Origin of the sequence: Brevundimonas variabilis, from assembly GCF_014199945.1 — a bacterium.
GTDB lineage: Bacteria > Pseudomonadota > Alphaproteobacteria > Caulobacterales > Caulobacteraceae > Brevundimonas > Brevundimonas variabilis.
In genome coordinates, this window is sequence record NZ_JACHOR010000001.1 from 171,871 (window position 1) to 228,547 (window position 56,677).

Consider the following 56,677-nt stretch of genomic DNA (forward strand, 5'->3'; position numbering starts at 1 on the left):
GCTGAAGGCGAGACCGAAGCGGTGCGCCGCCGTCGCGAAACGGCCGTTCGCGAAGATGCCGAGCATCGGGCCGAACTGATCCGGACCGCTCTCGCGGCCACGCAAGAACCCACGGACGATCTGCTGCGACTGCGTGTGGCTGCGCGCGCCCACAGGCTGTCGGGAAATTCAAAGGCTGGGTTTGAGCTGATCGAGCCGCATCTGACGCGGACCCAGACGGATCCCGATCTGCTGCGTCTCGCGGCGGACCTGCTGCTTGACCAGACGGGACCGGAAACAGATCCGGCCGAGGCGACCGGAAATCTCAGGGAGGCGCGAAGCTATCTCGTGCGCTCCCTGGACACCGATCCCCTGAACTTTCTCACCTATCGGTCGATCAATCTCACGCGGGTGGGACAACCGGGCTATCCGAACGACAATGACCTGAATGTACTGGAACTGGCGAACGGCCTGGCTCCGCAGTCGTTCGACATCCGCATGCGCCTGGCGCAGGCCTATCTCGCACGAGAGAGACCCGACCTCGCCCTGGCGACTGTGCGTCCAGTCGCAAACAGCCCCCATGGCGGATCATGGACACGGCGAGCCAAGGCCCTGGTCGCGACGGCGCAGGCCGCGCTGGGTCAACCGGTCGAGCCTGTTTCCGAAGCCCCTGCCGATCCCGGCGAAGCAGAAGCAGAACCGGCAGCAGACTAGCTGCGCCGCCGGACGCTTCTCGGCTGATCAGACCACCAGATTGAACACCAGGTGCACCAGAAGGCCCAGGCCAAGGATGAAGACGAAGCCGGTCAGCAAACAGAGCGCAGGATGAAATTTGCGCTTCGACAGCGGCATGGACGGACGGGCGGCAGGATGGATCAGGGCCATGGCAGCGTTCCTTGTGACGTTCCTCGCGGCACCCGGCTTCGTGGCAGGGCGTCTCGCAGGCGCAGACTGACCCAGAAATCGATGATTGGCGAGAGCAGAATGATGATGCACGCGGCACGCCTCAACGTTGCCATCAACACCCGTTAATCGGGATTGTCCGGGTCAGCTTGAAAGGGTATCGGATGAGCGTCGCCAAGTTGAACCGTCGCCGCAGGCCGTGGACGCGTCGCGTCGTCCACCTCGGCGTCTTGCTGACGACCCTCGCCAGTTTGTCGGTTGCAAGCCCCGCCCTTGCCGAATGGAAACGGGCCGAGAGTGCGCGCTTCATCGTCTACAGTGATGGCAGCGAACGCGATCTCCGAGAGTATGTCCGCAAGCTCGAGACCTACGACGCGTTTCTGCGCCAGCTGTTCGCGGTTCCCGACGAAACGCTCGGCCGGAAGCTTCCGGTCTATCTGGTCGAGGGGCCACAGGCCCTGTCGCGCATCCACCCCGATGCCGGACGGAATGTGGCTGGCTTCTATCGGCCGAGTGGAGAGGACATCTTTGCAGTCGCCTTGCGGCACCTCGGCGACGACATCCTGCTACACGAATATTTCCACCACTTTTCTTATCAGACCCAGGCCGCCGTCGGCTATCCGGCCTGGCTGATCGAGGGGCTGGCCGAATATTTCATGACGGCCGAGATCGAGGGTGACCTCGTCAAGGTCGGCAACTTCAACAGCGGTCGGGTCAGCGCCCTGTCCAACCGGACGTGGATTCCGATCGATGTGCTGGTCACCCGGACCCAGAACGAGGTCCGGAACGGGCAGCAGCGCGACACCTACTATCCGGTCGCCTGGCTTCTGACCCACTGGTTCCAGAGCGACACGACGCGACGCGCCCAGCTGGATGCCTATATCGCTGCGGTGCGGACGGGCACCCCGTCCGATCAGGCGCTTCAGACCGCCACAGGCCTGAATGCGGAAGGGCTGCGACGCGAATTGCGCTCCTACCTGAACACGTCGCTCAAGGTCGTGGGGGGCGAGGTCCGTTCCGCCCCGGGCGACATCGTGGTGACGCGACTGCCGCAATCCGCTGATGACCTGCTGTTGCCGGGACAGAGCCTGAAGGGCGACATTTCGCCGGACCTTCGTGCATCAACCCTCGAAAGCATCCGCCGTGCGGCGGCGCGGCATCCGGACGACCTTTTTGCGCTCAGGGTCCTCGCCCATGCCGAGTACAAGCTGGGTGACCCGGCCGTGGCCGAAACGATCCTCACGCGCGTGCTCGAGCGCGATCCTGAAAACATCGACGCGCTGTTGCTCATGGCCCGACGACGGACGGCGCAGGCGAAGGATGCCCCTGAGCAGGAAGTCGATCTGCTGGGGCGGGCCCGAGCCTACCTGGCCCGCGCTTACGCGGCGGACCCGACCCACTACTACACCCTTTACATGCTGGCTCAGTCCCGGGTGAAGGCTCCCGGCTATCCCAACGACAACGACCTGGCGACCTGGGTCGAGGCCTTTCATCAGGCCCCGCAGATGCCCGCGATCCGACTGGGCCTGTCGGAAGCGGCCATGCTGCGGGGCGAGTTCGATCTCGCCATCACGCTGCTGGAACCGCTCGCCAATGCGGCTCACGGCCGGGGTGCCGCCGAGGCCGCTCAGCGATTGCTCGAAAGGGCCCGCGCCGGGCAACGGCCTGACGAAGCGGGACAGGGAGGCCAACCGGTCGGCGAAGCGGCCCCCGGGTCACCGGCGGCGTGACTTCACGGGCCTGACGCGCTAGGTCCGCGCGTTTCCCGTGCTGTCATCCCGACACCGGTCCCGATTGTCATCATGTCCAAGCTTTCTCTCGATCAGGAGGCCGCCCGCCGGCGGACCTTCGCCATCATCGCCCACCCCGATGCGGGCAAGACGACGCTGACCGAGCACATCCTGCTGGCAGGCGGTGCCATTCGGGCCGCCGGTGCCGTCCGGGCGCGGGGCGAGAACCGCCGGACCCAGTCCGACTGGATGAAGATCGAGAAGGAACGCGGCATCTCGGTCAGCGCCTCGGTCATGACGTTCGAGCACGCCGGAGCCGATGGCGTGGCCAAGATGTTCAACCTGCTGGACACCCCGGGCCACGAGGACTTTTCGGAAGACACCTATCGCACCCTGACCGCGGCCGATTGCGCCATCATGGTGCTGGACGCCGCCAAGGGGATCGAGCCCCAGACGCTGAAGCTGTTCGAGGTCTGCCGCCTGCGCGACATTCCGATCATCACCTTCATCAACAAGCTGGACCGCGAGGCCCAGGATCCCATGGCCCTGCTGGACGAGATCGCGTCCAAGCTCCAGCTCGATCCCGCCCCGATCTGGTGGCCGGCGCAGAGCGGCAACCGGCTGCGCGGCATGGTCGAGATGGGCACCGGCACCTTCCAGCCTTATGCCCGCAAGATCCCCGGAGCCACCGAGGACGCGGGTCACCCCGAGGCCCTGCCGCTGGCCGAGGCCGAACGCTATTTCGAGCCGGGCGAGCATCAGGAGCTGCTGGACGCGGCCGAACTGGTGACCGGCGGCTATCCGGCCTTTGACCGGCAGGCCTTCCTGGAGGGCCACATGACGCCGGTGCTGTGGGGCTCGGCGCTGCGCCATTTCGGCATCGACGAGCTGCTGGCCGCGATCGGTGAATGGGCTCCGCCGCCCAAGACCATGAAGGCGAAGAAGGAAGCGCCGCCCGAGACCCGCAACGCCCCCGCCCCGGTCGATCTGGTCGTCGATCCCGGCTCGGCCGAGGTCACCGGCTTTGTCTTCAAGGTCCAGGCCAATATGGACCCCAACCACCGCGACCGGATCGCCATGTTCCGCATGGCCAGCGGATCGTTCAAGCGCGGCATGAAGCTGAAGGTCCAGAACACGGGCAAGCAGCTGTCGGTCAATGCGCCGATCATGTTCTTCGCCAGCGACCGGGAACTGGCCGAGGACGCCTTTGCCGGCGACGTGATCGGCATTCCCAACCACGGCGTCCTTCGCGTCGGCGACAGCCTGTCGGAAAGCGGCATGATCCGGTTCGCCGGCCTGCCGAATTTCGCGCCGGAGATCCTGCAGCGCGTCCGGGTCAAGGACCCCCTCAAGGCCAAGCATCTGAAGAAGGCGCTGGATGGCCTGGCCGAGGAGGGCGTGACCCAGCTGTTCCGCCCCGAGATGGGATCGGACTTCATCGTCGGGGCCGTGGGCCAGCTGCAGTTCGAGGTCATGGCTGACCGCCTGGGCGAGGAATACGGCCTGGACGTCATCTTCGAGCCCTCGCCCTTTGCCGAGGCGCGCTGGATCATGCCGGCCCCGGGTGCAGGGCCGGCCGATGTCGAGGACTTCATGTCCAAATATCGGGGCCAGATGGCCCGGGACCTCGATCAGGACCCGGTCTTCCTGGCCAAGTCGAGCTGGGAAACCGGCTATGCGACCGAGCGTTTCCCGAAGGTGGCCTTTACCCGGACGAAAGAACGGGGCTGATAACGCCGGTCCGCACGGTCATTCTTACGTCGCATAGAGATGGGCATGCTTGTCGCCATGGAACGCAAGGCTTTGTTTTCGTCGGTCGTCGGTGCTGCCCTCGCGGTCAGCGTCGTCGTCGTTGGCCCGGTAGTGGCGCAGGAAACGGGACGCCAGCCGAGCGCGCGAACCACGACCCAGTCCCTGAACACGGGTCCTGCGGACAGTTCGCTGGGGTCACGCCCGCCGAGCCCGCCTCTGCCACAGGTTCGACGCATTGCGCCTCCGGCACCGGTTTCACCCGCCGCTCCTCGCGACCCCGTGGCCGAACTGCTCGGTCGCATCGAAACGGCAAGTCCGCCCGCCCCGGCAGTGCCGGCTGCCGGGCCGGCCAGTGGCACTGACACCCGGACGGCGGCCGTGCCGACGGGGCCGGCCTCAGCCCTGCCCCCGCTCCCGATCGGCTACTATGTGAGGGGCGACAAGGCGTGCAACCAGATCTGGCCCCTGGCTGGCGACCTGGCGTGGCTGTCGGAACTCACTTTCACGATCGACTTCGGGGGCTGCGAGCCAGGCGAGATCACCCAGGTCAGCGACACGACCTGGCGCGAGCGCCAGACATGTCAGACGGAGCTGGGCGGTGAGGGCCCGCCCTATATCGTCGATTACGAGGCGGCACCGGACGGGGTGCTGGTGACCCGGGCCCGGCTGGGCGAAACGGCACTGGGGATGGAAGATCGCTGGAAGGCCTGCGCTGCCGGGGATGTGCCGGCCGAGGCCCGGTTCCACGCCGACGATCCCGGCCGTGTCGTCCCGGATCTCGAGATCGATCCGGATCAGGACGCTTGACCGCCGACGTGCCGACCGACACCGTCTGCGCCCGTTCCATCTTGTTTGTCCGACCCGCCTGAATGCTCCGCCTGTTCGCCCTTGCCCTGCTCGTTCAGGCCGTTGCGCCGGTCGCACCGCCGACGCGCATGATGCCTTATGTCGAGGTGGTTCGGTGTGCCGGGCTGACCCAGGCGGCATCGGAACTTGAAGGCGGCGAGAGTACGGAGGGGCGCAGGCTCTTCGATGCCGCGCTCTACTGGTCACTGGCGGCCAGCCAGGCGGCCCTTGCGGCGGGTCGCGCGCCTGGAGAGGCCGATACCGACCAGACCCGTGCCCGCATCCTCGCCGTGCGCGAACTGGGGTCCGCCAGCGTCAAGGCGCGCAGCGACCTCGAGACCTGCCGGCGCCGAACGCCGGATCTCGGCTGAACCGCGGCACAAGAAGCGGCTGACTTGCCGTTCGTCTTATGGTGAAGTCGAACCGTCAGAGCGGCGTCGCGTTTGCAAGGGACGGCGAGGGACCGCTGCGACAGTCTCGATGCGGGACGACGGAGACAGACGGCACCATGTTCGAGTTCGGACGAGACCTGAGAAAAATCTTCGCCCAGGCCCGGGACAGCGATGACCTGAGCTGGCTGGAGCTGGTCGGGACGGACCTGCTGTTCCAGGAAGCGCGTCAACAGACGACGGACGCGGGACGGGTCTCGTGCGCCCGCCCGTATGCGGCATGGTCGAAAGCCTGTGCGCTTTGGCGCGAGCATGCCCGCCGCGCGGGCGCCACGGACAGCCTGACAAAGGCCGCCGACGCCGCAACGGACGCCGCGAAACATGCCCGCAACGCCGACGAGGGCGCGAGAGCGACGATCGAAGCGGCGCGCATCCTGATGCTGCGGTTCGATCTATGCGGGGGCCCAGAGCATCTCGTGGCTGCTCTTGCCCTGCTTCCCGCGTCGGCACAGCCGTCGCAGGTCGGTACCGCAACGGCCATGGCGGCTCTCAGTGCCCGCCTGCGGGCGCGGCAGGTCTGGCTGGATGGGGATCTGACGGCATTGGGCACCGTGCTGGGCATGATGGATATCGTCATCCGGGCAGCCCGCGGCAAAGCCAGCGCCGACATCGAGGATCTGCTGCTTGAACGCGCGGGTCTGGCGCTGGAACTGGGCGTGGCGCTGCGTGACCCGACGCGGCTCGACGAGGCCGGACAGACGTTGCAGGGCCTCGTGGAAGCGGCATCGCCTGACTATCGCCCGCTCAGCCGGGCCAGGGCGCTGACGCTTTGCGCATCGGGCATGGGCGCACTGGCTGCGATGGCCAACGATCCCAATGCGACCGATCAGGCGCGCGTGCTCTTCGATGCGGCCGCCGACCAGTTCACGCCTGATCACAGTCCGATGGACTGGGTCGCCATCCAGCTGGTCCGCAGCCAGGGCCCGACACCGCCCAGCCAGGGCGTGCTTAACCAGGCCGAGGATCTGACGCGGGGACGCGGGCTGACGCTCGGTGCCCTCGCGCGCGAGGCGAAATACGCCAGGGAGATCGACGTCCTTGCGTCGCTCGGAGACCTCAGTGGGCTGGATCAGATCGAGGCGAGACTGCTCGACGGACTGCGACGGATGGGTCCTGGGGTCACGGCCCTCGACTGGGCCACGGATCAGATCGCCCTTGGCCGGATCGCCTTGGCGCGAACGCGGCTGACGGGAACAAGAGACGGCGATCTGCGGATGGCCCTGATCGAGGCAGCGGCGACGGCCCGTGAACAGGGTGTGCGATCACTGGCCGAAAGGGCCGATCAGCTGAACGACCGGCTGACCGTGGCCGCCTGACCTGGATCAGCCGCCCATGGCGACGAACGGCCCGTTCTTGAAGCCTGGCTTGCCATAGAGGAGCGGCGCGCCGTCAGACGCAAGCACACGCCCGCCTGCGGCCTCGAGCACCGCCTGACCGGCTGCCGTGTCCCACTCGTGGGTCGGTCCGGTCCGGGGATAGGCATCGAACCGCCCCTCGGCCAGCAGACAGAATTTCATCGAGGAATCCATGCCCTGCCAGCGCGTGCAGCCATGCCGGGCCGCCAGGCGCGTGGCCTCTTCATCGCTCATCGAATGGCTGAGCAGGGCAATGCCGTCGGCGGGCCGGTCCCGCACACGAATCAGTTGCCAGGCCTCGCCGAAGCGGCGACGCAGCGCGACCCGCTCGCCGGCTGAGATCCCCGTGCGCCAGGACACCGACGTGGCGGGCGCCGTCACAACTCCAGCGACCGCAACTCCGTCCTGGATCAGGGCGATGTTGACGGTGAAGCTTTCCTTGCCGGTGATGAAGCCCTTGGTCCCATCGAGCGGGTCGATCAGCCAGAAGCGGTCGGCCGCATGGCTGGGCATGCCATTTTCAGCCACAGCCTCCTCGGCGACCGTCTGGATCTCGGGGTAGACCTTGCCCAGGCACTCGAGGATCAGAGCCTCGGCCTTCTGGTCGGCCTGGGTCACCGGGCTGTCGTCGGATTTGGTCTCGACCGCCGTGCCCACGCGCCAATAGGGCAGGATCACGCGGGCCGCCGCTTCGGCGATCTCCGTAATCGCTTCATGCAGCACACCCGAAGCCAGGTCACGCGAGAGTCTGTCAGTCATGCGCTTCCCGTTAAACGACACAGGCGGTTTCATGAACTGCCAAATCAAGGCAGGTTGCCACGCCAAGCCGCACTGCCCTGTCGAGATCCCATGACCTTCAACGCCGAACTTGCCAATGACCCCGTCCTGCCGGTCATGGACGCCGATCGGCCGATCGATGGGCAGGAACTTGCGGCCTATATCGCCGGCAAGCTCTGCCACGATTTCATCAGCCCGGCCGGTGCCATTCTGTCCGGTCTCGACCTGCTGAGCGATCCGACGGCGCAGGACATGCGCGACGACGCCATGAACCTGATCCAGCAGAGCGCGACCAAGATGGCGGCCCTGGTCCAGTTCTGCCGCGTGGCCTTCGGCGCCGCCACCACTTCGGAACGTTTCAGCGCAGAGGACCTGCGTGCGCTGGTCGCCGACATGGTCGCCGGCGGCCGGGCCTCGCTCGACTGGTCCGTCTCGGAGACCGAGTTTGCCAAGCCCGCGGCCCGCGCTCTGGTCAATCTGGCCTATCTCGCGGCATCAGCCCTGCCCTCGGGCGGGGTCGCCACGATCACGACCGCGCGGGAGGGCGACACCCTCGTGCTGCGGGGCACGGCTGTTGGGAATCGGGCGCGTCTGAAGCCCGAGGCGGTCACGGGTTTTGCCGGAGAGCGACTGACGGACGGGCTGCCCGGGCAATGGATCCAGCCCTACTGGCTGTGGCTCACGGTGTCCGGCGCGGGTGGAACACTGACGGCTGTCCCAACCGAAGGACAGGTGGAAATCATTGCCCGAATGGCAGTTTAGCGCAGGGTCCCAACGGGTCGTTAACCCAACGTAGCGAATACTGGCGACGGTCGCCGCATCGAGGCTGCGCACCGGAGGGAAACCTTTTGACCGTTCGCACCTGTCTCATCGTCGATGACAGCCGCATCATCCGCAAGGTGGCCCGCCGCATCGTCGAAGGCCTCGGGTTCGAGGTCGACGAGGCGGCCGACGGTGCCGAGGCCCTGATCTACTGCAACTCGCTGTTGCCGGATGTCGTGCTGCTGGACTGGAACATGCCGGTCATGGACGGACTGACCTTTATTCGCAGGCTTCGCGAACTGCCGGGTGGTCTGGCTCCGAAAGTGCTATTCTGCACCATAGAGACCCAGCCTGAACGGATCGCGGAAGCTTTGGCCGCGGGTGCAGACGAGTATGTGATGAAGCCTTTCGACGGTGAAATCCTGCAGGCGAAGCTGGCCGAGGTCGGGGCAATCTGAGCCTGCCATGACCCAGGACGATTTCGACCGCCTTCAGACCCTGCTGGCCTCACGGGCCGGCTTCCGGCTGACTCGCGACCGGATTCACCTTGCGGAACACCGGCTGGGACCCGTGGCGCGGCGCGAGGGCTTCGATACGGTCGAAGCGCTCCTGGGGTCGCTCTGGGTCAAGCCGGTGGCGTCTCTCGCCTGGTCCGTGATCGAAGCCATGCTGAATGCCGAGACCTGGTTCCGTCGGGATCGTGCGCCGTTCGACACCTTCGCCAACGAAATCCTGCCCGCGATCGGCCGGGTCCGCCCGGAAGGTCTCGTGCGGGTGTGGTCGGCCGGATGTTCGACGGGCCAGGAACCCTATTCGCTGGCCATGGCCGCCCTCGATGCGCGGGCCAATACCGAAATCGTCGCCACCGACCTGTCACAGCGCGCCATCGACCGGGCGCGCACCGGGGTCTTCACGGGTTTCGAGATCCAGCGCGGCCTTTCGGTCACGTCCATGCTCAAGTGGTTCGAGCCTGCCGAGGAACAGTGGCGCGCCAGCCAGAGCCTGCGCGAGTCCGTGCGCTTTGCCCGGGCCAACCTTCTGGACGACGTGTCCGAGTCAAACCGGTTTGACGTCATCTTCTGTCGCCACGTGCTGACCGATGTCGAGCCAGCGCGCCGTGGACAGATCATCGACGGCCTCGAACGATGGCTGGTCGACGACGGCGTCCTGTTCCTGGGACCGGACGAGCGCCTGGATGGCGACACCGTGGCCTTCCGCCCTGTCAACGGCCGCAAAGGTCTGTTCGTCAAGACGCCCTCGGCCCTCAGCCGGGCGGCCTGACCGCGGTTCGTATGCGTTCCAACAGGCCTTCGACGCCTCTGACGAACGCTGCCTGACCGCTAACTGTTTCAGGAAAAGCGACGGTCCGGGTTGATCCGGCACCGGCGTCGTGCGTTTCACCTGCGCATGAAGAAACCCAACAAGCCCGCCCTCCTGTCGATCCGCAACGCAAAGCTGAGCGACGTCGACGCGATCTCGGTGCTGGTCGCCAAGGTTTACAAGGACATGCCTGCGCTGACGCCCGGCATGCTGCGTGGCCAGATCGCCACCTATCCGGACGGTCAGTTCGTCGTGGAATACGACAGTGCCATCGTCGGCTATGCCGCCGGGTTCAGGATCGACGAGACGACGGCCATGTCGCCCCATACCTGGACCCAGATCACGGGTGGGGGCTATGCCGCGCGGCATGACCCGGTCGGCGACTGGTTCTATGGCATGGAGGTCTGTGTCGACCCCGACCGGCGTCGTCTCCGGATCGGCCAGCGGCTGTATGATGCGCGGCGGGATCTGTGCGAGGCCCAGAACCTGCGCGGGATCGTGTTCGGCGGGCGCATGCCCGGGCTCGGTCGGCGCAAGGCCGCCTATCCCAACCCCCGCGAATATCTGGATGCCGTCACCGCGCGGAAGCTGAACGACCCCGTCATCGGCTTCCACATCCGGTCGGGTTTCGAGCCCATAGGCGTGCTGGAGAACTATCTGTCCGCCGACGCCGCCTCCATGGGCCATGCCGCGCACATGGTCTGGCGCAATCCCTACTATGCCGAAACCCACGGCCGGGGTGCCGCCTTTGCGGTCAAGGAGACGGTCCGTGTTGCCACGGTGCAGCTGCAGGCCCGCAAGGTCGCCAGCTTCGAGGAGTTCATCGCCAACGTGGAGTATTTCGTCGACGTGACCTCGGACTACCGCTCGGACTTCGTCGTCTTCCCCGAGCTGTTCACCCTGCAACTGCTGTCGCTGGAAAAGAAGAAGCTGACGCCGGTCGAGTCCATCGAGGCCTTGACCCGCTACACGCCCCGCTTCGTCGAAGCCCTGTCCAGGATGGCGGTCGAGTACAACATCAACATCATCGGCGGGTCCCACCCGACCCGGACCGAGGACGGCGAGATCCAGAACGTCGCCTATGTCTTCCTGCGTGACGGCTCGGTGCATGAGCAGGAAAAGATCCACCCGACCCCGAACGAACGCCACTGGTGGAACATCAAGGGTGGCGACCGGGTGCATGCCATCCCAACCGACTGTGGCCCGATCGGCGTGCTGATCTGCTACGATTCCGAGTTCCCGGAACTGGCGCGGCGTCTCGTCGACGAAGGCGCGCGATTGCTGTTCGTCCCTTTCTGCACTGACAACCGCCAGGGCTATCTGCGGGTCCGCTATTGCAGCCAAGCCCGGGCCATCGAGAACCAGTGCTACGTCATCCTGTCCGGCAATGTTGGCAATCTGCCCAACGTCGAGAACATGGATGTGCAGTATGCCCAGTCCTGCATCCTGACACCGTGCGATTTCCCCTTTGCGCGCGACGGCATCGCGGCGGAGGCCAGCGAGAACGTCGAGACGGTGACCGTTGCGGACCTCGACCTGTCCGACCTGGCCTGGGCCAAGTCGCAGGGTACGGTACGGAACCTGCGGGACCGTCGGTTCGACCTCTACAAGACGGTCTGGGCGGACGGGGGCTGATTCCGAAAACCTGGCCTGATCGTGACCGGCGGTTTTTCGGTCACAGCCCTGCCGCGTCCTGATTTGCCCGTCTTCCCGCCATAGTTTTGCCGGAGGACGGGCGGTCTCATGGAGTTCGACGAACACCGGAGGGACCCAGGATGACCGTTGCGAAACAGGCTCTGACCATGGCTGTCGGGATCGGGCTGCTCGCCCCCGGCAGCGTCAGTCCGGTGGCCCCTTCCCAGATCCAGCGACCCGTCCGTGACGGCGAGGCCACCCCCGCGGCCTGTGCCACGCTGGGGTTCACCCTGCCGAGCGCAGAACGGGCTGGAATGACCCCGATCGTGGTGAGCGGGACAAGACTGCAGTCGGTGTCACCACCGCCCACCGCCCGGCCGATCGAGCCGACGAGAAAGGAGGACCGGGTCGAGTATCGCGGTCCGCCCGCTGCTGTGCCCGGACCGCCCCCTCCCCCGGCTCCACCCGCACCGCCACGCCCCCCGGTCATTGGCGGAGACGTTACGGGCAGCCGGATCCCGAACGGCCGTGTGCCGCCACCGCCCCCTGCCCCCCGGCCAGGGCCGTCTGCCCAGGCGGAGATGGCCGTCGCGTCGCCGGCATACGTGGTGCCCGGCCGGACCGACACCGAACGCTATCCGGACGCCACGCCCAATCCGGTGAAGCGGGTGGCGGACGAACCCGTCTCGACCTTCTCGATCGACGTCGACACGGCGTCCTATGCCAATGTCCGGCGCTTCATCGAGGACGGCTCCGCCCCGCCACGCGACGCGGTCCGGGTCGAGGAGATGATCAACGCCTTCGACTACGGCTATGATCGCCCGACCAACCCCGCCGAGCCGTTCGCCGTCACGACCGCCGTCGTGCCCTCGCCATGGTCGGACCCTTCGGCGCGGCGCGAGATCGTCCATATCGGGCTGCAGGGCTATGAACTGCCCGAGGGCGAGCGCCGCCCGCTGAACCTGACCTTCCTGGTGGATGTCTCGGGCTCCATGGGCAGCCCCGACAAGCTGGGACTGGCCCAGCGCTCCATGAACCTGATCATCGACCGGCTGAGGCCTCAGGACACGGTGGCGGTCACCTATTATGCCGAGGGGGCGGGCACGACCCTTGTGCCCACGCCCGGCTGGGACAAGCTGAGGATGCGGTGCGCTGTCGCCACCCTGAGAGCGGCCGGAGGCACGGCCGGAGCGACCGGCATGACCAATGCCTATGATCAGGCCCAGGCGAGCTTCGGCCGCGACAAGGTCAACCGCATCCTGATGTTCACCGACGGCGACTTCAACGTCGGCGTCACAGACAACAAGCGTCTGGAGGATTATGTCGCCGAGAAGCGCGGGACCGGCATCTATCTGTCGGTCTACGGCTTCGGCCGCGGCAACTACCAGGACGCACGGATGCAGACGATCAGCCAGGCCGGCAACGGCACGGCGGGCTATGTCGCCGACCTGAACGAGGCGCGCAGGCTGTTCGGGCCGGCCTTCGACAAGGGGGCCTTCCCCATCGCCGATGACGTCAAGATCCAGGTCGAGTTCAACCCCGCACGCGTCAGCGAATACCGCCTCATCGGCTATGAGACCCGGCTGCTGAACGAGGAAGATTTCAGCAACGACGCCATCGACGCCGGAGAGGTCGGGTCCGGGGCTTCGGTCACCGCCCTGTACGAGATCACGCCGGTCGGAGGAGCCTCGCAGGTTCCGGAACGCCGATACGAGGCCAACCGCGCCACCCAGGTCGGGGGCGGCGATCCGGATGGCGAAGTCGGCTTCGTTCAGATCCGCTACAAGCGGCCCGGCGAGGCGAATTCCCGTCTGATGCAGAAGGTCATCGCCAATCCCGGCGGAGGCGGTCGGATTGCCACGCGGCCGATGGAGAGCACCCGCTGGGCCCTGGCCGTCGCGGCCTTCGGCCAGAAGCTGCGGGCCGATCCGTGGTTGGCCCCCGGTCATGACTGGACGTCCGTGATCGCCGAGGCCCAGGGGGCGCGCGGTGAGGATCCCTATGGCGAGCGCGCCGACTTCGTGCAGCTGGTCCGGGCGGCGGAAGAACTGCGCTGATTTTTCCAGCCCGCTCATCCCTGCGGAAGCCGGGACCCAGTGCTTTGGGCCGATGGCTGAATCCGGTACCCCATGCTCTCGAGCCCGCTCAACCTGCTTTGCGAAAGGACTGGGTCCCGGCTTTCGCCGGGATGAGCGGAAATGGGGATCCCGGGACTATCGCTGGTCGATCAGACTGTTAGGGTCACGCGTCTTCCAGTGTACGCGGACCCTTGCCCATGACCCGTTTCGCCCTGATCGGTGCCTCGCTTCTCGCGCTGTCGACCGGACTTCCCGCCCAGGCCCAGACCGCTCCGGCGACCGCCATTGTTGCGCCGCCCCTGTCCTATACCCAACGGACGCTGGCCAACGGGCTCAAGGTCTATGCCATGCCGGACGCGACGGCGGGCACGGTGACCGTCCAGGTCTGGTACGACGTGGGCGGCAAGGACGACCCCCAGGGCCGCTCCGGCTTTGCCCATCTGTTCGAGCACATCCTGTCTCGCAAGACCGTCAACATCCCCTATGGCCAGATCGCGGCCTGGGTCGAGAACGCCGGCGGCACGCGCAATGCCTCGACCGGCCAGGACTTCACCAACTACTACGAGACCGTCCCGCCCCAGTATCTGGAGACCATGCTCTGGACCCACGCCGAGCGCATGGCCCGGCCGGTGGTGGATCAGGAAGTGTTCGATCTCGAGCGCTCCATCGTCAAGGAAGAGCTTCGCCAGAACGTCTATGCCCCGCCCTATGGCCGGCTCAGCCGGTTCGTCATCGGTGACAATGCCTTTGACGCCTCGATCTATCGCCGCAGCGTGATCGGCTCGATCGAGGAACTGGACTCGGCCCGGATCGAGGACGCCCGCGCTTTCCACGAGGCCTATTACCGCCCGGCCACAGCGACCCTGATCGTCTCGGGCAATTTCGATCCGGTCCAGCTGGACGGCTGGGTCGACCAATATTTCGCCGGGATCATCAATCCGGACCGGCCGGTTCCGGCTTTCGAACGCCCCGTCTCGCCACCGCGGACCCAGCCCCGGTCGGTGGTTGCCTATGCCCCCAACGTGCCCCTGCCCGCGATCGCGGCGATCTATCCGGGGGTGGCCGCCGACCACCCCGACACGGCCGCGCTCGACGTTATGAGCGCCGTGCTGTCGCGGGGCGAAAGCTCGCGGCTCTACCGGTCGCTGGTCTATGACAAGCAACTGGCCACCAGCGCCGGCCTCAACGCCGGATCGCAGGAAGAGGCTGGCACATTGACGGCCCAGGTCATCGTCGCGGCGGGCAAGGCGATCGCCGATGCCGAGGCGGCCCTGAATGCCGAACTCGCCCGGATGCGGGACACAACGATTACGGCCGCGGAGCTGGCCGAGGCCAAGACCGAAATCCTGTCCGCCGACCTGCGCAGTCGCGAGACGTCGAGTGGCCGGGCCTTCCTGCTGGGGCGGGCGCTCGTGTCGGAAGGCGATGCCAATGCGCCGGACACGCGACTGGCCCAGATCCGATCGGTGACGGCGGCCGACGTCCAGCGCGTGGCCCGGACCTATCTGGATGAAAATGCCCGCGTCTCCATCCGCTACCTCGACGAAAGCCAGCGGCCCGAAGGCACGCCGGAGGACAGCTGGCGCAATCCGGTCCCGGTTCCGACCTTTCTGACCGTTCCGCCCGCGATCCTGCCCCCTAATGACCTGCTGCCCGAGGACCAGCGCCAGTCCCGGCCGGCGCCGGGGCCTGAGCGGCCCAAGGCGGCACCCATGATCGCCGAGCGGACCCTGCCCAACGGACTGCGCGTCATCGTCGCCCGCTCGACCGACCTGCCAATCATGAATGCCCAGCTGGTGATCAATGGCGGGTCCTCGACAGATCCGGGAGACAAGCCCGGCCTTGCGACCATGACCGCCGGTCTGGTCACACAAGGGGCCGGAGGCCGCAGCGCTCCGGAGATCGCGAGTACGCTCGAAGCCCTCGGGGCCAATATCGGCGGCGGTGCGGGCGCGGACGCCACCACCCTGTCGGTTTCGGCCCCTGTCGTCTCGGCACAGGCTGTGGGCGCCGTGCTGGCCGACATCGTGACCCGCCCGACCTTCGCCCCCGAAGAGCTGGAGCGAAGCCGGACCCAAGCGATCAATGGCCTGCGTGTCGCCCTGCGCCAGCCGGGTCCGCTGGCCTCCCAGGTCCTCGCCCGCGTCGCCTACGGAGCGGCCCCCTATGGCGCCCCGGCCAGCGGTACCCCAGCCTCGCTGGCCACCCTGACCCGCGACGAGATCGTCGGCTTCCACAGGCAATGGTGGCGTCCCGACAATGCCGCCCTGATCGTCACCGGATCCATGACGGCCGAGGAAGGCTTTGCCTTTGCCGAACAGGCCCTGGGCGGTTGGACCCGTCCTGCAGAAGCCCTGCCCGCCCCCACGGCACGCGCCGGGCAGGCCCAGCCTCCGCGCGTCGTCGTCATCGACCTGCCCGGCTCGGGCCAGGCCGCGGTCAGTGCTGCCGTGCGCGGGCCGCGTCGCGCCGACCCGGCCTGGTACCCGCTGTCCGTGGCCAATGCCGTCATGGGGGGTGGCTCGAACGGTCGCCTGTTCCAGGAAGTGCGCGCCAAGCGAGGACTCAGCTACGGGGCCTATTCCGCGCTCGCGTCGCGTGCCGAAGGCGGCCTGCTCACGGCCTCGACCCAGACCAAGAACGAGAGCGCAGCCGAAGTCGTCGATCTGGTCCTCGCCGAGTTCGCCCGGCTGGTGAACGAACCGGTCGACGAGACCGCCGTCACCGACCGCGAGACGTTTCTGACGGGCGGCTTCTCGCGCAACATCGAGACAACCGGAGGCCTTGGTGGATTCCTGGCCGACACCGTCGTCTATGGCCTGCCCCTGACCGAGTCCGAGGCGTTCGCCCGGCAGATCAGCGCCACGACGCCGGAGGCCCTGCAGACCGCAGCGACGTCGGCGATTGGCAGTGGCACGCCCTATGTCGTCGTCGTCGGAGACTCGAAACTGTTCATCGACGCCCTGCGGACCAGGCATCCGGACCTCGTCCTGATCCCGTCATCCGAGGTCGATCTGGGTAGCCCGACTCTGGGGCTCTGACGGTAACTAGCCGGCGCGGAAGGCGGCGATCGCGTCCACGGTCGCGCGGACCTGGGTCTCGATCGCGGCCCAGTCCCTCGCCTTGACCGCCGCGTCGGTGATCAGTTTCGAGCCCATGCCCGCGGCCACGATCCCGGCCCCGAACCATTTGGCGATCGAGGCCGGATCGGGATCGACCCCGCCGGTCGGCATGATCTTGGTCCAGGGCATGGGCCCCATGACGGCCTTCACGAAGTCCGCTCCGCCCACCGAGGAGCCGGGGAACAGCTTGACGATCTCGCAGCCGAGTTCGTGGGCCTCTCCGATGTCGGTCACCGAGCCACAGCCCGGGAAATAGGCCACCATCCGGCGATTGCAGACCCGCGCGACCTCGGGCACGAGACAGGGGCTGACCACAAAACGGGCCGCCCGGTTGATGTAGAGCGAGGCCGTGCCCGCATCCACGACCGATCCAATGCCCAGCACGACTTCGGGGTTCGTGCGGACCAGTTCCCGGCTGATCTCTCCGAACAGGTCGCAGGCGAAATCGCCGCGGTTGGTGAACTCCACCACCGGAGCCCCGCCCCGCGCACAGGCCCGGATGACCTCCAGACAGACGTCCGGATCGGCATGGTAGAAGACAGGCGCGACGCCCTGGGCTTGAAGGGCAGTCAGGACGCTGAGGCGATCGGGACGCATGGCGGGCTCCGGCGGGCGTTGATGGCATTGCAGTCCGATGCGTGACAGCCGACGTCAAGGCGAACGGTCATCACACCAGGTTAGCGGTCACGCAGCGACCTGCACGGCGGGCTTGGCCGCCGGGCGGCGCACGGGGATGTCGAAGCTGACGGTCGTGCCCTGTCCCGGCTGGCTGTCGATGGTCATCCGGCCGTGGTGCTGCTCGATCAGGGCCTTGGTCAGGGCGAGGCCCAGACCGGTTCCCTGCGTGGTCTTGGAGTGCTGGCCCTCGACCTGTTCGAAGGGCCGCGCGAGTCGGCCGAGGTCCTCGGACGCAATCCCGATCCCGTTGTCCGTCACGGCCACACGCGCCCGGTCGTCTCCGTGAGGATCGACCGTGATCACGATCGTCCCGCCCTCGGGCGTGAACTTCACGGCATTGGAGATCAGGTTCAGCATGACCTGACGCAGGCCGCGATGATCCGCCTCGACATCGGGCATGTCCGCCGCCTTCACTGTCAGCGACAGTTTGGCGTCGAGCGCCTTGCCTCGCATCAGGCGGGCGGCGTCGTCGCAGATCTCCTTCAGGGACACCGGCTCATAATGCAGCGTCAGCTTGCCGGCCTCGATCTTGGCCATGTCCAGGACATCGTTGATCAGGCTCAGCAGGTGCTGGCCTGATTTGAGGATGTCGTTGGCGTAGCCCTTGTAGCGCGCGTCGCCCAGCGGCCCGAACATCTCGCCCGCCATGATTTCCGAAAAGCCATTGATGGCGTTCAGGGGTGTGCGCAGCTCGTGGCTCATATTGGCCAGGAACTCGGACTTGGCCTGGTTCGCAGCCTCGGCCCGGGTCATCGCCCCTTCGTATTTGCGCGCCAGCTGCGACAGGGTTTCGCGACTGGACTCCAGCTGATCGACCATGGCCCGCAGGGCATCGGCGGACTTCTGGCGCTCGGCTTCCTGATGCTTGATGACGGTGATGTCGGCGGCCGTCACCACGGTCCCCTGGTCGGAGGTGTAGCGTTCCGAGAGCTGCAGCCAGCGACCGTCGTGCAGTTCGACCTCTCGGGTGCCGGCACGACCGCCCGCTGCCGGATGCTCGGCCTTGATCGACAGGCTGGCGATCTGCTCGAGCTCCTGCTTCTGGGCCCCCCGACGAAGCGCCTCCTCGCTGAAGCCGAAGGCATCACGGAAGGCTTCGTTGGACAGGATCAGCCGGCCGTTGCGGTCGAACAGGACGAACGCGTCCGACACGCTCTCGATTCCGTCGCGCAGACGCATCTCCGCCGCCTGCGCCTGGGCCTTGGCGCGGCGGGCTTCGGTGATGTCCAGGGCGACCCCGAGGATAGAGGTGAAGCCATGCTCGTCGCGCCGTCCCTGGGCCTGACCACGCGCATCGATCCAGCGCGCCTTGCCGTCCGGTCCTGCGACCGGAAAGGTGGTCTCGAACGTCCCATAGGCCGCGGCCTGCCGCAGGGCATGTTCGACGATGTCGCGGTATTTCGGGTGAATACGATCCATCACGACCGAAGCGGCGACCTCACCCTTGCCACCCAGTCCCAGCAGCTGGGCCATATAGTCGGACAGATCCACTTCGCCCTTGCTGAGGTCCCATTGCCAGACCCCGCAGCGCGCAGCCTCGACGGCAACCCGGAACCGCTGCTCCGTGTCTGCCCAGATGCGGCTCGTGCGGGCCTGGAGCCATTGCTGGAGCATCATCAGCGCGATGATCAGACCGCCCAGACCGAGCGGTCCTATCAGGATCCACGCATCGCTCAGCAGCTCGCCTGCGGCCGTTGATCCAGGCACCGACGCCACGACAACGAGCCCGCTGTTCCTGACCGGAACGGCAGCCAGTTCGACCGGCCTTTGGCGCCCGCCGGGCCCGGGAACCTGGACGGTCGTCGGATCCTGAAGTCGGGACAGCACGTCATGGTCAAGACCAAGGACGTCACGGGACGATTCTCCGGCTCGCGGCCCCCCGATGAAAAGCCCGTTGCTGGCCACCACGGACAGGGTTGCATCGTTAAGTGTCATGGACATCAACGGGGGCCTCAGCCGGGCCACGATCCGCCGGCCTCCGCCGGCCGTTCCCTGCGGCGAGGCAATCAGCACGGCAGAACTGTCGCGGTTCATCCGGGCTTCGTTGTCGAGCGGCTCGCCGGGAGCAAAGCTGGTCGCCGGAGCGCCCGCTGCAGCCGTCACCTCTCCGCCAGCGGACACCAGGGCGAACGCCACGCCGGGAGACGCTGCGCGTCCCGCTTCGGTGGCCTCGAGAAGACGCGTGGGCTGTGCGCGGAGACGCTCGGCGACAAGGGCCGTCCCTGCTCTGGCCGCCGCGATACGGGTCTCCAGGGTGGCGGCCAGCAGGCGGGCATCCTGCTGCAGGGCCTGCTCGCGCAGGGCAGCCAGTTCCTGGGCCGGCCGGGCATTCACACGCGCAAACAGAAGGACGTAGACCGCGAGGACCAGGGTGAGGACAAGCAGGGCCACGCGCGCCCAAGCGGGCAAACCCGTCGCCGTGGTGTCCGACGCGCGCCGCCTTGCTCCCCGATAGCGGCGCTCATTGCCTTTCAAGGCATTTATCCCTGGGCGATTCGTCTAGCCTTTGAATCTAGGCTGCGTCGCGGATTCCTGTCGAGGACTGGTTACCGAATATCCTCAGGCCGCCTTGGTCGCCACTTCCGGCAGAACGACAAATTCGGAAGGGGGCCGTGCGACTTCGACAATGGGTTGAACGATCTCGCGCGCCTGATTTGCGAGGGCGACGGTCTGGGGCGGCGCATCTTCGGGGCTTTCCGAGACGACATCCATCAGCGACTGCGCCAGCGCGAACAGCCGCGGTGCCGCAGCAATCAGGCGGGACTGGAACTCGATCCTGGCGGGGTCCCTGTCATACTCGGCGCCGGGCACGCGCCAGCCACCCCAGTCCACCGAATCCGTGACGACGACCGGGTAGGTTCCGGGCACAGGGTGGTGCAGGCAATCCTCGGGCTGCTGCCACTTGTTGCGCGCCCTCAGCAGGCGCCAGTTGTCCAGATCCTTTTCAGCCGGGTCCTCCGTGGGCACCATCAGCTCATGGGCCTGAAACTCGCGGCCGAGACCAACCTCATAGGTGACGCGTACCGGCTCGTCGAAACCCTTGGCCCAGACGGGCTGGACCTTTTCGACGGTCGTCCACGCTCCCACGCATTCGACCCAGACCCTTTGTCCCTTCTGGAACTGCGCGCGCGCCATCGGCGATCTCCTCGAGCGAAAGCACAGACTGCCCCTTCACCTGTTGCCCTAGCGTTGCCGAACAGGGTGAATCGCCCTTGAAAAACGCGCCGGTGGCTCAGGAGGCGCGGGAAATGCTCTCCAGGGCCTCGCCCGCATACTTCTCTTTCACGCGCGTCGACAGATCGCCGAGCGAGACGACGCCAACCAGCCGGTCATGCTTGTCGAGGACCGGAAGGCGGCGGATCCTGCCGGTGCTCATGGCTTCCAGCGCGACCTTCAGATCGGCACTGTCCAGGACGGTCGTGACCGGAGCGGTCATGGCCTCGGACACCAGGGACGCGCCACCACCGCCCTTGGCAACGGCACGGACGGCGATGTCGCGGTCTGTCAAGGTGCCCACCAGCCGATCGCCTTCGGCCACGGGGATGAACCCGAAATCCCCTGTCGCCATGCGGCCGGCGACATCCTGCAGCGTGTCGGTCGGGCGGGCGACCTGGACGTCCTTGCTCATCACATCGCGGATCTTCATGGCGGTTTCTCCTGTCAGCGTTGCCGACAGAACCCTTGCCCACGCCCCCGGTTCCGCTAGACCCCGCCGAGGCCGACAGGCCCAGACCGGAGTGATGCCATGACCGCCGCAGCAAACGCCCGCGACCTCCTCGACCGTCTCGGTGTTTCCGCTCATGTTTGGGCCGACGGCGGCCTGCCGACCCGGTCCCCGATCGACGGCTCCAGCGCGGGATCCCTGGCGCAGGCCAGCCCGGCCGATGTCGATACGGCCCTGACACAGGCCTCCTCTGCCTTTGCCGCCTGGCGTCGCGTCCCGGCGCCGCGCCGCGGGGAACTGGTCCGGCTGCTGGGTGAGGAGCTGCGCGCAGCCAAGGCCGATCTGGCGATGCTGGTCACGCTCGAAGCCGGCAAGATCGTCTCCGAGGGGCTGGGCGAAGTGCAGGAGATGATCGACATCTGCGATTTCGCCACCGGCCTGTCGCGACAACTGCACGGGCTGACCATGCCGTCGGAACGCCCGGGGCATCACATGCGCGAGACCTGGCAGCCGCTCGGGCCGGTCGGGGTCATCAGCGCCTTCAACTTTCCGGTCGCCGTCTGGGCCTGGAATGCGGCACTGGCCCTCGTGTGCGGGGATCCGGTGATCTGGAAGCCGTCCGAGAAGACGCCCCTGACAGCGCTGGCGACCCAGGCCGTGTTCGACCGTGCGGTCGCATGCTTCGGCCCTGACGCCCCGCCGCATCTGTCTCAGGTCCTCATCGGTGGCCGCGAGATCGGTGAACGACTGGCCGCTGACCCGCGCCTGCCGCTGGTCTCGGCAACGGGCTCGACCCGGATGGGCCGGGCGGTCGCCCAGTCGGTCGCCAGTCGTCTGGGGCGCAGCCTGCTGGAGCTGGGCGGCAACAATGCCATGATCGTGACGCCCAGCGCCGACATGGACATGGCTGTGCGGGCCATCGCCTTTTCGGCCGTCGGCACCTGCGGCCAGCGCTGCACCAGCCTTCGCCGCCTGCTGGTCCATGCCGACATCGCCGACAGCCTGACAGCCCGCCTGACCCAGGCCTATGCAACCCTGCCCATCGGAGACCCGCGCCAGCCCGAGACCCTGGTGGGTCCCCTCATCGATGCCGACGCCACAACCGCTTTCGAAGCTTCGCTGTCCCAGGCTGTCGCCCAGGGCGGGACGATCCTGAAGGGCGGCACGCGGGTCGCCCGCGAGGGCGGCCACTATGTGACCCCGGCCATCGTCCGCATGCCGGCCGGTGCCTCCGGCCAGACCGACGTCGTGCGGCACGAGACCTTTGCGCCGATCCTCTATGTGCTGACCTGGACCGAGTTCGACGAGGCTGTGGCCCTGCAGAACGATGTGCCCCAGGGCCTGTCATCCTGTGTCTTCACCGACAGCGTGCGCGAGGCCGAGGCCTTCCTGTCGGCCTGGGGATCGGACTGCGGGATCGCCAACGTCAACATCGGTCCTTCGGGAGCGGAGATCGGCGGCGCCTTCGGCGGCGAGAAGGACACCGGCGGGGGTCGCGAGTCCGGATCGGACGCCTGGAAGGCCTATATGCGCCGCCAGACCCAGACCGTGAATTTCTCCAGCCAGCTGCCGCTGGCGCAGGGCGTGCGGTTCGACGTCTAGATCAGGCGCAGGCCCGTCCCGTCCTTGCCACCGGGCATCTCGACGCTGACATCGAGGGTTTCATCCTCGAAATTCACGCCGGTGATGGCACGCGAGACGATGGCCTTGATCTCGTCCATCGGCCGGTCGGTGCGGACATCCAGCATCCAGCCCCAGCGGTTGGTCTCGGCCCAGTGGGCGCGCGCCAGCCAGGCCGCCGTGACGCCATTGGCAGGACCGAAGGCCGCGCGGAAACGTTCCATCAGCACGGTCGGCTCCCTGTCGGGCGGACCCAGCTGGACGGTCCCCGTGGGGCGGTTCTGGGTCTGGGCCACGACATCCGTCGCTGCCAGCAGGGCCGCGACATCCTCGATCTGGAACAGAAGGGAGCGCGGCGAACCCGGGTTCATGGCCACCGGCCGGTCGTGGAACAGCCGCAGCAGATGTCGGGCGCTGATCGCGATCCAGGTCAGTTCGCCCCAGACCGCCTGCATGCGGCGTGGGTCCGTGAAGACCGCGGCGGCGACAGTCCCGTCGTCCAGGGTCACGCCACGCAGGTCCATCTGCTGATCGGGCCTCAGCGTCCGGGTACCCGGCGTGCCGCCATCGAGAGACGCTGCAAACGCCCCTTCCGGCACCACGACCAGATCGACCGAGGCCAGCATGGCCTCGAAGGCGCGCCAGTGCACCGGATCGGCCATCGCCGCCTCGATGATCTGCTCCAGACCATTCAGCGGCTGGGTCAGGTCGGTGGCAGCGGTCGCCGTGTTGAGGGTCGTGTCAGTCATGACATTTCCATCGACGGCGCGGGGCCAAACGTCAATCCGTCCCTGACGCGGGCGTCGCGTGTCGCTAGACTGCGCCCATGACCGACACACCCATGCGCCGCCTTCAGGATCTGCCCGGAATCGACGATCTGGAGCTCAAGGCCCTGATGAAACCCCGGCTGGCCGATCCGGACCAGCGCGACGATCACCCCGAGGTCGATGCCGCGACCCTGGCCGCCTTCGGGATCACCCAGGATCAGGCCGAGGAGACCGACCTGCCGGCAGACTGGCCATCGGAATTCGCGAAACTTCACCGCTAGAGCCCGGTCGAACTGGTCGAGGCGTTCGAAGCCCACGGCTGGGACGTCACAGACAGGAAGCGCAAGCCGCTGCGTATCCTGCCGCTGATGGCCCTGCCGCTGGCGCTGGCGATCCGGGAGGTTGCCGGCACCCTGCCCTTCGTGGCCGAGCCGGATCACAAGGAAACCGACTGGGGCTCGAACCTGGCCGCCGAGGCGGCCCGGTTCCGGAAACGATAGAGCCCGACCGCTTCCGCGATCGGGCTCCGGGCTTCGTCAGGAAACGGGGAAGCCCCGGACCTTCAGCAGGGCCGTCACGTCCGGGTCGCGGCCCCGGAACTGGCGATGGGCCTCGGCCCGATCGGTCGTATTGCCGGGTGCCAGGATGATCGACTGGTACCGGCGCGCCAGTTCCGGGTCGAACACATCGCCCTTGTCCTCGAACGCCGCCCAGGTGTCGGCGTCCATGACCTCGGACCACAGGTAGCTGTAGTAGCCCGCGGAATAGGCATCCGACGTGAACAGGTGATTGAACTGCGGCAGGCGGTGCCGCATCACGATCGCGCTCGGCATGCCGATCCGGGCCAGCGACGCCTTCTCGAAAGCATCCGGGTCGGTCGGGATCACGTCCTGGGTATGCAGGTCCATGTCGACGATGGCCGACGACAGATAGCTGACCGTCGCATAGCCCTGGTTGAAGGTGGACGAGGCCTGGACCTTGTCGACGAGGGCCTGATGCATGGCCTCGCCGGTCTGGTAGTGGCGCATGAAGCCATCCAGGATCGGACGGCTCAGCACCCAGTGCTCATGTACCTGCGAGGGATATTCGACGAAGTCCCGCGGGGTGTTGCCGAACGACGGATAGGTCACGTTCGACGACAGATAGTGCAGGGCGTGACCGAACTCGTGGAACAGGGTCTCGGCGTCGTCCAGCGAGATCAGGACGGGCTGACCCGCCTCCGGCTTGGAAAAGTTGTTGTTGTTGGACGCGAGGATCGCCTTCGAGCCGTCCAGGGTCGAGAACGACCGATAGGTCGTCATCCAGGCCCCGGAACGCTTGCCCGGCCGCGAGAAGTCGTCGGAATAGAAGATGCCGATCAGACGGTTCGACGTCTTGTCGCGCACCTCGAACGTCTCGACGTCGGGGTGGAAGGTCGGAACCTGACCCTTGGGCAGCGGCACAAAGGCGAAATTGTACAGGCGTCCGGCCATGTCGAAGGCCCCGCGCTTGACCGCGCTCAGCTCGAAATACGGCTTCAGCTCGTTCTGATCGAGGTCGTACTTCTGCTTCCGCACCTTCTCGGCGAAATACAGGTAGTCCCAGGGCTCGATGTCGTGCCCGGCGATCGCCTTCATGTCGGCGACCTCCTCGTCGACCCGCGCCACGGCGGCAGGCCAGACGCGGTTCATCAGGCCGGACGCAGCGGCCGGGGTCTTGGCCATCGTGTCCTGCATCCGCCATTCGGCGTGGTTGCGGAAGCCGAGCAGCTTGGCCCGCTGGTCCCGCAGCTTCAGGATTTCGGCGATCGTCGCATTGGTGTCGTTACGGTCGCCGTTGTCGCCGCGATTGACGAATTTCGTCCAGACCTGCTGACGCATCGCCCGGTCGTCGGCGAACGTCAGATAGGGGTCGACCGACGAGCGGGTGTTGACGATGGCCCAGCCCTGGAGATTGCGCGAACGTGCGGCGGCGGCAGCGGCGGCCTTGTTCGATTCCGGCAGACCGGCGACGCCCGAGGCATTGGGGATGGCTGTCCAGCTGTTTTCATCGGCCACGACCTTCTGGCCAAAGCTGGTGAAGGCGGTCGTCAGGGCGGTGTTGATCCGGCCCAGCTCGGCCTTCCCGGCCGCATCCAGCGCAGCGCCGTTGCGGATGAAGGCATCGCGGCTGCGCTCGGCCAGACGCTTCTGCTGGGCGCTGAGCCCCGCAGCGTCGGCATTGTCGGCAACAGCCTTGATCCGGGCGAACAGAGCCGGGTCGAAGGTGATCTCGTCACCCGCAGCCGATAGAAGCGGCCCCATCTCGGTCTCGAGCGCTTCCCACTGCTCGCCGCCGATGTTCGAGGTCATGACGCCGAACAGATTGTTTGCCCGATCAAGCGGCTGGCCAGCCAGTTCCATGGCCACGAGCGTGTTGGCGAACGTTGCCGGTTCGGGATTGTCGGCAATGGCCCGGTAGTCGGCGCGCTGCAGTTCGATCCCTTCGAGGATCGCGGCCCGCAGCTTGGGGGCGGTGACCTTGTCGAAGGGCGCGAGACCGTCATAGCCGCCCGTCCAGACCTGCAGCAGTTCAGCGCGCGGTGTCTGGTTTGGCAGGACGGCGCGAGCCAGGGCGGCCTCCGAGGCCAGGGCGGCGGCGCTCGGCGCGGCCCCCATGCCGTTGGCGGCACAGGCAGACAGGGCCATCAGGCTGCCGCCCGCGATGAGAAGCTGGCGTCGATGCATCGGTTACTCCGTTCGAAAATCATTTCATTCCTACCCTAGGCCCCTTCGACGTGACCGTCACCTGAATGAACTTCACGGCGTCGCGAGCGGCAATCACCTGGCCTTTGGTCGATCCACCGAGTTCCCCTCGCCACCCGCAACATTCCCCGTTAAACGCCGCAACATGGCGATAGGCGTTTTCGATTCCGGTGTCGGCGGGCTGACGGTCCACCGCGAGCTTGTGGCGCGGTTCCCCGAGCGTGACTTCATTTACCTGGCAGACCAGATCAACGCGCCCTACGGCGCGCGGGGTGGCGAGGACATTGTCAATCTGACGCGAGCAGGGTGCGAACGCCTGTTCGAGGCCGGAGCCAGCGTCATCGTCCTGGCGTGCAACACCGCCTCGGCCATAGCCCTGCGCCGGCTGCAGCAGACCTGGTTGCCAGAAGCACGGGCGCGGCACGGACGGGCCGTGAACGTGCTGGGGATCATCGTCCCGACGATCGAGGCGGCCACCGGCCTGCCCTGGACCTATGAGGCCGATCGCCAGGAGCGGTTCGGCGGCGAGAAGGTCGAGGCGATCGACATCACTGGCGTCTTCTCGACCGCCGCGACGGCCCGGAGCCGGGTCTATGAGATCGAGATCGACAAACGCCGCCAGGATCTTGCGGTCTTTTCGGAGCCCTGTCCCGGCCTGGCCGGGCTGATCGAACTCGGGGCACCGACCGAGGAACTGAAGGTCGTCGTCGATGATCACGTCGAGGCCCTGAGACGCCGCATCGGGCGGCATCCGGATACGGCGATCCTGGGCTGCACCCACTACGAGATTGTCGCCGACCTGTTTGCCGCAGCCCTGCCCGCAGGCACGCGGGTCATCCATCAGCCGACAGCCGTCGCCGATGCCCTGGAACGCTATTTTGCCCGCCATCCGGAGTTCGGCCTTGGCGACACCGGTCGTCGCGACTTCCTGACCACCGGCACGACCGGCCCGCAGACCGACCGTGTGAGCCAGTTCTGGGGCGCACCGCTGAGTTTCGACGCCGCTTGACAGAAGGGTGTGACCCGCGCCCCATCGGCTGCGGAGAGGCCCATGTCACGATCGATCCTGCTCGCCCTCGTCCTGATGTCATCGGGCACGTCCGCCTCCGCCGAGGTGGTGTCGCGTCATGCGGACGGGTTCACCCTCAGATACGCCGTCGCGCTGGAAACGACCGGGGAGGATATCCGGACCGCGCTGGGCGAGCTCCCGCAATGGTGGGACGGGGCCCATACCTACAGCGGCCGGTCTGCCAACCTGTCGATGAACCTGGCCCCGGGCGGCTGCTGGTGCGAGGCGCTGCCCGACGGCAAGGTGTTTGAACACGCCCGTGTCGTGTCCGTTGACCCACGAGGCGAGGTCGTCATGAACGCACCGCTCGGCCCGCTGAATGGCACCGCCACCCGGTCCGATCTCACCTATTCATGGGTACCGGAGGCCCGCGGATGGCGCGTCACGCTGGACTTCGTGGTCGAGGGACCCGGGCTCGGGGCGGCAGCCGACGCTGTCGACGAAGTCATGCAGGCCGGGTTTGGACGCCTTGCCCGCTACATCGAATACGGTGAGCCGACGCCCTGAGGGCTTCCGTCAGGCCCGCTCGACGCACAGGGCGACGCCCATGCCACCCCCGATGCACAGGGTGGCCAGGCCCTTCTTGCCACCCGACCGCTTCAGCTCGTGCAGCAGGGTGGTCAGGATACGCGCGCCCGAGGCTCCGATCGGGTGGCCGATGGCAATGGCACCGCCGTTGACGTTGACCTTCGCCGGGTCCAGCCCGAGCTCACCGACCACGCACAGAGCCTGGGCGGCAAAGGCCTCGTTGGACTCGACCAGATCCAGGTCGGCGACGGTCCAGCCCGCCTTCTCCAACGCCTTGCGCGACGCCGAGATCGGGCCCGTGCCCATGACCGACGGGTCCACGCCCGTCGAGGCCCAGGACACGATCCGCGCCAGGGGCTCGATGCCCCGCGCCTTCGCCTCGTCGGCGCTCATCAGCACCAGGGCGGCGGCCCCGTCATTCAGGCCGGACGCATTGGCCGCCGTGACCGTGCCGTCCTTTGTGAAGGCCGGACGCAGCTTCTCCATGGCCTCGATCGTCGCGCCGTGACGAATGAACTCGTCCTTGTCGACGACCGTGTCGCCCTTCTTGCCGGGGATGATCACCGGGACGATCTCGTCATCGAATTTGCCGGCCTTCTGGGCCGCCTCGGCGCGGTTCTGGCTGGTGACGGCGAACTGGTCCTGGGCCGCGCGGGTGATCTGGTGCTGTTCGGCGACATTCTCGGCCGTCTGGCCCATGTGATAACCATTGAACGCGTCCCACAGCCCGTCCTTGATCATGGTGTCGGTGTAGGCGACGTCGCCCATCTTGGTCCCGCTGCGAAGCTGGGCCGCGTGAGGGGCCTGGCTCATGCTCTCCTGACCGCCCGCGACCACGATCCGCGCGTCACCGAGCGCGATCTGCTGGTAGCCCAGTGCCACCGCCCGCAGACCCGAGCCACAGATCTGGTTCAGGCTCCAGGCTGGGGCCTCCTTGGGGATGCCGGCCCCCATGGCCGCCTGGCGCGCCGGGCCCTGCCCCGTCGCAGCCTGCAGGACATGGCCGAGGATGACCTCGTCGACGTCAGCGGCGTCGACACCCGCCTGCTCCAGTGCCCCCTTGATCGCGATCTCTCCCAGCTTTGATGCCGGCAGGCTGGACAGGCCGCCCAGGAACGATCCGACCGGCGTGCGGGCGGCGGAGACGATGACGACGTCGGTCATGGCAGGGGTCCGAAATGAGACAGGGATCTGGCACACCATCTAGCGTGGCCACGGGTCGATCCCAAGGCAAGGGGTGAGGTTTTTGCCGCATTGGCCGACCTTCGTGTTTTTTCGGGGCGCGTTCAGCCAATGGTCATGCTGATCGCCTAAGGTGCGGGAACGAACCGTTCAGTGCCGGCTTCAAGGAGCCATGATGTTGCATCTCAAGAGCCTCCTGGCCCGGGTCTGCACCCCTGATGCGCTCGATCTGACCGAGCATTACCAGACCCGTGGCGAACGCCTCGCCGATCTTTGGGTCCACATCGTGGGGCTGGTTTTCGCGGCTGTCGGCGGTGTCGTTCTGGCGATCTTTGCCGCCATCCATGCCGGTATCGGCACGACGGTTGCGACCTCCATCTATGCCATCTGCCTGATCGCCATGCTAGCGGCCTCGACCGTTTACAATCAGGCCCGACCGGGCCGGGCGCGTCCGGTCCTGCGACGGCTCGACGAGGCGGCGATCTTCCTGATGATCGCCGGCAGCTATACGCCGTTCACGACCCAGCGGTTCGAGGGCTGGTGGTCCATCGGCTTTACCGTGGCGGTCTGGGCCATCGCCTTTTCCGGCGTGATCGCCAAGCTGCTGGCACCCCGGATTTCCGATGCCTTCTGGAGCGCGGTCTACGCCGTCTTCGGCTGGCTGGCTATCATCGCCCTCAAGCCGATGATCGAGACGGTGCACCCGATCGCCCTGGGCCTGCTGGTGCTGGGCGGGCTCATCTATACGGCGGGCGTCTTCGTCTTCATCAGTCCGCGCGTGAAATATCGTCGGGCCATCTGGCACGGCTTCGTCGTGACCGGAGCCAGTGTGCACTGGGCGGCCGTCCTGGTCGGCGTGATCCTGGCCCCGACGGGTCTGCTGGCCGCCGCCTGACGCCGCGGCAAGACTCCGCTGGCGTCCGGCCTCGCACTGCGGGATAGTCACGCAGATGCAACAGAGGCGAGTAGCGGCGTGCCCGAAACGAAATCCGATACCAAGGGACGCGATGGCGACGCCATCGTCATCAAGAAATACGCCAACCGCCGCCTCTACAACACTGCGACCTCCGCCTATGTGACGCTCGAGGACCTGGCGAAGATGGTCCGCGACGGTCAGGATTTCGTGGTCTTCGACGCCAAGACCAACGAGGAACTGACGCGCCAGATCCTGACCCAGATCATCTTCGACGAGGAAAGTCGCGGTGAGGCCCTGCTGCCGGTCCAGTTCCTGCGCCAGCTGATCGGCTTCTACGGCGGCCACATGCAGGGCGTGCTGCCCAGCTATCTGGAGATGTCGCTCGAGAATTTCTCGCGCCAGCAGGAACAGTTCCGCAGCCAGATGACCAAGGCCTTCGGCACGACACCCGCCGTTGGCGTCGGTGCCAGTCTCATGGACGAGGCGGTGAAGCAGAACATGGCCATGTTCCAGAACGCCATGAAGATGTTCCCCGGCTTTGCCATGGTCCCCCGGGCAGAGGCGGAGGCGCCCGCGCGACCGGAGCCGGCACCCGCGTCCGATCCCCTGGCCGAGATGCGGGCCCAGATGGACGAGATGCGCGCCCAGATCGACCGGCTGGCCACGCCGCCCTCGCCGGGCTCCAAGTCCAAGTCATGACCGACGACGTGCGCCCGGTCGAACCTGTCCGGGGTCGCGATCGTCGCGACGCCCAGCGCCGGACGCGCGAGCGACGCATGCCCGCAGAACCCCGGCCGGAGCCCGGCAATGCCATCGTGCGCCTGAACGAGATCATCGACGAGTCCGTCGACCCGGCAACTGCTGCCGCACCCCCGCCGCGTTCCGTCACCCCCGATCCGGCCTTTGCTGCCCAGTTGATCGGTCAGGGCGGACAGCGAAAGGGCATCCGGGGCGGACCCCCGGTCATGGATGCCGCCCGCTCGGCCTATCTGGGCAACGAATACTCTGGCCAGAACGATCGCCGACCCCCGGCCGGCGTGGCCAAGAAGACCGACATCTGAGGCTGGCCCGAGGCTTGCAGCGGCGCGTTTTCCTGCCGCCCGGACGCCACCCAGATGCCCCAGATTCTCACAGCCTCGGCCCGCATGTTCGACATCACCGTGGTCGCGATCCTGTTCACGGTTCTGTTGTAGGAACGCCCCTCTCCCGCCGGGAGAGGGTGGGCGTCAGGCGTTCTGTGCGTCCCACCACCGCACTGCTTCCGCGTCGCGAGCGCTGAGGTCGGGATAGGCGGGATCGGAGCCGACGTCCGGCACACGGCGCCAGGAGCGTGCACATTTGGGATGGTCGGCAAGGCCGACCTTCACCGCCAGCACATCGCCGGTCTCGCTCAGTTCAGCCCCCGAAGTCCGGAAGACCTCTGAAGGATCAAGATCGGCAAAGGCGGCGAAGGCCCCGGCGGGTCCGGTAACCGTTGGCCAGGCGTCGAGCGCCCCGCCAATGATCTTTTCACGCCGGGCACTTTCAAGAGCGTCGTTGACGACCTCCAGCACCGACTGGACCTTGGCCCAGCGCGCAGCCTCCTCCGGATTGTTCCAGGCACCCGGCGTCTCCGGGATCACCCGGGCACAGTTGGAGCCACCCTCCGGGAAGCGGGTGCCCCAGGCTTCTTCCATCGTGAACGGCGTCAGCGGGGCCAGCCAGGCGGTCAGCCGCATGAAGACCTCATCCATGACGGTGCGCGCGGCGCGACGGCGGACGGCGTCGGGCCGGTCGCAGTAGAGGCTGTCCTTGCGGATGTCGAAATACAGGGCCGACAGGTCGTTGGAGCAGAACTCCAGCACCGGACGGACCACGTCCTGGAAGCGGTACTCCGCATAGGCCTGACGGACCTGGCCATCCAGTTCGTGCAGCCGGTGCAGGATGAAGGCCTCCAGCGGCGGCATCTGGTCGAGATCGGTCAGGCGCTCGGCCTCTTCGAAGCCCTCCAGCGCGCCCAGCAGATAGCGGACGGTGTTCCGAAGCTTGCGATAGGCGTCGACCGTGGTCTGCAGGATCTGCTTCCCGATCCGCTGGTCCTCGGCATAGTCGACCAGGGCCACCCACAGACGCAGGATGTCGGCCCCGGACTCCTTGATGATGACGGCGGGGTCGGTCGTATTGCCCTTCGACTTGGACATCTTCTCCCCGTTCTCATCCTGGGTGAAGCCATGCGTCAGAACCGCACCATAGGGCGCGCGGCCCCGGGTGCCGGAACCTTCGAGAAGGTTAGACTGGAACCAGCCGCGGTGCTGGTCCGAGCCTTCCAGATACAGGTCGGCGGGCCAGTGCGACGGGCGGTCGCCGGTGTAGCCATGGGCCGGATCGCGAGGCTCCAGGGCAAAGGCATGGGTGCAGCCCGAGTCGAACCAGACATCCAGGATGTCGGTGACCTTCTCGTAGTTGGCCGGATCGTGCAGCCCGAGGAAATCGGCGTCGGGGCGGTCGAACCAGGCGTCAGCCCCGCCCGCCTCGATGGCCTTGATGATGCGCGCGTCGACTTCAGGGTCGTGCAGCGGATGGCCGGTGTGCTTGTCCACGAACATGGCCAGGGGGGTGCCCCAGGCCCGCTGGCGGCTGATCAGCCAGTCCGGGCGGCCCTCGACCATCGAACGGATCCGGTTCTTGCCCGCTGCCGGATGGAAGGCCGTCTTGTCGATCGCCGTCAGCGCGGTCTCGCGCAGGGTGTCGCCGGACTTTAGCGGCTGGTCCATGCGGATGAACCATTGCGGCGTGTTGCGGAAGATGACCGGCGCCTTCGAGCGCCAGCTGTGCGGATAGGAATGCTCCAGCCGCCCTCGGGCCAGCAGGGTCCCGGCCTCGATCAGCTTCTCGATCACGGCGGGGTTGGCCGATCCGAATTTGCCGGTCTTCTTGCCCTCGGTCTCCAGCACCTTCAGCCCGGCGAACAGGGGCACGCCGGGATAATAGGCCCCGTCGGGATCGACCGTGTCGGGCACTTCGTGATGGCCGTGGGCCTTCCAGACCTCATAGTCGTCCGCGCCGTGGCCCGGCGCGGTGTGGACGAAGCCCGTCCCGGCATCGTCGGTGACGTGATCACCGTCCAGCAACGGCACGTTGAAGCGGAAACCCTCGTCCAGCGCCGCCAGCGGGTGGGCACAGACCAGGCCGGCCGGATCGATCGTGTCGATCCGGGTGTAGGTCGCGATCTTCGCCGCCTTGAAGACCTCTTCGGCCAGCTTGTCGGCGACGATCAGACGGTCACCGGCCTTTGCCCAGGGCTCGAACTCCAGCCCGGTCTCCATCGACTGGACCTCGTACAGGCCATAGGCGATCTCTGGCCCGAAGCTGATCGCGCGGTTGGCCGGGATGGTCCAGGGCGTTGTGGTCCAGATCACGACCGAAGGCGTCGCATGGCGGAAGGCCAGCAGCTCGTCGGGATGGTCATCGGTCGCGGCGATGACCGGGAATTTCACCCAGATCGTGGGCGAGACATGGTCGTGATATTCGATCTCGGCGTCGGCCAGCGCCGTCCGCTCGACCGGGCTCCACATGACCGGCTTGGAGCCGCGATACAGCTGGCCCGAGTTCTTGAACTTGTGGAATTCACCGACGATCATGGCCTCGGTGCCGAAGTCCATCGTTGCATAGCGGTGATCCCAGTCCCCCAGGATGCCCAGCCGCTTGAACTGCGCCTTCTGGACCTCGATCCAGCCCGCTGCGTACTCCCGGCAGGCTGACCGGAACTCGGCCTTGGAGACCTCGTCCTTGCGTTTGCCCTGGGCGCGATAGCGTTCCTCGATCTTCCACTCGATCGGCAGGCCGTGGCAGTCCCAGCCGGGGACAAAGTCGACGTCCTTGCCCAGCAGGAACTGCGAGCGGACGACGAAATCCTTCAGCGTCTTGTTCAGCGCATGGCCGATGTGGATGTCGCCATTGGCATAGGGCGGGCCGTCATGGAGGACATAGAGCGGAGCCCCCTCGGCCTGGCGCTGTTTCCGGATGGCGGAATACAGGTCGCCCCACTGCTCGATGATCACCGGCTCCTTCTGCGGCAGCCCGCCCCGCATCGGGAACGGGGTCTCCGGCAGGAAGACGGTCTCGCGATAGTCGCGGCCTGCGGGCTCGGCGGGGGACTCGGGTGGGGTCTGGGCGTCGGACATGGAAGGTCTCGGTCAGCGAAAGGGGACGTCGGAGGGATGTTTCGGCCCGGCAAGCACGGGAGGCATTGAGCCCCGTCGGCGCTATGCCGGGCGGCTAATCCGGGCCGGAATGATCAGGCGGACGTCCATGGCGGGGGTGTAACAGGTGCGCGGGGATGGGAAAAGCGCCGCGAGCGCGCTAGCTATGCGGCGCGTGATTTTCAGGAGATCGACGATGCGGATCATGGGTCTGGTGAGCCTGTGTGTTCTGGCTCTGGCGGCCTGTTCGCCGGAGGCCCCCGAGGCGACGACACCGATCGGCGAGGCCGCCCCCGCCGGTCCCCTGACGGTGGATCAGGCCGCGCAGACCGGGCCGGAAGCCTTCGTGCGGGCACTCTATGCCCGCTATGACACGGCGGGCGCGGCGGCCACACCGGCTGCCGAGCCCCCCGCACCGGGTCGCGACCCGATCTATTCCCGCAAGCTGAACGCCATGATCGGCGCCGACGTCATGGCCGCCAAGGGTGAGGTGCCGACGCTGAACTACGATCCGATCTGCGACTGCCAGGACGGAACGACCGAGCTCAAGCAGCTGACCATCACCGAGACCGGTCCGAACAAGGCCGAGGCCGCCCTGACCTTCCTCAAGAGCGGCATGCCGCACCAGCAGACCCTGTTCCTCATCAAGGAAGGCCCGGCCTGGCGGATCGATGATGTGGTCGTGCCGGGACGCGACCCCCTGACCACCACCCTGCTGGCGGCGATCGGCTAGACGCCCAGGCCGAGGTAGATCACCGCAACCGCAAACAGCGAGACCACGATGGTGCAGAAGTTCAGCAGGAAGAAGGTTCGCCAAAGCGCCGACCAGACCCGCAGGCTGTAAGCCCCCTTCAGCTGGAAGAACATGTGCACCGGCACCCACAGGAGGCCGAACGTCAACGCGAAGCCGCCCAGGGTCTGGTTGAGGGCCAGAAGTCCAGCGATCGCCATCCCGAGGATGGAGATGAACGTCAGGGAGTACAGCACGAACACGCCGTGGTCGTAGAAGGTGAACCCGCGCTTCCAGAGGAAAAGCAGCCCCATGAACGGGATCGACAGCGGCACCAGCAGGAAGGCGTACTTGTACATCGTCTGTTGCAGTTTGTAGACGACGAGCTCGGGGTTCTGCAGCTTCTTGACGACCTTGGCTCCGATCCCGCCGGCGTCGGACGTGAATTTCACGTTCTTGGTGTTGTCCTTGAGCTCGGCCTGCCAGCTGCCTTGCTTGAGGCCATCCGGACGGGTCTCGCCCCGGGCTTCGGCTTTCAGGCTCTCGAGGCGCCGCTCGATCGCCGCCGTGGCCTGCTCGGCTCCGGTGATCATGCCCTCGATGCCCGGCTCGGCGGGATCCGCACCGGCCTGGGCTTTCAGTTCGGCCAGTGCCGTACGGCTCTCGGCGAGCGCGGCCTCCGTGGTTGCGATCTGTTCCGGAAGCGGCGTCGTCGGACCCGAAGCCCCCCCTCCGCCGGCAAAACTCAGGATGAAGAACAGGAGAAAGATCGTGAACAGGAACAGCGCCAGCGGCGACACATACCGGGTGCGCTTGCCCTGGACCCATTCGCGCGTCAGTCGACCGGGGTTGAAGGCCAGTAGCGGCAGGGTGCGCCAGATGCGGGCGTCGAAATGCATGACCCCATGCAGTAATTCCTCGCCCAGGTGCAGCAGGCTGCGGTGGACATGGGTGGGCTGGCCGCAGTTCGAGCAGAATTTCCGTTCCACCGGCGATCCGCAGTCCGAGCAGGTTCCTGCATGATGCTCTCCGGCATGGCCGGTCGGCTTCTCGACGGCGCTCGCCAGCATCCCGCCGGTCACAACCCCGCCTGCTGCGTCCATGTCCATGTGATCCCCCCGATCGCCTGACCCCTTATGGCCGGGCGGAACCGCCCAGCACAAGACGCCGGCTCAGCAGCGCGGGCAATCCGGCAGGGGCTGGGGTTCGAGCTGAAGGGTGGAATGGCCGATGGCGTGGCGGCGTGCGACGGCCTGGGCTTCGGCCAGCAGGGTGTCGGCATCGGTCCGGTCATGCACCAGATGGGCCGTCAAGGCCGTCTCGGTCGTCGACAGGCCCCAGACATGCAGGTCATGCACCTCTCGGACACCCGGCAAACCACACAGCTCGTCGCGCAGGATATCAAGCTTCACGCTCGACGGCGTACCGTCCATAGCCAGGCCCGCCGAGTCTTTGAGCAATCCCCAGGTCCCGAGCACGATGACCACGACAATCCCGAGACTCACCAGGGGATCGATGATCGCCCACCCCGTGAACATTATGATCGCGCCCGAGATCACCACCCCGACGGAAACCGCCGCATCGGCCAGCATGTGCAGATAGGCGCCGCGCGCATTCAGGTCGCCATGCTGGGACTTCAGGAACAGCAATGCCGTGCCCAGATTGATCACCAAGCCGATGCCGGCCACCGCCATGATCAGGCCGGACTGCACCGGCGCTGGTTCGTTGAGTCGCCGGACAGCCTCGAAGGCGATCGCCCCGCAGGCAAAGATCAGCAGCAGGGCATTGGCCAGCGCGGCCAGCACCGTCGCCTTGCCAAAGCCATAGGTCAGCCGCGACCCGGCCGCCCGCCGCGCCAGAACGGCCGCGCCTCCGGCCATGGCCAGCCCCATGACGTCCGACAGATTGTGCCCGGCATCGGCCATCAGGGCCGTCGAGCCGCTGATGATCCCGGCTGTGAACTCGCAGACGACAAAGGCCAGGTTGACCAGCAGCCCGACCAGATAGCGCCAGTCACCGGTATCGACAGGTCCGTGATGGTGATGACCGTGACCATGGGCGTGGCTGTGCCCGTGATCCTTCCCGTGATCATGAGGCCCGTGATCGTGCCCCCCGTGGTCGTGCCCCCTGTGATCATGGCCGTGACCGGCGGGGTCGTGGGGAGCGTGGGTGTGGGCCATGACCCGACCCTTAGTGCTGATGCGTCACGACGAGAAGGCCCAGCGCGATCAGGGCCACCCCCAGGATCGCGCCTTCATACCGTGCCCAGCGCTCCAGCTTCAGGATCGAATAGCCCGCCCGCGCGATCGCCGTCAGCAGGACCATGCCCGCCACCGTGCCCACGGCAAAGCTGAGCGTCAGCAGCACCAGCACCGCCGCCCCCTCCGTCGCCGCCGACAGATACAGGGGCAACAGCACCTCGCCGGGCGACAGCGCCATCAGGGCCACCAGTCCGCCGAAGGCTGCGGCATCCGACACCTTGGGCTCGGGCAGCTCATAATCCGGCCCGCCGGCCGTGACGGGGCGCTTCAGCATGGCGCGCGTCAGATAAAAGGCCCCGAACAGGAACAGCAGCACCGCCGACAGATGCGGCAGCAGCCCCTCGACCCAGTGATCCAGCGCCAGGCCCGCCGCCACGATGAGGGCTCCGACCAGGGCGGTCGAGGCGATATGCGCCACCCCGGCCGCGACGGCCGCGCCCAGGGTCCGGGTCATGCCCCACCCCTGGGCCCGCCCGACCAGGACGAATGGCAGCCAGTGGGTCGGCAGGATGGCGTGCAGGAACGCCGCCGCAAACCCGCCCCCGAGGAGCGACAGCAGAACCGGTTGATCAAGATCGGACGGCGACATCGCCGGCCCTATAGCGTGTTACTTTATAACGGTCGAGCGAGATTCTGCAGGACAGGACGCCGGACAGCAGCAGGCGGGGCCTGACCGGGCAAGATCGTGGAACAACGGATGGCGACCCCGGAGGGACTCGAACCCCCGACCTCTGCTTTAGGAAAGCCTTGCTCTATCCGGCTGAGCTACGGGGTCACACAGAGGGTCCTAGCGGGTCGCGTCCGGCGGCGGAAGACGGTCTGGTGCATTTCCCGTTTTGACAGCGGGTCCGTTTTGATATGAAACTCTCCACCGAGGGAGATCCTGTCATGGCCCTGATGCCGACCTGTCTGATCATCGGAGCCGGCGACGGCGTGGGCGGGGCGGTGGCCAGGGCCTTTGCGCGCGAGGGCCTGGCGGTCTGCGTGACGCGCCGGCCGCGACATCTGGATCAGCTGGAGGCGCTGGCGAGCGCGATCCGGTATGAGGGCGGCGTGGCCCATGCTTACGGCGTCGATGCCCGTGACGAGGCGCAGATGATCGCCCTGTTCGACCGGATCGAGGCCGAGGTCGGGCCGCTGGAGGTCGTGGTGTTCAACATCGGAGCCAATGTCCGGTTCGACGTCGCCGAGACCACGGCTCAGGTCTATTCCAAGGTCTGGGAGATGGCGGCGCTGGCCGGCTTCTTCACCGGGCGCGAGGCCGCGCGGCGGATGGGCCCGCGCGGGCGGGGCACGATCCTGTTCACCGGCGCGACCGCCTCGATGCGGGGCGGCGCGGGCTTCTCGGCCTTTGCCGGCGCCAAGGCGGCCCTGCGGCAGCTGGCCCAGTCCCTGGCGCGCGAGATGGGGCCAAAGGGCGTCCATGTCGCCCATGTCGTGGTCGACGGCATGATCGACGGCACCTTTGCCCGGTCGATGGTGCCTGACATCCAGCCCCTGCTGGACGCCGATGCCATTCTGAAACCCGACGAGATCGCCAGGAACTATGTCTGGCTCCACAACCAGCAACGCAGTGCCTGGACCTTCGAGATGGACCTGCGCCCCTTCGCGGAGACATGGTGATGACGACCCGGACCATCGACTTCATCTTCGATTTCGCCAGCCCCAATGCCTATTTCAGCCATCACGCCCTGAAGGGGATCGCCGAACGGACGGGAGCCCGCGTCAACCTGATCCCCTGCCTGCTGGGCGGGATCTTCAAGGCCACGGGCAACCAGGCCCCGTTCGTCGCCTTTGGCGGAATCAAGGGCAAGATGGACTATGAGATGCTGGAGATCCGGCGCTTCATCGCCCGGCACGGCCTGACCCGGTTCCGGATGAACCCGCACTTTCCGATCAACAGCCTGACGGCGATGCGCGGCCTGTGTGCGGTCGAGCCGGGGCCGGATTTCGACACCGATGTCGAGGCCGTGCTGGCCGGGTTCTGGGAGCGGGGACTGGCCATGGGCGATGTTGCGGTCCTGGCCTCGGTCATCGCCGAAGCCGGACTGGATGCCGCGGTGATCCTCGAGCAGGCCCAGACCGACCCGGTGAAGGCGATCCTGGCCGCCAATACCGAAGCGGCCGTCGCTCGCGGCACCTTCGGCATCCCCACCTTCTTCGTCGGCGAGGAGATGGTCTTCGGCAAGGAAAGGCTCGGCCAGGTCGAGGAAATGGTGGCCGTGGCATGATTGTGGTTAATCAGTCTTAAGATACAATATCTTGTAGGGAACAAACCCCGAATCGGCGGGTGTCACTGATTCGGTCCTGATTCGTTTCGCCCCTGTTCCGCCCTTTGCGGTCGGGCCGTTAATCCCCCGGCGGCCGATCGCCAAGGAGAGCCTCATGGACGCTTCCACCCTGTTCGATCTGGCCAATGCCGGGGCGCTGGCCGGCTGGCTCCTGCTGGTGGCGGCACCGCTGAAGCGAGGCTGGCTGGTGCCCGGGGCGAGGATCGTCGGCGTACTTCTGGCCGTGACCTATTCCGCCCTGCTGATCGGGGCCGTGACCAGCGGCCGAGTTGGCGAAGGTGGCGGCGATTTCACCTCGCTGGCCGGGGTGACGGCGCTGTTCTCACAGCCCGAGGGGGTGCTGGTCGGCTGGGTGCACTATCTGGCGTTCGATCTGTGGGTCGGGGCTTGGGCGGTCGAGGATGCGCACCGCCGCGGGCTGAAACACGCCTTCGTCCTGCCCTGCCTCGTTTTCGTCTTCCTCGCAGGCCCGCTGGGATTGCTGCTTTATCTCGCGGCGAGGACCGGACTGGCGCGCGACAAAACCTTCGCTTGAGGAACCGGCCAACCGTCGCCACCTTATCCCCATCATGAGTGACCGCCCGACAGGCCAGCCTCCTTCTCGCGTCGTCGCGGTGCTGGGGCCGACGAATACCGGCAAGACGCATCTGGCGGTCGAGCGGATGCTGGGCCACGCCTCGGGCATGATCGGCCTGCCGCTGCGACTGCTGGCGCGCGAAATCTACGAGCGGATCGTCAAACAGCGCGGGGCCAATGCCGTTGCCCTGATCACGGGCGAGGAGAAGATCATCCCCGCCCGGCCGCATTTCTGGGTCTGTACGGTCGAGGCCATGCCGCTGGAGCGCGAGGTCGAGTTCCTGGCCGTGGACGAGATCCAGCTGGTTGCGGATCCCGAGCGGGGCCATGTCTTCACCAGCCGGATGCTGCACGCCCGGGGCCGGTTCGAGACCATGTTCCTGGGGGCCGCGACCATGGCCCCGCTGATGCGGAGGTTGATCCCGGACGTGGAGATCGTGACGCGTGAGCGGCTGTCCAGCCTGACCTATGCGGGGTCAAAAAAGCTGACCCGCCTGCCCCGGCGCAGCGCCATCGTCGCCTTCAGCACCGAGCAGGTCTATGCCATCGCCGAGCTGATCCGGCGCCAGAGGGGCGGGGCGGCCGTAGTCATGGGCTCGCTCAGCCCCCGCACCCGCAACGCCCAGGTCGCCCTGTTCCAGTCGGGCGAGGTTGACTTCCTGGTGGCCACCGACGCCATCGGCATGGGGCTGAACATGGAGGTCGACCATGTGGCCTTCGCCGGTATCCGGAAATTCGACGGCCTGCGCACCCGCTGGCTGCATGCGCACGAGATTGGCCAGATCGCCGGTCGGGCGGGACGCCACATCCGCGACGGCACCTTCGGCGTCACCGGCGAATGCCAGGAGCTGGACGAGGACCTGGTCGAACAGGTGGTCGAGCACCGCTTCGATCCGGTTCAGGCAGCGGAATGGCGCAATGCCCGGCTGGATTTCGATACCGTGCCTGACCTGCTGCGGTCCCTGACCCAGGTCCCGAATGTCCACGGCCTCAAGCTGACCCGGACGGCGCTGGACGAGACCCTGCTGCGCCGCGCCATCACCGACGACGAGATCAAGCGGATCGGCCGGTCGCGCGGCACGATCATGCGGCTGTGGGAGGCCTGCCAGCTGCCGGACTTCCAGAAGACCACGCTGGACGAACACGCCCGGCTGTCGCGCGACATCTTCCAAGCCCTGACCGGCAAGCGGGGCCGCCTGACCGAGGACTGGATCGGACCGCGCTTTGCCGACGTCGATCGCGATGATGGCCAGATCGACCAGCTGTCGGCCCGCCTGTCGGCCGTCCGCACCCTGTCCTACATCGCCAACCGGCCGGACTGGCTGGATCAGGCCCAGGGCTGGCGGGATCGCACCCGGGCGCTGGAGGACCGGCTGTCGGACGTACTGCACGAGCGGCTGACCGCCCGGTTCGTGGATCGCAAGACCACCGCTCTGATGCGCAGTCTGAACGACCGGGACGTGTCCCTGGCCGAGGTCGCGACCGACGGCGTCGTTACCGTCGATGGCGAGGCTGTGGGCCATCTGACGGGGGTCGCTTTCCGGCCCGAGACGGGCACCTCCGCCCTGGCCAACAAGACGCTGAAGACCACCGCCCTGCGCGCCGTGGGCCCGGAGATCGCGCGGCGGCTGGGGCGGCTGGCCGCCGATCCGGACGAGGCCTTCAGCCTGACGCCCGATGGCCATGTGCTCTGGAACGGAGCCATCGCGGGCCGGATCCTGTCCACGGCGACCGGAGCCGACCCCTTTGCGCCCCAGGTGCGGCTGCTGGGCGAACTCGGCCCTGCCCCGGCCCGGGAGCGGGCCCGCCGCCGGATCGAGGCCTGGGCCGCGGCCGAGGCCGGGCGAGCGCTCCGGGACCTTCGCCGCCTGAAGCAGGCGGTCGAGACGGGGAGCCTCAAGGGCCTGCCGCGCGGGATCGCCTTTCGCCTGATCGAGGCCGGTGGGCTGATCGACCGGCGCGACGTCGAGCGCGACCTGGCCGCCCTCAGCCAGGTCGAGCGGCGGACGCTGCGGACCTTTGCCATCCGGACCGGGGTGCATTCCGTCTGGCTGCCCGGCCTGATGAAGCCGCGCGCCCGTGCCTTTGCCCGGGCCTTCGTCGACCTGCCCCTTCTGCCCGCCAGCGAGGCGACAGCCCTGCATCCGGCTCCCGCCGATCCGGTCATGCCGCGCGCCCTGTCCGCCCTGGGTCTGCGTCTGGCCGGCAAATGGCTGGTGCCGGTAGAGGCGCTGGAGACGATGGCGACCGCGCGCGCCGCCAATGCGGGCCGCATTCCCGACGAGGCCCTGACGACCCTTGGCTGGACCCCCGATCAGGCGAAAGCTGTGGTCAGCGCCCTCAAGACCGAGCGCGCCCGCATGCCCGATCGCCCGGGCGAGGCCCCCCGCGTGGTGAAGGACTCGCCGTTTGCCATTCTGGAACAGCTCAATGCACCCGCCGCACCCAGAACCACCCGCAAACGTCCTGCGCGGCGCCGCGCGAAGGCGGCGGCGAAACCGGCATGACCTGGCGCGCCCGCATCGAGCCCTTCACCCGTCCGGTCTTCTTCGCCGTCTCGCGACTTCAGCGCGGGATGACACTGGGGGTGCGAACGGTCGCGATCGACGGCGAGGGCCGGGTCATGCTGGTCAAACACACCTATCTGTACGGCTGGTGGCTGCCCGGCGGCGGGGTGGATCGGGGCGAGGACTGCCCGGCCGCTGCCGTCCGTGAACTTCGCGAGGAGACGGGTCTGGTCGCCACTGCTCCACCCCGGCTGATCTCGGTCCATTCCAACGAACGGTTCTTTCGCGGCGACCATGTGCTGGTCTTTGCCGTCGACGCCTTCACGGTCGGCGAACGCACCAGCCATGGCGAGATTGCGGAGATCGGCTGGTTTCATCCCGACGCCCTGCCCGACGACGCTCATCGATCGACACGGGACAGGCTGGCGGAAATCTTCGGGGGTGTTTCGGCCTCACCAGCTTGGTAAGTCGGTGACATGAACCCGTCCGCTGCCCTCGCCATCCTCGCCGTCGTTCTTGCTGGCGGAGCCACCGCGCTTCAGGCCCCGACCAATGCGCGGCTGATGACCGCGGTCGGGTCGCCGGTGAATGCCGCCTTTGTGTCCTTCGCGGTGGGCACGGCGGTGCTGGGGGTCCTCGCCCTGGTCCTGCAGACGCGGCCCGACCTGACGGCGGCCAGGGGCCTGCCCTGGTACGCCTGGATGGGCGGAGTTTACGGCGTGGTGTTCGTGATCGCCGCGACCTGGGCCGTGCCAAGGATGGGTGTGGCGACGACCGTGACTCTGATGGTGGCCGGCCAGTTGATGCTCAGCCTCGCCCTGGATCATTTCGGTGCCCTTGGCGTCCCGAAACAGCCGATCAATCTGACGCGAATTGCGGGAATCGCCCTGGTCATCGGCGGTGTGCTGCTGGCCCGTCGCGGCTGAGCGTAACCGAACGGCCAGTCGCGGCGTAGCTCGGGATTCAATCCTGGACCTTCGCCATGACACAGCTCGCCAGCCAGCCCGCTCTCGATGGCCGCGCCGCCTTGCGGTTCGGAATCGCCCTGATCCTGTTGTGGTTCGGATACATGAAATTCCTGCCTTATGAGGCCGAGGGCGTGGCCGGGATTGCCCGGGACTACTGGCTCTTCGGCTGGCTGTATCCGATCGTCGGCGTGTCCGGCGCGTCCATTTTGATCGGCGTGCTCGAGATCACGGCGGGCCTGCTGATCGCAGCGGGCGGACGCTGGCCCATCGCAGGACTGATGGGTGGACTGATGGGCATCTCGACCTTCATGGTGACGCTCAGCTTCTTCTTCACAGCACCCGGCATCGTGGCCGACGGCTATGCCTTCCCGGGCCTGGGCTCGACCGGGCAGTTCCTGGCCAAGGACATAGGCCTGCTCGCAATCTGTATTTTTCTGACCCTGGACGCCAGAAACCGCGTGATGCGCGCCTGAAGCCTCACTTTCGAAGACAAGCGGGCCTATATTGGCGCGGATGACCGAGGAGACGATTCTCAGCACGCCCAGCCTTCAGGCCGCCGACCTGATCCGCGACGAGGCGCGGCGTGCCCCTGACAAGCCCGGTGTCTACCGGATGTATGGGGAGGACGGCACTTGCCTCTATGTGGGCAAGGCCAAGTCGATCAAGAAGCGCATCCTCCAGTATGCGCAGGGCCGTTTCCACACCCAGCGCATCGGCCTGATGGTGTCGCTGACCCGGTCGATGGAGCTGGTGGTCACCGCTTCCGAGACCGAGGCCCTGCTGCTTGAATCCAATTTCATCAAGAAGCTGAAGCCGCGGTTCAACGTCGTGCTGAGGGACGACAAATCCTTTGCCGAACTGATGATCCGCAAGGATCACCGCGCGCCCCAGGTCAGGAAGCATCGCGGGGCCCATTCGACGCCGGGGGATTATTTCGGGCCCTTCGCCTCGACCTGGGCGGTCAACCGGACGCTCAACACCCTGCAGAAGGCCTTCCTGCTGAGGTCCTGTTCGGACAGTGTCTACGAGACCCGGACCCGCCCCTGCATGCTGCATCAGATCAAGCGCTGCTCGGCCCCCTGCACCGGCCTGATCTCGCTTGAGGACTATGGCGACCTGGTCGAGGAGGCCTCGCAGTTCCTGAAGGGCAAGTCGCGCGCCGTGATCGCCCGCCTGTCGGCCGACATGACCACCGCCGCCGAGGCCATGGACTTCGAACAGGCGGCTCGGGTCCGGGATCGCATCCGGGCCCTGTCGGCCATCGCGATGGAGAATTCGGTCAGCGCCGACAGCGTGGCCGAGGCCGACGTCTTCGCCCTGTTCTCCGAGGGCGGGCAGGCCTGTGTTCAGGTCTTCTTCTATCGGGCGGGCCAGAACTGGGGCGGCCGGGCCTATTTCCCGCGTGTGGACAAGACCGACACCGATCCGGAAATCCTCGCGGCCTTTCTGGGCCAGTTCTACGAGGACAAGCCGATCCCGCGCCTGATCCTGTCGAACGTCCGCCCGCACGAGCTGGAGCTGCTGGAGGAGGCCTTTTCGATGAAGGCCGAGCGCAAGGTCGAGATCGCCCGTCCCCTGCGCGGCGACAAGCTCAGCCTTGTCGACCACGCCCACACCAATGCCCGCGAGGCCCTCGGTCGCAAGATGGCCGAGGGATCGGCCCAGGGCAAAATCCTGGATGAGGTCTGCGAGGCCTTCGGGCTCGAGACCCGACCCGAGCGGATCGAGGTCTATGACAACGCCCACATCCAGGGGACCAATGCCGTAGGCGGCATGATCGTGGCGGGACCCGAAGGCTTCCAGAAGTCGCAGTACAGGAAGTTCAATATCCGCGACGCCGACCTGTCGCCGGGCGACGACTACGGGATGATGCGCGAGGTCATGCGCCGCCGGTTCAGCCGACTGGTCAAGGACGAGGAGGAAGGGACCGAGGAGGTCGTCCGTCCCGACCTGCTGCTGATCGACGGGGGTGCCGGCCAGCTGGCCGAGGTGCTGGCCGTGCTGGCCGATCTGGGTCTGGACGACATCGCCGTGGTCGGCGTGGCCAAGGGGCCGGACCGCGACGCCGGGCTGGAGCGAATGTTCATGCCGGGCAAGCCGCCGTTCATGCTGCCGCTGAAATCGCCAGCCCTCTACTACATCCAGCGCCTGCGCGACGAGGCGCACCGTTTTGCCAACGGGGCCCACCGCACCCGGCGTTCGATGGACATCAAGAAGAACCCGCTGGACGAGATCGAGGGCGTCGGCCCCGGTCGCAAGAAGGCCCTGCTGCATGCCTTCGGCTCGGCCAAGGGCGTGTCGAGGGCCGCTGTGGTTGATCTGATGAAGGTCGACGGGATCAACCAGCCGCTGGCCGAACGTATCCACGCCTTCTTCCGCAAGTCGTGAGCGAGGCCTAGAACCCCGGCCATGACGACCGAATCAAACGACCCCCTGTTTTCCGGCTACCGTCGCTTTCGCGAGCACCACTGGCCCGAGGCCAAGGCCGAGTATGAAGCCCTCGCCGCCGACGGCCAGCGTCCGCACACCCTGGTGGTCGCCTGTTCCGACAGCCGCGCCGATCCGGCTCTGATCTTCGACACCGCGCCGGGCCAGCTGTTCGTGGTGCGCAACGTCGCCAATCTGGTCCCGCCCTATGAGCCCGACGGCCAGCTTCACGGCGTGTCGGCAGCCCTCGAATTCGGGGTCAAGGTCCTGGGCGTATCGCGGATCGTGGTCATGGGCCACGCCCACTGCGGGGGTGTTGCCGCCATGCGGACCGGAGCACCCGAAAGCGTGCAGGACTTCGTCGCCCCATGGATCGCCCAGGGCACGCCCGTCGTGCGCCGGATCGCCGAGGCAGTCGAGCCCGATCAGGTCGAGCAGGCCTCCGAGGAGGCCGTCGTCCGACTGTCGCTGGACAACCTGCGCACCTTCCCCTGGATCGCCGAACGCGAGACAGCAGGCACGCTCAGCCTGACCGGACTGCATTTCGGCATTGCCGACGGCATCCTGCGGGTCCTGACCGGCAAGGCGCGGTTCGAACCGATCGGCTGAGCCGGGGTCAGCTTCCCAGCAGTTCCCGACCGATCAGGAAGCGGCGGATCTCGTTCGTTCCCGCGCCGATGTCATACAGTTTGGCGTCCCGAACCAGGCGCTCGACTGGCCAGTCCTTGGTATAGCCGGCACCGCCCAGGGCCTGAACGGCTTCCAGCGACACCTTCACGGCGTTCTCGGACGCCAGCAGGATCGCACCCGCCGCGTCATAGCGGGTCGTCAGACCCTGGTCGCAGGCTTTGGCCACGGCATAGACATAGGTCCGGGCGCTATTCAGGGCGACATACATGTCGGCGATCTTGCCCTGCATCAGCTGGAAGCTGCCGATCGCCTTGCCGAACTGCTTGCGGTCACGGACATAGGGCAGGACCACGTCCAGCGCGGCCTGCATGATGCCCAGAGGGCCGGCGGCCAGAACAGCGCGCTCGTAGTCAAGGCCGCTCATCAGGACGGCTGCACCCCGGCCCTCGCCGCCCATGATGTTCTCGGCCGGGACCTCGCAATCCTCGAACACGAGTTCCGCCGTATCGGAGCCGCGCATGCCCATCTTGTCCAGCTTCTTCGAGACGCTGAAACCCTTCATGCCCTTCTCGATCAGGAAGGCCGTGACCCCGCCATTGCCGTCACCGGTGCGGGCATAAACCACCAGGGTCTCGGCATGCGGAGCGTTGGTGATCCAGAATTTGGTGCCGTTCAGGACGTAGCGATCGCCCTTTTTCTCGGCCCGGGTCCGCATGGACATGACGTCCGATCCGGAGCCCGCCTCGGACATGGCCAGCGAGCCGACGTGTTCGCCGCTGATCAGTTTCGGCAGATAACGCGTCTTCTGGTCGTCCGTGCCCCAGCGGCGGATCTGGTTGACGCACAGGTTGGAGTGGGCCCCATAGGCCAGGCCGATCGAGGCCGAGGCCCGGCTGACCTCTTCCATCGCCACCACGTGCTCGAGATACCCCAGGCCCAGGCCGCCCCACTCTTCCTCGACGGTGATGCCATGCAGGCCCAGTTCGCCCATCTCGGGCCACAGGTCGCGGGCGAAGGCGTTGGTCTCGTCGATCTCGGCTGCGCGCGGAGCCAGCCGGTCGGCGGCCCAGCGGGCGGTGGTGTCACGGATGGCGTCGGCGGTCTCGCCGAGGCCGAATTCCATCGATTGGGGGGCGTTGGGTATGCTCATGGCGCTGGCCTAGCACCGGCCGGAGCGGTTCGCAAAACGCGCAAGACCTTGCCCGTCAGGGGCGCGACGTTCGGCCCCAGCGGTCATACATCTTCCAGCCCGCATAGCCGATGAAGCCGATCGACAGCACCGCCAGCAGCCAGCCCGAAAGGGCGATCTCGCCGGACCGGGCAGACGGCATCGCGGACAGACGAAGCGTGCCCATGGCCACGCCAAACCCGATGAATCCGGCGCCGCCGATCAGGAGCCAGGGCAGGGCTGTCTTCCAGTCGAAGGCCGGGTCGGGCCGACGTACGGCATGTTTCAGGATTTCGTCGTCTGCGGTCAGCGGACGCGCGTTGACCGGGCCGTCGAACTCGACCGGCTTGTCGCCCAATGTCTGGGCCACGGGCTCGATCACAGGATCGGTCGCGGGCAGGTCTGCCGGGAAGGGCGCGGGAGCGGGGTCGTCATTGGCCGCAAGGGTCTGCGGCGCGGCGGCGTTCATCACCTCGGGCTCTGTTGCGGGTGCAGGCGTGGGCTCCACCTCCGGCACAGGGACAAAGCTGTCATCGGCCGAAGGGAACGGCAGGATCGTCCCGTCTTCCTCCACGGGGGGAAGCGGAGCGGTCAGCAGGTCGGCGACGCTGGCTTCCCGCGACGGATCGGTCGTGAAGAGGGCACGCTCGGCGCTTCGGCGGCGAACGACCGCTTCAGGCGAGGGGTTTTCGGGCCAGCCGATCAGGGCGTCGGCCGCCATGACGGCTTCGCCCCGGTTCAGCCGGTGCAGCACATCGGAACCGCGGAAATCATCAATCCCGACCGAATAGGCGAAACTGGCCAGGGCATCGAACTGGTGCTGGTTCAGCGGTGTCGTCGCGCCTTCGTTGATTGCGTCGGTGACGGCCAGCAGGTCATAGCGCAGCAGCAACTCGGCTTCGGGCTCGGTGACGGCCGCGCCTTCACGGGCAGAGCGCGTGTGGCCGTAACCGATGACCCACTGGTTCCCGCGCTTCAATGCCCGGGGTCGGAACCCCTCCAGGCTCTTGATGAGGGCGATCCCTTCGGCGGAGACCTTCAGCTTCTGGCGCGTGGCGTCGGACAAGGCAGTGACCCAAAACGAGACAGGCGAGCTCGCCCGGCTATACACCTCGCAAGGGGCGCGCCGGAAACCCCGTTCGCCTGTGTGGGGTGCGAACGGGTCGGAATTTCGACCCCGTTTGCGCCGTTGCTTCGGCGGCCATCCCTTTCCGGCGAGGGCTGGCCGTCCTATCTGCCAGTCATGACCGATCTGTCGCCGCGTGAAATCGTTTCAGAACTCGACCGCTTCATTGTGGGCCAGCACGATGCCAAGCGCGCCGTCGCCGTCGCCCTGCGCAATCGCTGGCGTCGCAAGCGCACGCCCGAAGCGATCCGTGACGAGATCACGCCCAAGAATATCCTGCTGATCGGACCGACCGGCGTCGGCAAGACCGAGATTGCCCGACGCCTCGCCCGACTGGCGGGTGCGCCTTTCCTGAAGGTGGAGGCGACCAAATTCACGGAGGTCGGCTACGTCGGTCGCGACGTCGACCAGATCATGCGTGATCTGGTGGAAGCGGCCTTGATCATGGTCCGCGACAGTCGCCGATCCGGCGTGCATGCCAAGGCGGAACGGGCCGCCGAAGAGCGGATCCTGGACGGCCTCGTGGGCGCCGGCTCCCAGCCCGCGACACGGGAGGCCTTCAGGAAACGGCTTCGTGATGGCGAGATGGACGACAAGGAGATCGAGATCGCCTTGCAGGACACGGCGTCCCCTATTCCCGGGCTCGACATGCCGGGTGCCAATGTGGGGATGGTCAATCTGTCGGAAATGCTGGGCAAGCTAGGCGGGGGGCGTACCAAATCGGTACGCATGACCGTCCATGATGCCATGGCACCGCTGATCGCCGAAGAGAGCGACAAACTGCTCGATCAGGACAGCCTGACCCGCGATGCCATCAGGCTCGCCGAGCAGGAAGGCATCGTCTTCCTCGACGAGATCGACAAGGTCGCCGGGCGTCAGGACCGCGGCGGTGCCGACGTCAGCCGCGAAGGCGTCCAGCGTGATCTGCTGCCCCTGATCGAGGGCACCACTGTCTCGACCAAATACGGCCCGGTGAAATCGGACCATGTCCTGTTCATCGCATCAGGGGCCTTTCACGTTTCCAAGCCGAGCGACCTGCTGCCGGAGCTTCAGGGACGGCTGCCGATCCGTGTCGAGTTGAAGGCGCTGACCCGCGACGACTTCGTGCGCATCCTGACCGAGCCCGAAGCCAATCTGATCGCCCAGAACCAGGCGCTGCTGGCGACGGAGGATGTGGTCCTGACCTTCACGCCGGACGCCGTGGAAGCCTTGGCAGACGCCGCCGTGGCCGCCAATTCCACCGTCGAGAACATCGGCGCGCGTCGCCTGCAGACCGTTCTGGAAAAGGTTCTCGAGGAGACCAGCTTCAAGGCCTCGGACCTGTCCGGCCAGACCGTGCTGTTCGACGGTGCGGCGGTGCGGGACAAGGTTGCCGATCTGGCCCGCGATGCCGACCTGAGCCGCTTTATCCTGTAGGTGGGATGTCCGGCAGAATCGGGAGGCTTTCCCGTGGCCGTGAAACCAACCTAGACTGAACGTTCAGCCCCTGTTCAGAGGCGGGATCCTACAAGCGGCCCATGACCCGTAACCGCGTAATCCTGATCGCCATGCTGATCGGCTCCATGCCGGTCGCAACCGCTGCGTCGGCACAAACCCTTGTGCCCGCGTCGGCGCAGGCCTCGCCGGCCGTTGCCCTGTTTGCCGCCCTTGCCGACGATCAGCAGACGCGAGACCGCATCCGGGAGCGTGGTCGGGATGACGACGATCGCGACCGGTTCGAGGAGCGACTCCGCGAGCGTGGCCGGGACCGGGATGACCGTCGCGGATCAGATCGATCCGCCAACCCTGGTGACGCCGCGCGCGCCGTAGCCTCAGGGCGCGATGGCCGCATGCTCGGCATCCGCCCTGCAGGCGACGGCTTTGTCGTGCGGTGGGAATACCCCGGCGGTCGGGTGTCCGATATTCGCGTCGACGGCCGGACCGGCCGTGTTTCCGGAGACTGAACCATGCGCATCCTGCTCGTCGAGGACGACGTCGATCTCTCGCGCCAGCTGAAGTCAGCCCTGTCGGATGCCGGCTACGCCGTCGACCATGCGGCCGATGGTGAGGAAGCCCATTTCCTGGGCGATACCGAGCCCTATGACGTCGTGGTTCTGGACCTGGGTCTGCCCAAGATCGATGGCGTTTCGGTGCTCGAGCGCTGGCGTCGGGACGGGAAGACCACGCCGGTCCTGATCCTGACGGCGCGCGGCGCATGGTCCGACAAGGTCTCGGGCTTCGACGCCGGGGCGGACGACTATCTGACCAAGCCTTTCCACACGGAAGAACTGCTGGCGCGGCTCAGGGCCCTGCTGCGCCGCTCGGCGGGCATCGCGTCCGCGACCCTGGCCTGCGGCGGCCTGCGTCTTGACCCGCGGGCGGCGCGCGCCAGCGTCAATGGCGAGCCGCTCCGCCTGACATCGCTGGAATACCGGCTGCTGCATTACATGATGATGCACCAGGGACGCGTGATCAGCCGGACCGAACTGGTCGAGCATCTGTACGACCAGGATTTCGACCGCGATTCCAACACCATCGAGGTGTTCATCGGACGGGTTCGCAAGAAGATCGGCACCGATCGCATCGAGACTGTGCGAGGGCTCGGCTATCGGCTGACGCCCCTGACAGGCGAAAGCGAAGCGGCGTGACTCACGGGTGAGCCAGGCGCAGGTTTCAGACTCCGGGCCAGAAACGGTCTCGAAGCAGCGCGTGGCTGACGGGTGGCTGTTCCGGCCGGGCCGATCGCTGACGCGGCGGCTTGTCTGGCTCGCTTCCGCCTGGATTGCCCTGGCCCTGATCGTGACCGGCGCGGTCCTGACCTACCAGTTTCAGGAATCAGCGCTGCGGCGGCTCGGCAATGTGCTGGCCGAGACGATCGACGAGGCCGTGATTGCCACGACCGTCATGCCCGACGGGACGGTGCAGACGACCCCCATTCTGGACGCCCGGACCCTTCGCCTTCTGTCGGGGAAGTACTGGGCGGTCGCCGAGCCGGACGGCAATGGCGGCTTGCGCACGCTGATCCGGTCGGCCTCGCTCGGCAACGAAAGCCTCGCCGTGCCGCGCGATCTGCCGGCCCAGCTGGCCGGAGCAGCCGGCATAAACATCACCTATAATTCCGTCGGACCCAATGATGAGCCGCTAAGGGTGGCGGCCAGCCTGAAGACCCTGCCGGGGCGCAGTGCGCCGATCGTCTTCCTGGCAGGGATCGACCGCTCCGACATCGACGCCGATGCCCGCCAGTTCGCCACGCTCGCCTGGGTCACTCTGGGCCTTCTGGGCATTGGCCTGCTGATCGCCGTCTTCCTGCAGGTGCGCATCGGCCTGCGCCCCCTCTATGACCTGAGGGACGAGATCTCGAACGTCCGGAAAGGCAAGGCCGCCCGGATCGAGCGGACCTATCCTGCCGAAATTTCGCCTCTGGCCGCGCAGGTCAACCGGCTGCTGGACCACAATCAGGATGTGGTCGAACGGCAGCGAACCCATGTCGGCAACCTGGCCCACGCACTCAAGACTCCCCTGTCCGTCATGCTGGCCGAGGCCAGTGGCGATCCCTCGCAACTGGCCGAGATCGTCCGGCGTCAGTCCGACGTGATGAAGGGGCAGGTCGACCACCACCTGCGACGCGCGCGAGCGGCCGCCCGGTCGCAGGGTCTGGGCGAGCGCACGCCCGTGCCGGAGGTGCTGGACGAAATGTCGGTCATGCTGGAGCGCGTCTTCCAGTCCAAACCGGTCGAGATCGATTGGCGGGCTCCCGACGCCCTCGGTTTCCTTGGCGAGCGGCAGGATCTGCAGGAAATTCTCGGCAATCTGATGGAAAATGCCTGCAAATGGTGCGCTCGCAAGGTGCGCGTGTCGGCGGGTGCCAGCGGTCTCGGCCAGATGATCGTTGTGGTGGAAGACGACGGCCCGGGCCTGGCAGCCGATCGCTACGACGAGGTGATGAAGCGCGGGGCCCGGGCAGACGAGGATACGCCCGGATCCGGGCTGGGTCTGGCCATCGTCGATGACCTGACGCGGGCGTATGGCGGCCGGTTGACGCTCGGCCCCAGTGATCTGGGGGGACTGAAGGCCATTCTCTCCCTCCCGGCCGCAGAGGTCTGAAGAGAACGTTCGAAACTGTTAACCTTGTTCGACCAGTATCGCCGTTCGACCGGGTAAGGCACCGGCGCAGGAGCTCGATATGGCCGGCTTGTCGGTGGCGCACCTCGCCGCCCTGGCACAGATGATTGAACGCGTGCCCGACGCCACGCTCGAGAAACTGTCGGTTGCCGTCATGTCCATGCCTGGCGAGAAGGCTGATGAGCTCGCGAGGGTCCTGGCCGACGAGACCAAGGACCGCAAGCGCCGCTTCCGTGTCCTGCGGCCCATCCTGCCCATGTTCAGGCCGCGGGCGGACGGCGTGGAGGCCATCCGGTTTCCGGCTGCCGTGCTGCCACGATTGTGGAAGGCCGCCAGCGCCAAGGAGAAGAGCTGGCTGCCCAAACTGGATAACGATCCCCTGACGGGCCAACCCCTCGACCCCGCAATCGCCGATGCAGTCGCCAGCCGCATCTGTCTGGCAGCGGCAGCAGCCGTTCGCGACCGGCCTGACGTCATCTGGCCCGATAACGGGATGAGTTCTTCGGATCGTCAGGCGAGCCTTGCTGCCCTGGCCGGTGTCTGCGATCTCGCCAGCCTGGCGGCGCGGGGTCTGCCATCGCTGACGGTCTGGATCGGGCGACCGAATGAGGACCAATTGGCCGAGTTGCGACTTCTGGTCAGAGACGCCGCCGCCGTGGCGCCGGAAGGCGCGCAGCGTCTTCTCGAGATCCTGTTCGCCCATCTCGAGGATCCCTCGCGCATCCTTCGCCTGGTCGTGCATGCCTCGACAGCCGCAGGGCGGGAGATCTTCCTGTTCGATTCCGAACTCGCCGTCTTCGTTACCCGCCTGATCAAGACCGTCGAGGACCGTGTCGCCAGGATTTCGACCTATCGCGGTGACGGAGGGCCGGATCCGTTTGCCGTGCTGCGCGACGACATCGCCTGGTGTGCCACCGTGCTGAACGAGCTCGACCTGACCATTCAGATGCAGCCCGGAGGGGTCTGGGGCAAGCAGGCCCGGGATGCGCGGCTGCGCGTGAACGCCACGCTCCACAAATTGCTGAGCAAGGCCGAAGCGACAGTCGAGAAAGCTCTGCCGACGGCGAAGATTCAGGGCTCGGGCCGGATCGCCCGCACAACACCCATGCTCGACGTCGCAGTCCCATCCGAGGCGCGCGAAGCCGCCCTCGCCTCACTGGCTCTGGTCCGCGCCGTCCGGTCTTCGGCCAGCGTCTTCGGCTCGGAGACCCTGCGGTACAAGGTCCTGCAAACGCTGACGGATCGGCTGGCGACCTATGCCGATCAGGCGCTCGATCGCATCAATCGCAACGACGTCGCCAACGTCGAACAGGCGCGCCAGATCGTGCTGATGGTGGCTGACTTCCTGACGACGCTCGAGGCCATCGACGAGGCCAAGACCGTGCGTCGCCGCGTCGCGGTGGCTGGCGCGCCCATGGGTCACAACGACCCCTCGCGGGGAGCGGCCTGATCCGCTAGACCCGCTCGCATGGTGGTTTTGTGGATACTGGCCGGGCTCGTGAGCGCAATCGCTGCGCTGATGGTCCTCACGGCGGCACGACGCGGTGCCGATGGAACTCGGCTGGAGCAGCCGGATCTGGCGTCGCGTGAACTCGACGAACTCGACCGGATGAAAGCGCGCGGCCTGCTCAGCGACGACAGCTGGTCAGCCGCCCGCGCAGAAGCGGGGCGCCGCGTGCTGGCAACACCCGCCGTAGAGACCGTCGAGGTCGCCGGCCGGAACGACGGGCGCTGGGTGCTGGGCAGTATTGCCCTCACCGGCGCCATCGCCCTGGGCACATATGCCGTGTTCGGTGCGCCCGGCTTGCCGGATCAGGCCTATGAGCGCCGCGTCGACGCCTGGTCGAATTCGCTGGACACGCTGGAGCCGGCCCAGATCGCGGCCGTCGTTGCCCGTGTGGTCAAGGCGCAACCCAACGATCATCAAGCCCTGACCATGCTGGGCGCAGCGCGGTTCGAGGCCGGCGATCCATTGGGGGCCGCCTCGGCCTTCCGCCGTGCACTGGTCCTTCAGCCCGAAGATGCGCAGAGCTGGGCCCGGCTGGGCGAGGCACTCGTCCGCTCGCAGCAGGGTGTCGTCGGGGGCGACGCCGAGGCGGCCTTCCGTCGGGCCATCCGGATCGATCCCGGGCAGCTGGGTGCGCGCTTCTTCCTGGGCGAAGCTGCCTTGGCCCGGGACGACGTGGCAGAAACACGGGCCATGTGGGAACCTCTGATCGCCGCTCTCGATCCCGCAGACCCTCGCAGGACCAGTCTCGAGCAGCAGCTGGCAAACGCCTCGGTGGCGCGATGACGCGTTGGTGCTCCGCCGCGACGTCGCTATACGTCACGACGATGACGCTTACCGTTTTTCCCCTCTCCCGCCGGTGTCCCCGATGAGCTGGCTCCCCAAATCCCCCAAGGCCCGTCGCAGGCTCTGGATCGTCGCGGCTGTCGCGCCGGTGCTGGCGCTCGCTGTCGGTCTGTCGCTGTGGGCGATGACCGACAATGTGACCTATTTCTTCTCCCCGTCCGAAGTGACTCCACAGAATGCCCCGGCCGGTCGCGAAATCCGGCTGGGCGGCCTGGTCGAGGCCGGCAGTGTCGAACAGCAGGGCGGCGGCGAGGTCGTCTTTGCCGTCACCGACAACGCCGCAACGACGCGCATCGTCTTCCAGGGCGACCTGCCCGACCTGTTCCGCGAGGGCCAGGGAATCGTCGCTCAGGGGTCGTTCGAGGAAGACCGGACCTTTCGCGCCCGGCAGGTGCTGGCCAAACACGATGAAACCTACATGCCGCGCGAGGTCGCCGACCGCCTGAAGGCCAAGGGCGAGTGGCGGCCCGAAGGCGAGGCCGGTGCCTATACGCCCCCCGCGACGGGTGGCACGATGACGGAGACCCGGTCGAGCGTCTCGCCTGCCGCCAGCGCCCCAAGCCGTCTATGATCATCGAATTCGGGGCGTTCGCGCTCGTCCTCGCCTTTGCGCTGGCCCTGCTGCAGACGGGCCTGTCCATCGCCGGACGGCTGCGATCCAGTCCGGTCCTGACCGGAGCCGGCCAGGGTGCCGCCCTGGCGTCGGCCCTGGCCAATGCGCTCGCATTCGGGGCCCTGATCTTTGCCTTCGCCGTGTCCGATTTTTCGGTCGCGAACGTCGCGAGCAACAGCCACACCGACAAGCCGATGCTCTACAAGGTGGCCGCCGCCTGGGGCAGTCATGAGGGGTCGCTGGTCCTCTGGTGTATGGTGATGACCCTGTTCGGGGCCATCCTAGCCCGGGCGCGTGGGCTTCCGTTCGGCCTCAAGGCCTGTGCGGTCGCCACCCAGGGCGGCCTGTCGGCCCTGTTCCTGGCGTTCGCACTGTTCACCTCCAACCCGTTCGCGCGGCTGGACCCGGCTCCGTTCCAGGGTCAGTCGCTGAATCCGCTTCTGCAGGATCCGGCCCTCGCCATCCACCCGCCCCTGCTCTACCTCGGCTATGTCGGGTTTTCCGTGACCTTCTCGCTGGCCGTGGCGGCCTTGATCGAGGGGCGACCAAACTCCACCTTCTGGCCCGCCTGGGGCCGCTGGGTCCGACCCTGGGCTCTGGCGTCCTGGGCCTTCCTGACCGTCGGGATCACGCTCGGCAGTTTCTGGGCCTATTACGAGCTGGGCTGGGGAGGCTGGTGGTTCTGGGACCCGGTCGAGAACGCCTCGTTCATGCCCTGGCTGGCGGGCACGGCCCTGCTGCACAGCGCCGTCGTCACCGAACGGCGCGGGGCCCTGTCCGGATGGACCGTGTTCCTGGCGTTGCTGGCCTTCACCTTCTCGATGCTGGGCGCCTTCCTCGTGCGGTCGGGCGTCCTGACCAGCGTCCATGCCTTTGCGGTCGATCCCGAG

The 56,677-nt window shown here is 67.0% G+C and carries 53 protein-coding genes and 1 tRNA gene (2 of these 54 running past the window's edge); 38 read left to right on the forward strand and 16 right to left on the reverse strand.

The features are described 5' to 3' along the window. Positions 1-693: the final stretch of a DUF1570 domain-containing protein gene (locus GGR13_RS00775; protein ID WP_183211562.1), read on the forward strand. The gene continues 936 nt to the left of window position 1, outside the view; 693 of the gene's 1,629 nt are visible here — the last part of the coding sequence; the start codon falls outside the window, past its left edge; the stop codon is at positions 691-693. A 27-nt stretch (positions 694-720) separates the two neighbouring features. On the opposite strand, the gene GGR13_RS00780 is transcribed toward GGR13_RS00775, so the two are convergent. Then, a complete protein-coding gene (locus GGR13_RS00780; protein ID WP_183211563.1) occupies positions 721-864 on the reverse strand; it encodes a hypothetical protein in 144 nt (47 codons plus the stop codon). Between the two features lie 182 nt (positions 865-1,046). On the opposite strand from GGR13_RS00780, the gene GGR13_RS00785 reads away from it, so the two are divergent. The 5 genes from GGR13_RS00785 to GGR13_RS00805 all read left to right on the forward strand — a co-directional run bounded on the left by GGR13_RS00785 (position 1,047) and on the right by GGR13_RS00805 (position 6,975). Next, positions 1,047-2,612 carry a tetratricopeptide repeat protein gene (locus tag GGR13_RS00785; protein WP_183211564.1) on the forward strand — a complete coding sequence of 522 codons (1,566 nt, stop codon included), beginning with the start codon at positions 1,047-1,049 and terminating at the stop codon, positions 2,610-2,612. 72 nt (positions 2,613-2,684) lie between these two features. After that, positions 2,685-4,343 carry a peptide chain release factor 3 gene (locus GGR13_RS00790; RefSeq protein ID WP_183211565.1) on the forward strand — a complete coding sequence of 553 codons (1,659 nt, stop codon included), beginning with the start codon at positions 2,685-2,687 and terminating at the stop codon, positions 4,341-4,343. A 45-nt stretch (positions 4,344-4,388) separates the two neighbouring features. Then, complete coding sequence (locus GGR13_RS00795) at positions 4,389-5,171, forward strand: hypothetical protein (RefSeq protein WP_183211566.1); 783 nt, start codon at positions 4,389-4,391, stop codon at positions 5,169-5,171. A 62-nt stretch (positions 5,172-5,233) separates the two neighbouring features. After that, positions 5,234-5,581 (forward strand): hypothetical protein, encoded by a 348-nt coding sequence (locus GGR13_RS00800; RefSeq protein WP_183211567.1) that lies wholly within the window; start codon positions 5,234-5,236, stop codon positions 5,579-5,581. A 137-nt stretch (positions 5,582-5,718) separates the two neighbouring features. Further along, positions 5,719-6,975, forward strand: a complete 1,257-nt coding sequence (locus GGR13_RS00805) for a hypothetical protein (RefSeq protein ID WP_183211568.1) — start codon at positions 5,719-5,721, stop codon at positions 6,973-6,975. Between the two features lie 6 nt (positions 6,976-6,981). On the opposite strand, the gene cysQ is transcribed toward GGR13_RS00805, so the two are convergent. After that, positions 6,982-7,773, reverse strand: coding sequence for a 3'(2'),5'-bisphosphate nucleotidase CysQ (cysQ, locus tag GGR13_RS00810; protein ID WP_183211569.1), 792 nt, complete (start codon positions 7,771-7,773; stop codon positions 6,982-6,984). Positions 7,774-7,863: 90 nt separating this feature from the next. Here cysQ and chpT point away from each other — a divergent pair, with 90 nt between their 5' ends. From chpT to GGR13_RS00840, 6 genes are all read left to right on the forward strand, one after another. Continuing rightward, positions 7,864-8,553 (forward strand): histidine phosphotransferase ChpT, encoded by a 690-nt coding sequence (gene chpT, locus GGR13_RS00815; protein WP_183211570.1) that lies wholly within the window; start codon positions 7,864-7,866, stop codon positions 8,551-8,553. Between the two features lie 86 nt (positions 8,554-8,639). Continuing rightward, a complete protein-coding gene (locus GGR13_RS00820) occupies positions 8,640-9,011 on the forward strand; it encodes a response regulator (RefSeq protein WP_183211571.1) in 372 nt (123 codons plus the stop codon). Between the two features lie 7 nt (positions 9,012-9,018). After that, positions 9,019-9,834 (forward strand): CheR family methyltransferase, encoded by an 816-nt coding sequence (locus GGR13_RS00825; RefSeq protein ID WP_183211572.1) that lies wholly within the window; start codon positions 9,019-9,021, stop codon positions 9,832-9,834. Positions 9,835-9,960: 126 nt separating this feature from the next. After that, positions 9,961-11,508, forward strand: a complete 1,548-nt coding sequence (locus GGR13_RS00830) for a bifunctional GNAT family N-acetyltransferase/carbon-nitrogen hydrolase family protein (protein ID WP_183211573.1) — start codon at positions 9,961-9,963, stop codon at positions 11,506-11,508. 140 nt (positions 11,509-11,648) lie between these two features. Further along, positions 11,649-13,565: a vWA domain-containing protein gene (locus GGR13_RS00835; protein WP_183211574.1), complete on the forward strand. Its 1,917-nt coding sequence runs from the start codon at positions 11,649-11,651 to the stop codon at positions 13,563-13,565. Between the two features lie 218 nt (positions 13,566-13,783). After that, a complete protein-coding gene (locus GGR13_RS00840; protein WP_183211575.1) occupies positions 13,784-16,627 on the forward strand; it encodes a M16 family metallopeptidase in 2,844 nt (947 codons plus the stop codon). Between the two features lie 6 nt (positions 16,628-16,633). Here GGR13_RS00840 and GGR13_RS00845 read toward each other — a convergent pair whose 3' ends face one another. The 4 genes from GGR13_RS00845 to GGR13_RS00860 form a co-directional block, all read right to left on the reverse strand. Then, positions 16,634-17,305 (reverse strand): bifunctional 4-hydroxy-2-oxoglutarate aldolase/2-dehydro-3-deoxy-phosphogluconate aldolase, encoded by a 672-nt coding sequence (locus GGR13_RS00845; protein WP_183211576.1) that lies wholly within the window; start codon positions 17,303-17,305, stop codon positions 16,634-16,636. An 87-nt stretch (positions 17,306-17,392) separates the two neighbouring features. Beyond that, complete coding sequence (locus GGR13_RS00850) at positions 17,393-19,777, reverse strand: PAS domain-containing sensor histidine kinase (RefSeq protein WP_343060271.1); 2,385 nt, start codon at positions 19,775-19,777, stop codon at positions 17,393-17,395. 168 nt (positions 19,778-19,945) lie between these two features. Next, a complete protein-coding gene (locus tag GGR13_RS00855) occupies positions 19,946-20,521 on the reverse strand; it encodes a hypothetical protein (RefSeq protein WP_183211578.1) in 576 nt (191 codons plus the stop codon). A gap of 97 nt (positions 20,522-20,618) precedes the next feature. Continuing rightward, entirely contained in the window at positions 20,619-21,032 is a 414-nt protein-coding gene (locus GGR13_RS00860; RefSeq protein ID WP_183211579.1) for a CBS domain-containing protein, read from the reverse strand. 99 nt (positions 21,033-21,131) lie between these two features. Between GGR13_RS00860 and amaB the strand changes: the two genes are divergently transcribed. After that, positions 21,132-22,652, forward strand: coding sequence for an L-piperidine-6-carboxylate dehydrogenase (gene amaB / locus GGR13_RS00865; protein WP_183211580.1), 1,521 nt, complete (start codon positions 21,132-21,134; stop codon positions 22,650-22,652). Here amaB and GGR13_RS00870 read toward each other — a convergent pair. After that, entirely contained in the window at positions 22,649-23,419 is a 771-nt protein-coding gene (locus tag GGR13_RS00870; protein ID WP_183211581.1) for an SseB family protein, read from the reverse strand. The genes amaB and GGR13_RS00870 overlap by 4 nt on opposite strands. 77 nt (positions 23,420-23,496) lie before the next feature. Here GGR13_RS00870 and GGR13_RS16550 point away from each other — a divergent pair, with 77 nt between their 5' ends. Together GGR13_RS16550 and GGR13_RS16725 are read left to right on the forward strand one after the other, a co-directional pair. Further along, the gene (locus tag GGR13_RS16550) at positions 23,497-23,718 is read left to right on the forward strand and encodes a hypothetical protein (protein ID WP_246347621.1); all 222 of its coding nucleotides are present in this window, start codon (positions 23,497-23,499) and stop codon (positions 23,716-23,718) included. Positions 23,719-23,805: 87 nt separating this feature from the next. Next, positions 23,806-23,937 (forward strand): hypothetical protein, encoded by a 132-nt coding sequence (locus GGR13_RS16725; RefSeq protein ID WP_281380525.1) that lies wholly within the window; start codon positions 23,806-23,808, stop codon positions 23,935-23,937. Positions 23,938-23,973: 36 nt separating this feature from the next. On the opposite strand, the gene GGR13_RS00880 is transcribed toward GGR13_RS16725, so the two are convergent. Continuing rightward, positions 23,974-26,142 (reverse strand): M3 family metallopeptidase, encoded by a 2,169-nt coding sequence (locus tag GGR13_RS00880; protein ID WP_183211582.1) that lies wholly within the window; start codon positions 26,140-26,142, stop codon positions 23,974-23,976. Positions 26,143-26,305: 163 nt separating this feature from the next. Here GGR13_RS00880 and GGR13_RS00885 point away from each other — a divergent pair, with 163 nt between their 5' ends. After that, a complete protein-coding gene (locus GGR13_RS00885; RefSeq protein WP_183211583.1) occupies positions 26,306-27,169 on the forward strand; it encodes a glutamate racemase in 864 nt (287 codons plus the stop codon). Between the two features lie 42 nt (positions 27,170-27,211). After that, positions 27,212-27,736 (forward strand): SRPBCC family protein, encoded by a 525-nt coding sequence (locus GGR13_RS00890; protein ID WP_183211584.1) that lies wholly within the window; start codon positions 27,212-27,214, stop codon positions 27,734-27,736. Positions 27,737-27,745: 9 nt separating this feature from the next. Here the strand turns inward: GGR13_RS00890 and GGR13_RS00895 are convergent, their stop codons facing one another. Next, complete coding sequence (locus tag GGR13_RS00895) at positions 27,746-28,921, reverse strand: acetyl-CoA C-acetyltransferase (protein ID WP_183211585.1); 1,176 nt, start codon at positions 28,919-28,921, stop codon at positions 27,746-27,748. A gap of 190 nt (positions 28,922-29,111) precedes the next feature. On the opposite strand from GGR13_RS00895, the gene trhA reads away from it, so the two are divergent. The 3 genes from trhA (at position 29,112) to GGR13_RS00910 (ending at position 30,916) form a co-directional block, all read left to right on the forward strand. Then, a complete protein-coding gene (gene trhA, locus GGR13_RS00900) occupies positions 29,112-29,834 on the forward strand; it encodes a PAQR family membrane homeostasis protein TrhA (RefSeq protein ID WP_183211586.1) in 723 nt (240 codons plus the stop codon). A 78-nt stretch (positions 29,835-29,912) separates the two neighbouring features. After that, positions 29,913-30,554, forward strand: a complete 642-nt coding sequence (phaR, locus tag GGR13_RS00905) for a polyhydroxyalkanoate synthesis repressor PhaR (protein ID WP_183211587.1) — start codon at positions 29,913-29,915, stop codon at positions 30,552-30,554. After that, on the forward strand, positions 30,551-30,916 hold the full coding sequence (locus GGR13_RS00910) for a hypothetical protein (RefSeq protein ID WP_183211588.1): 366 nt from the start codon (positions 30,551-30,553) through the stop codon (positions 30,914-30,916). The genes phaR and GGR13_RS00910 overlap by 4 nt, the downstream gene beginning before the upstream one ends. 165 nt (positions 30,917-31,081) lie before the next feature. On the opposite strand, the gene ileS is transcribed toward GGR13_RS00910, so the two are convergent. Then, on the reverse strand, positions 31,082-34,018 hold the full coding sequence (gene ileS, locus GGR13_RS00915) for an isoleucine--tRNA ligase (protein WP_183211589.1): 2,937 nt from the start codon (positions 34,016-34,018) through the stop codon (positions 31,082-31,084). Positions 34,019-34,232: 214 nt separating this feature from the next. On the opposite strand from ileS, the gene GGR13_RS00920 reads away from it, so the two are divergent. Beyond that, entirely contained in the window at positions 34,233-34,769 is a 537-nt protein-coding gene (locus GGR13_RS00920; RefSeq protein ID WP_183211590.1) for a DUF3828 domain-containing protein, read from the forward strand. Here the strand turns inward: GGR13_RS00920 and GGR13_RS00925 are convergent. The 4 genes from GGR13_RS00925 to GGR13_RS00940 all read right to left on the reverse strand — a co-directional run bounded on the left by GGR13_RS00925 (position 34,766) and on the right by GGR13_RS00940 (position 37,802). Then, positions 34,766-35,875, reverse strand: a complete 1,110-nt coding sequence (locus GGR13_RS00925; protein ID WP_183211591.1) for a DUF3667 domain-containing protein — start codon at positions 35,873-35,875, stop codon at positions 34,766-34,768. The genes GGR13_RS00920 and GGR13_RS00925 overlap by 4 nt on opposite strands. Positions 35,876-35,938: 63 nt before the next feature. Then, positions 35,939-36,946, reverse strand: a complete 1,008-nt coding sequence (locus GGR13_RS00930) for a cation diffusion facilitator family transporter (protein WP_183211592.1) — start codon at positions 36,944-36,946, stop codon at positions 35,939-35,941. A gap of 10 nt (positions 36,947-36,956) precedes the next feature. After that, entirely contained in the window at positions 36,957-37,616 is a 660-nt protein-coding gene (locus tag GGR13_RS00935; RefSeq protein ID WP_183211593.1) for a hypothetical protein, read from the reverse strand. A 109-nt stretch (positions 37,617-37,725) separates the two neighbouring features. Then, positions 37,726-37,802, reverse strand: a tRNA-Arg gene (locus GGR13_RS00940). Positions 37,803-37,885: 83 nt separating this feature from the next. Here GGR13_RS00940 and GGR13_RS00945 point away from each other — a divergent pair. The 9 genes from GGR13_RS00945 to GGR13_RS00985 all read left to right on the forward strand — a co-directional run bounded on the left by GGR13_RS00945 (position 37,886) and on the right by GGR13_RS00985 (position 46,405). Then, on the forward strand, positions 37,886-38,650 hold the full coding sequence (locus GGR13_RS00945; protein ID WP_246347622.1) for an SDR family NAD(P)-dependent oxidoreductase: 765 nt from the start codon (positions 37,886-37,888) through the stop codon (positions 38,648-38,650). Further along, positions 38,650-39,258, forward strand: a complete 609-nt coding sequence (locus GGR13_RS00950; protein ID WP_183211594.1) for a 2-hydroxychromene-2-carboxylate isomerase — start codon at positions 38,650-38,652, stop codon at positions 39,256-39,258. The genes GGR13_RS00945 and GGR13_RS00950 overlap by 1 nt, the downstream gene beginning before the upstream one ends. Before the next feature lie 154 nt (positions 39,259-39,412). Further along, complete coding sequence (locus GGR13_RS00955) at positions 39,413-39,853, forward strand: ABA4-like family protein (protein WP_183211595.1); 441 nt, start codon at positions 39,413-39,415, stop codon at positions 39,851-39,853. 34 nt (positions 39,854-39,887) lie between these two features. After that, positions 39,888-42,401, forward strand: a complete 2,514-nt coding sequence (locus tag GGR13_RS00960; RefSeq protein ID WP_183211596.1) for a helicase-related protein — start codon at positions 39,888-39,890, stop codon at positions 42,399-42,401. Continuing rightward, positions 42,398-42,868 (forward strand): NUDIX domain-containing protein, encoded by a 471-nt coding sequence (locus tag GGR13_RS00965; RefSeq protein ID WP_183211597.1) that lies wholly within the window; start codon positions 42,398-42,400, stop codon positions 42,866-42,868. Before GGR13_RS00960 ends, GGR13_RS00965 begins: the two co-directional genes overlap by 4 nt. A 9-nt stretch (positions 42,869-42,877) precedes the next feature. Beyond that, positions 42,878-43,327 (forward strand): DMT family transporter, encoded by a 450-nt coding sequence (locus tag GGR13_RS00970; RefSeq protein WP_183211598.1) that lies wholly within the window; start codon positions 42,878-42,880, stop codon positions 43,325-43,327. A gap of 56 nt (positions 43,328-43,383) precedes the next feature. Beyond that, complete coding sequence (locus tag GGR13_RS00975; protein ID WP_183211599.1) at positions 43,384-43,842, forward strand: YkgB family protein; 459 nt, start codon at positions 43,384-43,386, stop codon at positions 43,840-43,842. A 40-nt stretch (positions 43,843-43,882) separates the two neighbouring features. After that, complete coding sequence (gene uvrC, locus GGR13_RS00980) at positions 43,883-45,757, forward strand: excinuclease ABC subunit UvrC (RefSeq protein WP_183211600.1); 1,875 nt, start codon at positions 43,883-43,885, stop codon at positions 45,755-45,757. A gap of 21 nt (positions 45,758-45,778) precedes the next feature. Beyond that, on the forward strand, positions 45,779-46,405 hold the full coding sequence (locus GGR13_RS00985) for a carbonic anhydrase (RefSeq protein ID WP_183211601.1): 627 nt from the start codon (positions 45,779-45,781) through the stop codon (positions 46,403-46,405). A 7-nt stretch (positions 46,406-46,412) separates the two neighbouring features. On the opposite strand, the gene GGR13_RS00990 is transcribed toward GGR13_RS00985, so the two are convergent. Together GGR13_RS00990 and GGR13_RS00995 are read right to left on the reverse strand one after the other, a co-directional pair. Then, positions 46,413-47,576 carry an isovaleryl-CoA dehydrogenase gene (locus GGR13_RS00990; protein ID WP_183211602.1) on the reverse strand — a complete coding sequence of 388 codons (1,164 nt, stop codon included), beginning with the start codon at positions 47,574-47,576 and terminating at the stop codon, positions 46,413-46,415. Between the two features lie 55 nt (positions 47,577-47,631). After that, complete coding sequence (locus GGR13_RS00995; RefSeq protein ID WP_183211603.1) at positions 47,632-48,660, reverse strand: lysozyme; 1,029 nt, start codon at positions 48,658-48,660, stop codon at positions 47,632-47,634. 177 nt (positions 48,661-48,837) lie between these two features. Between GGR13_RS00995 and hslU the strand changes: the two genes are divergently transcribed. The 8 genes from hslU to GGR13_RS01035 form a co-directional block, all read left to right on the forward strand. Then, positions 48,838-50,136 (forward strand): ATP-dependent protease ATPase subunit HslU, encoded by a 1,299-nt coding sequence (gene hslU, locus GGR13_RS01000; RefSeq protein WP_183211604.1) that lies wholly within the window; start codon positions 48,838-48,840, stop codon positions 50,134-50,136. 101 nt (positions 50,137-50,237) lie between these two features. Continuing rightward, positions 50,238-50,663 (forward strand): hypothetical protein, encoded by a 426-nt coding sequence (locus GGR13_RS01005; protein WP_183211605.1) that lies wholly within the window; start codon positions 50,238-50,240, stop codon positions 50,661-50,663. Positions 50,664-50,666: 3 nt separating this feature from the next. Further along, positions 50,667-51,347: a response regulator transcription factor gene (locus GGR13_RS01010; protein WP_183211606.1), complete on the forward strand. Its 681-nt coding sequence runs from the start codon at positions 50,667-50,669 to the stop codon at positions 51,345-51,347. Positions 51,348-51,408: 61 nt separating this feature from the next. Beyond that, positions 51,409-52,803 carry a sensor histidine kinase gene (locus tag GGR13_RS01015; RefSeq protein ID WP_343060274.1) on the forward strand — a complete coding sequence of 465 codons (1,395 nt, stop codon included), beginning with the start codon at positions 51,409-51,411 and terminating at the stop codon, positions 52,801-52,803. A 79-nt stretch (positions 52,804-52,882) separates the two neighbouring features. Continuing rightward, positions 52,883-54,271, forward strand: coding sequence for a hypothetical protein (locus GGR13_RS01020; RefSeq protein ID WP_183211607.1), 1,389 nt, complete (start codon positions 52,883-52,885; stop codon positions 54,269-54,271). 18 nt (positions 54,272-54,289) lie between these two features. Then, positions 54,290-55,114 carry a c-type cytochrome biogenesis protein CcmI gene (ccmI, locus tag GGR13_RS01025; protein ID WP_183211608.1) on the forward strand — a complete coding sequence of 275 codons (825 nt, stop codon included), beginning with the start codon at positions 54,290-54,292 and terminating at the stop codon, positions 55,112-55,114. A gap of 82 nt (positions 55,115-55,196) precedes the next feature. Beyond that, positions 55,197-55,745, forward strand: coding sequence for a cytochrome c maturation protein CcmE (gene ccmE / locus GGR13_RS01030; protein WP_183211609.1), 549 nt, complete (start codon positions 55,197-55,199; stop codon positions 55,743-55,745). After that, positions 55,742-56,677, forward strand: partial view of a heme lyase CcmF/NrfE family subunit gene (locus GGR13_RS01035; RefSeq protein ID WP_183211610.1) — the start only. The gene runs 1,065 nt beyond the window's last position; only the first 936 of its 2,001 coding nucleotides appear in the window; the start codon lies at positions 55,742-55,744; its stop codon lies beyond the right edge, outside the window. Before ccmE ends, GGR13_RS01035 begins: the two co-directional genes overlap by 4 nt.

Coding starts and splice junctions, on each gene's coding strand:
- GGR13_RS00805 (WP_183211568.1), top strand. CDS start 5,719: ATGTTCGAGTTCGGACGAGACCTGAGAAAAATCTTCGCCCAGGCCCGG.
- GGR13_RS00950 (WP_183211594.1), top strand. CDS start 38,650: ATGACGACCCGGACCATCGACTTCATCTTCGATTTCGCCAGCCCCAAT.
- GGR13_RS00785 (WP_183211564.1), top strand. CDS start 1,047: ATGAGCGTCGCCAAGTTGAACCGTCGCCGCAGGCCGTGGACGCGTCGC.
- GGR13_RS00780 (WP_183211563.1), bottom strand. CDS start 864: ATGGCCCTGATCCATCCTGCCGCCCGTCCGTCCATGCCGCTGTCGAAG.
- GGR13_RS00895 (WP_183211585.1), bottom strand. CDS start 28,921: ATGACCGACGTCGTCATCGTCTCCGCCGCCCGCACGCCGGTCGGATCG.
- trhA (WP_183211586.1), top strand. CDS start 29,112: ATGATGTTGCATCTCAAGAGCCTCCTGGCCCGGGTCTGCACCCCTGAT.
- GGR13_RS00885 (WP_183211583.1), top strand. CDS start 26,306: ATGGCGATAGGCGTTTTCGATTCCGGTGTCGGCGGGCTGACGGTCCAC.
- chpT (WP_183211570.1), top strand. CDS start 7,864: ATGACCTTCAACGCCGAACTTGCCAATGACCCCGTCCTGCCGGTCATG.
- GGR13_RS00840 (WP_183211575.1), top strand. CDS start 13,784: ATGACCCGTTTCGCCCTGATCGGTGCCTCGCTTCTCGCGCTGTCGACC.
- GGR13_RS00800 (WP_183211567.1), top strand. CDS start 5,234: ATGCTCCGCCTGTTCGCCCTTGCCCTGCTCGTTCAGGCCGTTGCGCCG.
- GGR13_RS00975 (WP_183211599.1), top strand. CDS start 43,384: ATGACACAGCTCGCCAGCCAGCCCGCTCTCGATGGCCGCGCCGCCTTG.
- ccmE (WP_183211609.1), top strand. CDS start 55,197: ATGAGCTGGCTCCCCAAATCCCCCAAGGCCCGTCGCAGGCTCTGGATC.
- GGR13_RS00835 (WP_183211574.1), top strand. CDS start 11,649: ATGACCGTTGCGAAACAGGCTCTGACCATGGCTGTCGGGATCGGGCTG.
- GGR13_RS00830 (WP_183211573.1), top strand. CDS start 9,961: ATGAAGAAACCCAACAAGCCCGCCCTCCTGTCGATCCGCAACGCAAAG.
- GGR13_RS00960 (WP_183211596.1), top strand. CDS start 39,888: ATGAGTGACCGCCCGACAGGCCAGCCTCCTTCTCGCGTCGTCGCGGTG.
- GGR13_RS00930 (WP_183211592.1), bottom strand. CDS start 36,946: ATGGCCCACACCCACGCTCCCCACGACCCCGCCGGTCACGGCCATGAT.
- GGR13_RS00925 (WP_183211591.1), bottom strand. CDS start 35,875: ATGGACATGGACGCAGCAGGCGGGGTTGTGACCGGCGGGATGCTGGCG.
- GGR13_RS01010 (WP_183211606.1), top strand. CDS start 50,667: ATGCGCATCCTGCTCGTCGAGGACGACGTCGATCTCTCGCGCCAGCTG.
- GGR13_RS01020 (WP_183211607.1), top strand. CDS start 52,883: ATGGCCGGCTTGTCGGTGGCGCACCTCGCCGCCCTGGCACAGATGATT.
- GGR13_RS00920 (WP_183211590.1), top strand. CDS start 34,233: ATGCGGATCATGGGTCTGGTGAGCCTGTGTGTTCTGGCTCTGGCGGCC.
- GGR13_RS16550 (WP_246347621.1), top strand. CDS start 23,497: ATGACCGACACACCCATGCGCCGCCTTCAGGATCTGCCCGGAATCGAC.
- ileS (WP_183211589.1), bottom strand. CDS start 34,018: ATGTCCGACGCCCAGACCCCACCCGAGTCCCCCGCCGAGCCCGCAGGC.
- GGR13_RS00945 (WP_246347622.1), top strand. CDS start 37,886: ATGAAACTCTCCACCGAGGGAGATCCTGTCATGGCCCTGATGCCGACC.
- GGR13_RS01005 (WP_183211605.1), top strand. CDS start 50,238: ATGACCCGTAACCGCGTAATCCTGATCGCCATGCTGATCGGCTCCATG.
- hslU (WP_183211604.1), top strand. CDS start 48,838: ATGACCGATCTGTCGCCGCGTGAAATCGTTTCAGAACTCGACCGCTTC.
- GGR13_RS00990 (WP_183211602.1), bottom strand. CDS start 47,576: ATGAGCATACCCAACGCCCCCCAATCGATGGAATTCGGCCTCGGCGAG.
- GGR13_RS00985 (WP_183211601.1), top strand. CDS start 45,779: ATGACGACCGAATCAAACGACCCCCTGTTTTCCGGCTACCGTCGCTTT.
- uvrC (WP_183211600.1), top strand. CDS start 43,883: ATGACCGAGGAGACGATTCTCAGCACGCCCAGCCTTCAGGCCGCCGAC.
- GGR13_RS00790 (WP_183211565.1), top strand. CDS start 2,685: ATGTCCAAGCTTTCTCTCGATCAGGAGGCCGCCCGCCGGCGGACCTTC.
- GGR13_RS00955 (WP_183211595.1), top strand. CDS start 39,413: ATGGACGCTTCCACCCTGTTCGATCTGGCCAATGCCGGGGCGCTGGCC.
- GGR13_RS16725 (WP_281380525.1), top strand. CDS start 23,806: ATGGCCCTGCCGCTGGCGCTGGCGATCCGGGAGGTTGCCGGCACCCTG.
- GGR13_RS00795 (WP_183211566.1), top strand. CDS start 4,389: ATGCTTGTCGCCATGGAACGCAAGGCTTTGTTTTCGTCGGTCGTCGGT.
- amaB (WP_183211580.1), top strand. CDS start 21,132: ATGACCGCCGCAGCAAACGCCCGCGACCTCCTCGACCGTCTCGGTGTT.
- GGR13_RS00910 (WP_183211588.1), top strand. CDS start 30,551: ATGACCGACGACGTGCGCCCGGTCGAACCTGTCCGGGGTCGCGATCGT.
- GGR13_RS00870 (WP_183211581.1), bottom strand. CDS start 23,419: ATGACTGACACGACCCTCAACACGGCGACCGCTGCCACCGACCTGACC.
- GGR13_RS00965 (WP_183211597.1), top strand. CDS start 42,398: ATGACCTGGCGCGCCCGCATCGAGCCCTTCACCCGTCCGGTCTTCTTC.
- GGR13_RS00970 (WP_183211598.1), top strand. CDS start 42,878: ATGAACCCGTCCGCTGCCCTCGCCATCCTCGCCGTCGTTCTTGCTGGC.
- GGR13_RS00825 (WP_183211572.1), top strand. CDS start 9,019: ATGACCCAGGACGATTTCGACCGCCTTCAGACCCTGCTGGCCTCACGG.
- GGR13_RS00880 (WP_183211582.1), bottom strand. CDS start 26,142: ATGCATCGACGCCAGCTTCTCATCGCGGGCGGCAGCCTGATGGCCCTG.
- ccmI (WP_183211608.1), top strand. CDS start 54,290: ATGGTGGTTTTGTGGATACTGGCCGGGCTCGTGAGCGCAATCGCTGCG.
- GGR13_RS00890 (WP_183211584.1), top strand. CDS start 27,212: ATGTCACGATCGATCCTGCTCGCCCTCGTCCTGATGTCATCGGGCACG.
- GGR13_RS00855 (WP_183211578.1), bottom strand. CDS start 20,521: ATGGCGCGCGCGCAGTTCCAGAAGGGACAAAGGGTCTGGGTCGAATGC.
- GGR13_RS00845 (WP_183211576.1), bottom strand. CDS start 17,305: ATGCGTCCCGATCGCCTCAGCGTCCTGACTGCCCTTCAAGCCCAGGGC.
- cysQ (WP_183211569.1), bottom strand. CDS start 7,773: ATGACTGACAGACTCTCGCGTGACCTGGCTTCGGGTGTGCTGCATGAA.
- GGR13_RS00860 (WP_183211579.1), bottom strand. CDS start 21,032: ATGAAGATCCGCGATGTGATGAGCAAGGACGTCCAGGTCGCCCGCCCG.
- GGR13_RS00935 (WP_183211593.1), bottom strand. CDS start 37,616: ATGTCGCCGTCCGATCTTGATCAACCGGTTCTGCTGTCGCTCCTCGGG.